At 71.7% G+C, this 55354-nt stretch carries 54 protein-coding genes and 1 tRNA gene (1 of these 55 cut by a window edge); 20 read left to right on the top strand and 35 right to left on the bottom strand.

Annotated elements, in window-relative coordinates:
* From AC07FT_RS34210 to AC07FT_RS34165, 10 genes are all read right to left on the bottom strand, one after another.
* On the bottom strand, window positions 1-319 hold the 5' portion of the coding sequence (locus AC07FT_RS34210) for a hypothetical protein (RefSeq protein ID WP_479179996.1). Its footprint begins 8 nt before the window's first position; 319 of the gene's 327 nt are visible here — the first part of the coding sequence; it begins with the start codon at window positions 317-319; its stop codon lies beyond the left edge, outside the window.
* A 12-nt stretch (window positions 320-331) separates the two neighbouring features.
* On the bottom strand, window positions 332-1123 hold the full coding sequence (locus tag AC07FT_RS34205) for an SDR family oxidoreductase (RefSeq protein WP_479179995.1): 792 nt from the start codon (window positions 1121-1123) through the stop codon (window positions 332-334).
* Window positions 1120-2106: a beta-ketoacyl synthase N-terminal-like domain-containing protein gene (locus tag AC07FT_RS34200; protein ID WP_479179994.1), complete on the bottom strand. Its 987-nt coding sequence runs from the start codon at window positions 2104-2106 to the stop codon at window positions 1120-1122. The genes AC07FT_RS34205 and AC07FT_RS34200 overlap by 4 nt, the downstream gene beginning before the upstream one ends.
* A complete protein-coding gene (locus tag AC07FT_RS34195; protein ID WP_479179992.1) occupies window positions 2103-3311 on the bottom strand; it encodes a beta-ketoacyl-[acyl-carrier-protein] synthase family protein in 1209 nt (402 codons plus the stop codon). Before AC07FT_RS34195 ends, AC07FT_RS34200 begins: the two co-directional genes overlap by 4 nt.
* Window positions 3311-4300, bottom strand: a complete 990-nt coding sequence (locus tag AC07FT_RS34190; protein ID WP_479179991.1) for an acyl-CoA thioesterase family protein — start codon at window positions 4298-4300, stop codon at window positions 3311-3313. Before AC07FT_RS34190 ends, AC07FT_RS34195 begins: the two co-directional genes overlap by 1 nt.
* Window positions 4300-5355, bottom strand: a complete 1056-nt coding sequence (locus tag AC07FT_RS34185) for a beta-ketoacyl synthase N-terminal-like domain-containing protein (RefSeq protein ID WP_479179989.1) — start codon at window positions 5353-5355, stop codon at window positions 4300-4302. The genes AC07FT_RS34190 and AC07FT_RS34185 overlap by 1 nt, the downstream gene beginning before the upstream one ends.
* A complete protein-coding gene (locus tag AC07FT_RS34180) occupies window positions 5352-6494 on the bottom strand; it encodes a beta-ketoacyl synthase N-terminal-like domain-containing protein (protein WP_479179988.1) in 1143 nt (380 codons plus the stop codon). The genes AC07FT_RS34185 and AC07FT_RS34180 overlap by 4 nt, the downstream gene beginning before the upstream one ends.
* A complete protein-coding gene (locus tag AC07FT_RS34175) occupies window positions 6491-7726 on the bottom strand; it encodes a beta-ketoacyl-[acyl-carrier-protein] synthase family protein (protein ID WP_479179987.1) in 1236 nt (411 codons plus the stop codon). Before AC07FT_RS34175 ends, AC07FT_RS34180 begins: the two co-directional genes overlap by 4 nt.
* Window positions 7727-7762: 36 nt before the next feature.
* A complete protein-coding gene (locus AC07FT_RS34170) occupies window positions 7763-8014 on the bottom strand; it encodes an acyl carrier protein (RefSeq protein ID WP_254751194.1) in 252 nt (83 codons plus the stop codon).
* A 266-nt stretch (window positions 8015-8280) separates the two neighbouring features.
* The gene (locus AC07FT_RS34165) at window positions 8281-8946 is read right to left on the bottom strand and encodes a helix-turn-helix transcriptional regulator (RefSeq protein ID WP_471202986.1); all 666 of its coding nucleotides are present in this window, start codon (window positions 8944-8946) and stop codon (window positions 8281-8283) included.
* 447 nt (window positions 8947-9393) lie between these two features.
* Between AC07FT_RS34165 and AC07FT_RS34160 the strand changes: the two genes are divergently transcribed.
* The 4 genes from AC07FT_RS34160 to AC07FT_RS34145 all read left to right on the top strand — a co-directional run bounded on the left by AC07FT_RS34160 (window position 9394) and on the right by AC07FT_RS34145 (window position 14202).
* On the top strand, window positions 9394-10959 hold the full coding sequence (locus AC07FT_RS34160) for an MFS transporter (protein WP_479179986.1): 1566 nt from the start codon (window positions 9394-9396) through the stop codon (window positions 10957-10959).
* A 72-nt stretch (window positions 10960-11031) separates the two neighbouring features.
* Window positions 11032-12048 carry a zinc-dependent alcohol dehydrogenase gene (locus AC07FT_RS34155; protein ID WP_254751200.1) on the top strand — a complete coding sequence of 339 codons (1017 nt, stop codon included), beginning with the start codon at window positions 11032-11034 and terminating at the stop codon, window positions 12046-12048.
* Window positions 12049-12130: 82 nt separating this feature from the next.
* The gene (locus tag AC07FT_RS34150; RefSeq protein WP_479179984.1) at window positions 12131-12913 is read left to right on the top strand and encodes an LLM class F420-dependent oxidoreductase; all 783 of its coding nucleotides are present in this window, start codon (window positions 12131-12133) and stop codon (window positions 12911-12913) included.
* Window positions 12910-14202 (top strand): MFS transporter, encoded by a 1293-nt coding sequence (locus tag AC07FT_RS34145; RefSeq protein WP_479179983.1) that lies wholly within the window; start codon window positions 12910-12912, stop codon window positions 14200-14202. Before AC07FT_RS34150 ends, AC07FT_RS34145 begins: the two co-directional genes overlap by 4 nt.
* 58 nt (window positions 14203-14260) lie before the next feature.
* Here AC07FT_RS34145 and AC07FT_RS34140 read toward each other — a convergent pair whose 3' ends face one another.
* From AC07FT_RS34140 to AC07FT_RS34110, 7 genes are all read right to left on the bottom strand, one after another.
* Window positions 14261-15301 (bottom strand): ABC transporter substrate-binding protein, encoded by a 1041-nt coding sequence (locus AC07FT_RS34140; RefSeq protein ID WP_479179982.1) that lies wholly within the window; start codon window positions 15299-15301, stop codon window positions 14261-14263.
* 34 nt (window positions 15302-15335) lie between these two features.
* Complete coding sequence (locus AC07FT_RS34135) at window positions 15336-15899, bottom strand: ABC transporter permease (RefSeq protein WP_254751326.1); 564 nt, start codon at window positions 15897-15899, stop codon at window positions 15336-15338.
* Between the two features lie 483 nt (window positions 15900-16382).
* On the bottom strand, window positions 16383-17948 hold the full coding sequence (locus AC07FT_RS34130; RefSeq protein WP_479179981.1) for an acyl-CoA carboxylase subunit beta: 1566 nt from the start codon (window positions 17946-17948) through the stop codon (window positions 16383-16385).
* A 153-nt stretch (window positions 17949-18101) separates the two neighbouring features.
* Window positions 18102-19064 (bottom strand): helix-turn-helix transcriptional regulator, encoded by a 963-nt coding sequence (locus AC07FT_RS34125; RefSeq protein ID WP_479179980.1) that lies wholly within the window; start codon window positions 19062-19064, stop codon window positions 18102-18104.
* A gap of 61 nt (window positions 19065-19125) precedes the next feature.
* On the bottom strand, window positions 19126-19890 hold the full coding sequence (locus AC07FT_RS34120; RefSeq protein WP_479179979.1) for a helix-turn-helix transcriptional regulator: 765 nt from the start codon (window positions 19888-19890) through the stop codon (window positions 19126-19128).
* 463 nt (window positions 19891-20353) lie between these two features.
* Window positions 20354-20755: a hypothetical protein gene (locus AC07FT_RS34115; RefSeq protein ID WP_479179978.1), complete on the bottom strand. Its 402-nt coding sequence runs from the start codon at window positions 20753-20755 to the stop codon at window positions 20354-20356.
* Between the two features lie 50 nt (window positions 20756-20805).
* On the bottom strand, window positions 20806-21207 hold the full coding sequence (locus tag AC07FT_RS34110) for an ATP-binding protein (RefSeq protein ID WP_479179976.1): 402 nt from the start codon (window positions 21205-21207) through the stop codon (window positions 20806-20808).
* Window positions 21208-21360: 153 nt separating this feature from the next.
* Between AC07FT_RS34110 and AC07FT_RS34105 the strand changes: the two genes are divergently transcribed.
* Window positions 21361-22344 carry a DUF5753 domain-containing protein gene (locus AC07FT_RS34105; RefSeq protein ID WP_479179975.1) on the top strand — a complete coding sequence of 328 codons (984 nt, stop codon included), beginning with the start codon at window positions 21361-21363 and terminating at the stop codon, window positions 22342-22344.
* Here AC07FT_RS34105 and AC07FT_RS34100 read toward each other — a convergent pair.
* A complete protein-coding gene (locus tag AC07FT_RS34100; protein ID WP_479179974.1) occupies window positions 22317-22910 on the bottom strand; it encodes a lytic polysaccharide monooxygenase auxiliary activity family 9 protein in 594 nt (197 codons plus the stop codon). The two genes, AC07FT_RS34105 and AC07FT_RS34100, sit on opposite strands and share 28 nt — an antisense overlap.
* Before the next feature lie 174 nt (window positions 22911-23084).
* Between AC07FT_RS34100 and AC07FT_RS34095 the strand changes: the two genes are divergently transcribed.
* The 4 genes from AC07FT_RS34095 (at window position 23085) to AC07FT_RS34080 (ending at window position 26648) form a co-directional block, all read left to right on the top strand.
* Window positions 23085-23158 (top strand) — tRNA-Lys (locus AC07FT_RS34095).
* Between the two features lie 173 nt (window positions 23159-23331).
* The gene (locus AC07FT_RS34090; RefSeq protein WP_479179973.1) at window positions 23332-23601 is read left to right on the top strand and encodes a hypothetical protein; all 270 of its coding nucleotides are present in this window, start codon (window positions 23332-23334) and stop codon (window positions 23599-23601) included.
* On the top strand, window positions 23594-24223 hold the full coding sequence (locus AC07FT_RS34085; RefSeq protein ID WP_479179971.1) for a DUF6879 family protein: 630 nt from the start codon (window positions 23594-23596) through the stop codon (window positions 24221-24223). Before AC07FT_RS34090 ends, AC07FT_RS34085 begins: the two co-directional genes overlap by 8 nt.
* 223 nt (window positions 24224-24446) lie before the next feature.
* Complete coding sequence (locus AC07FT_RS34080) at window positions 24447-26648, top strand: ATP-binding protein (RefSeq protein ID WP_479179970.1); 2202 nt, start codon at window positions 24447-24449, stop codon at window positions 26646-26648.
* Window positions 26649-26703: 55 nt separating this feature from the next.
* Here AC07FT_RS34080 and AC07FT_RS34075 read toward each other — a convergent pair whose 3' ends face one another.
* Together AC07FT_RS34075 and AC07FT_RS34070 are read right to left on the bottom strand one after the other, a co-directional pair.
* The gene (locus AC07FT_RS34075) at window positions 26704-27288 is read right to left on the bottom strand and encodes a choice-of-anchor C family protein (protein ID WP_479179968.1); all 585 of its coding nucleotides are present in this window, start codon (window positions 27286-27288) and stop codon (window positions 26704-26706) included.
* 175 nt (window positions 27289-27463) lie between these two features.
* Window positions 27464-27889 (bottom strand): ATP-binding protein, encoded by a 426-nt coding sequence (locus tag AC07FT_RS34070; RefSeq protein ID WP_479179967.1) that lies wholly within the window; start codon window positions 27887-27889, stop codon window positions 27464-27466.
* A 114-nt stretch (window positions 27890-28003) separates the two neighbouring features.
* On the opposite strand from AC07FT_RS34070, the gene AC07FT_RS34065 reads away from it, so the two are divergent.
* From AC07FT_RS34065 to glxA, 6 genes are all read left to right on the top strand, one after another.
* Window positions 28004-28849: a helix-turn-helix domain-containing protein gene (locus AC07FT_RS34065; RefSeq protein WP_479179966.1), complete on the top strand. Its 846-nt coding sequence runs from the start codon at window positions 28004-28006 to the stop codon at window positions 28847-28849.
* Entirely contained in the window at window positions 28846-29034 is a 189-nt protein-coding gene (locus tag AC07FT_RS34060; protein WP_479179964.1) for a DUF397 domain-containing protein, read from the top strand. Before AC07FT_RS34065 ends, AC07FT_RS34060 begins: the two co-directional genes overlap by 4 nt.
* Window positions 29031-29204: a DUF397 domain-containing protein gene (locus AC07FT_RS34055; RefSeq protein WP_479179963.1), complete on the top strand. Its 174-nt coding sequence runs from the start codon at window positions 29031-29033 to the stop codon at window positions 29202-29204. Before AC07FT_RS34060 ends, AC07FT_RS34055 begins: the two co-directional genes overlap by 4 nt.
* A 73-nt stretch (window positions 29205-29277) precedes the next feature.
* Window positions 29278-29976 carry a FadR/GntR family transcriptional regulator gene (locus tag AC07FT_RS34050; protein ID WP_479180009.1) on the top strand — a complete coding sequence of 233 codons (699 nt, stop codon included), beginning with the start codon at window positions 29278-29280 and terminating at the stop codon, window positions 29974-29976.
* Window positions 29977-30326: 350 nt separating this feature from the next.
* Complete coding sequence (locus AC07FT_RS34045; RefSeq protein WP_479179962.1) at window positions 30327-32189, top strand: glycosyltransferase family 2 protein; 1863 nt, start codon at window positions 30327-30329, stop codon at window positions 32187-32189.
* Between the two features lie 3 nt (window positions 32190-32192).
* Complete coding sequence (gene glxA / locus AC07FT_RS34040; RefSeq protein WP_479179960.1) at window positions 32193-34181, top strand: radical copper oxidase GlxA; 1989 nt, start codon at window positions 32193-32195, stop codon at window positions 34179-34181.
* Window positions 34182-34226: 45 nt separating this feature from the next.
* Here glxA and AC07FT_RS34035 read toward each other — a convergent pair whose 3' ends face one another.
* From AC07FT_RS34035 to AC07FT_RS34020, 4 genes are all read right to left on the bottom strand, one after another.
* Window positions 34227-35294, bottom strand: a complete 1068-nt coding sequence (locus AC07FT_RS34035; RefSeq protein WP_479179959.1) for a glycoside hydrolase family 6 protein — start codon at window positions 35292-35294, stop codon at window positions 34227-34229.
* A gap of 327 nt (window positions 35295-35621) precedes the next feature.
* Complete coding sequence (locus tag AC07FT_RS34030; RefSeq protein WP_479179957.1) at window positions 35622-36389, bottom strand: class F sortase; 768 nt, start codon at window positions 36387-36389, stop codon at window positions 35622-35624.
* The gene (locus tag AC07FT_RS34025) at window positions 36389-36949 is read right to left on the bottom strand and encodes a hypothetical protein (RefSeq protein ID WP_471203017.1); all 561 of its coding nucleotides are present in this window, start codon (window positions 36947-36949) and stop codon (window positions 36389-36391) included. Before AC07FT_RS34025 ends, AC07FT_RS34030 begins: the two co-directional genes overlap by 1 nt.
* Window positions 36950-37070: 121 nt before the next feature.
* Window positions 37071-37853, bottom strand: a complete 783-nt coding sequence (locus tag AC07FT_RS34020; RefSeq protein ID WP_471203018.1) for an HAD-IIA family hydrolase — start codon at window positions 37851-37853, stop codon at window positions 37071-37073.
* A gap of 239 nt (window positions 37854-38092) precedes the next feature.
* On the opposite strand from AC07FT_RS34020, the gene AC07FT_RS34015 reads away from it, so the two are divergent.
* Entirely contained in the window at window positions 38093-38284 is a 192-nt protein-coding gene (locus AC07FT_RS34015) for an antitoxin (RefSeq protein WP_479179955.1), read from the top strand.
* A gap of 24 nt (window positions 38285-38308) precedes the next feature.
* On the opposite strand, the gene AC07FT_RS34010 is transcribed toward AC07FT_RS34015, so the two are convergent.
* Both AC07FT_RS34010 and AC07FT_RS34005 read right to left on the bottom strand, forming a co-directional pair.
* A complete protein-coding gene (locus AC07FT_RS34010; protein WP_479179954.1) occupies window positions 38309-40135 on the bottom strand; it encodes a hypothetical protein in 1827 nt (608 codons plus the stop codon).
* Between the two features lie 155 nt (window positions 40136-40290).
* Window positions 40291-41394: an ROK family transcriptional regulator gene (locus AC07FT_RS34005; RefSeq protein WP_479179952.1), complete on the bottom strand. Its 1104-nt coding sequence runs from the start codon at window positions 41392-41394 to the stop codon at window positions 40291-40293.
* A gap of 56 nt (window positions 41395-41450) precedes the next feature.
* On the opposite strand from AC07FT_RS34005, the gene AC07FT_RS34000 reads away from it, so the two are divergent.
* Together AC07FT_RS34000 and AC07FT_RS33995 are read left to right on the top strand one after the other, a co-directional pair.
* Window positions 41451-42551, top strand: a complete 1101-nt coding sequence (locus AC07FT_RS34000; RefSeq protein ID WP_479179951.1) for a Gfo/Idh/MocA family protein — start codon at window positions 41451-41453, stop codon at window positions 42549-42551.
* Window positions 42548-43054 carry a heme-degrading domain-containing protein gene (locus AC07FT_RS33995; protein WP_479179950.1) on the top strand — a complete coding sequence of 169 codons (507 nt, stop codon included), beginning with the start codon at window positions 42548-42550 and terminating at the stop codon, window positions 43052-43054. The genes AC07FT_RS34000 and AC07FT_RS33995 overlap by 4 nt, the downstream gene beginning before the upstream one ends.
* Before the next feature lie 34 nt (window positions 43055-43088).
* Here the strand turns inward: AC07FT_RS33995 and AC07FT_RS33990 are convergent, their stop codons facing one another.
* The 5 genes from AC07FT_RS33990 to AC07FT_RS33970 form a co-directional block, all read right to left on the bottom strand.
* Entirely contained in the window at window positions 43089-43958 is an 870-nt protein-coding gene (locus AC07FT_RS33990; protein WP_479179949.1) for a fumarylacetoacetate hydrolase family protein, read from the bottom strand.
* A 111-nt stretch (window positions 43959-44069) separates the two neighbouring features.
* On the bottom strand, window positions 44070-44738 hold the full coding sequence (locus tag AC07FT_RS33985) for a YidC/Oxa1 family membrane protein insertase (RefSeq protein ID WP_479179948.1): 669 nt from the start codon (window positions 44736-44738) through the stop codon (window positions 44070-44072).
* Between the two features lie 121 nt (window positions 44739-44859).
* Entirely contained in the window at window positions 44860-45186 is a 327-nt protein-coding gene (locus AC07FT_RS33980) for a DUF6412 domain-containing protein (RefSeq protein ID WP_431776679.1), read from the bottom strand.
* Between the two features lie 66 nt (window positions 45187-45252).
* Window positions 45253-46083 (bottom strand): class E sortase, encoded by an 831-nt coding sequence (locus AC07FT_RS33975; RefSeq protein ID WP_479179947.1) that lies wholly within the window; start codon window positions 46081-46083, stop codon window positions 45253-45255.
* Window positions 46084-46150: 67 nt separating this feature from the next.
* Entirely contained in the window at window positions 46151-47473 is a 1323-nt protein-coding gene (locus AC07FT_RS33970) for a DUF445 domain-containing protein (RefSeq protein WP_479179946.1), read from the bottom strand.
* A 261-nt stretch (window positions 47474-47734) separates the two neighbouring features.
* Here AC07FT_RS33970 and AC07FT_RS33965 point away from each other — a divergent pair, with 261 nt between their 5' ends.
* Window positions 47735-49057: an SGNH/GDSL hydrolase family protein gene (locus AC07FT_RS33965; protein ID WP_479179945.1), complete on the top strand. Its 1323-nt coding sequence runs from the start codon at window positions 47735-47737 to the stop codon at window positions 49055-49057.
* A 57-nt stretch (window positions 49058-49114) separates the two neighbouring features.
* On the opposite strand, the gene AC07FT_RS33960 is transcribed toward AC07FT_RS33965, so the two are convergent.
* The 4 genes from AC07FT_RS33960 to AC07FT_RS33945 form a co-directional block, all read right to left on the bottom strand.
* On the bottom strand, window positions 49115-49933 hold the full coding sequence (locus AC07FT_RS33960) for a DUF1707 SHOCT-like domain-containing protein (protein ID WP_479179943.1): 819 nt from the start codon (window positions 49931-49933) through the stop codon (window positions 49115-49117).
* 38 nt (window positions 49934-49971) lie between these two features.
* The gene (locus AC07FT_RS33955) at window positions 49972-51039 is read right to left on the bottom strand and encodes an ABC transporter ATP-binding protein (protein WP_479179941.1); all 1068 of its coding nucleotides are present in this window, start codon (window positions 51037-51039) and stop codon (window positions 49972-49974) included.
* Between the two features lie 3 nt (window positions 51040-51042).
* Window positions 51043-51807, bottom strand: a complete 765-nt coding sequence (locus AC07FT_RS33950) for an ABC transporter permease (RefSeq protein WP_479180007.1) — start codon at window positions 51805-51807, stop codon at window positions 51043-51045.
* Between the two features lie 70 nt (window positions 51808-51877).
* Window positions 51878-52678 (bottom strand): ABC transporter permease, encoded by an 801-nt coding sequence (locus AC07FT_RS33945; RefSeq protein ID WP_479179940.1) that lies wholly within the window; start codon window positions 52676-52678, stop codon window positions 51878-51880.
* A gap of 261 nt (window positions 52679-52939) precedes the next feature.
* Here AC07FT_RS33945 and AC07FT_RS33940 point away from each other — a divergent pair, with 261 nt between their 5' ends.
* The gene (locus AC07FT_RS33940) at window positions 52940-55255 is read left to right on the top strand and encodes a transglycosylase domain-containing protein (RefSeq protein WP_479179939.1); all 2316 of its coding nucleotides are present in this window, start codon (window positions 52940-52942) and stop codon (window positions 55253-55255) included.
* Window positions 55256-55354: the final 99 nt, after the last annotated feature.

The raw sequence follows: 55354 nt of genomic DNA, 5'->3' as shown, positions 1-55354 counted from the left end.
ACACCGCCCGTACCCGGGGCTCCAGCAGTTCGGCGGCCACCTCGTCCATCTCCACCATCCGGCAGGCGGCCAGCAGATCGGCGGCGGGCAGGGCGCGCTGGGCGGCCGAGAAGGTGTCCACCCAGAGCTCGCCGCCGTCCCGCAGCAAGGTCTCCACGGCCGGTGAGGCGCCGGGCAGGGCGGCGGTCACCCCGTTCTCCACGAGGAACAGCACCACCCGGTGGCCGTCCCCGGCCAGCCGCACCGCGTCGCCGACGAACCGCTCGCAGGCGGGACCGGTCTGCGGTCCGCCGGTCTCGATGAGCAGATGGTCAGTCATGTGCGTGTCCCGTCAGGTCAGGAGCTCCCCGCCGTCGACCCCGATCACATTGCCGGTGATCCAGGAGGAGTCGGTGCGGGAGAGCAGGGAGACGGCCTCGGCCACGTCCTCGGGCCGGGTCAGCCGCCGGTGCGGATTGAGCCCGGTGGCGTACGCGGCGATCCGCTCGCTGTCGGGGATCCGCTCCATGGACGGGGTCAGGGTCACCCCGGCGCGCAGGGCGTTGACGGCGATCCCCGACGGCGCGAGCTCCAGGGCGAGCTGGCGCACATGGGACTCCAGCGCGGCCTTGGCGGCGGACACCGCGCCGTAGTGCGGCATCACCCGGGTCCCCCCGGCGCTGGTCATCGCGTAGACCTTGGCGCCCGCGCCGAGCAGTCCCGCGGTGAACAGATCCTGGGTCCAGTAGACGAGGGAGTGGGCCATCACATCGAGCGTCATGTTCATCTGACGTGAGGTCAGTCCCTCGTCGCCGTCCTGCGCGATGTACGGCAGCAGGGTGCCGAAGGCCAGCGAGTGGACGACGATACGGATCCCGGTGTCCCCGGTCAGCTCGGCGAACCGCGGCAGCAGCTCCTCACGGGTCCGCGCGGAGGCGGCGTTGGCGTTGAAGAAGTGCGCCTGGACGCCCTGGGCGCGCATCTCCTCGCGGGCCACCGCGGCCTTCTCCTGGCCGTCGGCGGTGTCGAAGTGCACGCCCAGGATGTTGACGCCCGCGCGGGCCAGCTCATGGCCGATGGCCAGGCCCATCCCGCTGGAGGCGCCGAGCACCAGGCACCAGGATCCTTCGAGTGAGGTGATCATCGGTCGTCCGCCCTCCGCGGTGTGCTCATCGGCTCTCGGTCCGCGCTCACCCCGGCGCCGCCCGGGGTGACCAGGCAGACGGCGAGATGTCCCTCGGCGGCCGCGGTGACGACCGCGTGGGCCCGGCCCGGGGCGCCGTCCAGCGCCGCGGCGGCCCGCGCCACCGGGGCCAGCGCGCCCGCGCCCGCCGGGACCCGTTCGTACTTCTCGTCCGCCGTGAGCTCCGCCAGCGCCGCCGCGACCGCCTCCCCCACCGGGGAGCCGTCCAGCACGGCGGTGGCGCCGAGCGGAGCGTCCGGCCGGTGGCCGAGGGCGTCGAGCGCGTCCCGGACCAGCGCCGCCGCCCGCCCGCCGCCGTCAGCGGCGGCCATCGGCGGCGGCAGGAACGAGGTGCGGACGCCCAGCCGCCCCAGCGCCCGGCCGCCGCGGGCCGCGACCGAGGCCGCGGGCTCCAGCAGCAGGGCCACCGCCCCGGCCTCCGCGGTGTCCGCGCCCGGTTCCCCCTCGGGCAGCGCCTCCTCGGTGGCCCCGGCGATCAGCAGCCGGGCCCGGCCCGCGGCCAGCGCCCGCTGACCGGTGCGGAGCGCCTCGAACCCGGCCACCCGGGGGGTGGTGAGGGTGAGGTTGAACCCCTTGAGGTCGTGTTCGGTGGCCAGCCGGCTGCCGAAGAGGTTGATGGAGAAGTAGGGCGCGGTGACCGGGCTCAGCCCCTCGGCCCCGGTCTCGGTGACCGTACGGTCCATGGTCCGGTGCAGCGCCAGGGCCGCGCTGTTGGTGCCCACCGCGGCGCCCCGCCGCTCGGGCTCGGTGGCCTCCAGCACGTCCGGACCGGCCCCGGCCAGGGCGCGCTTGGCCGCGGCCAGGAAGTACTGGCTGGCCGGGGGCAGGTACTTGTAGCCGCGGCGGCCGAGCGCGGCGCGGAAGTCGAAGCCGTCGGCGCTCACCGTGCCGACGCCCGCGACCACCAGATCGGTGCCGCTCATGACCCGGCCTCCCCGAAGACGAGCGAGATGTTGTTGCCGCCGAACGCATAGGCGTTGACCAGTCCGTAGGGCGCGGTGACCGGGGTCGGTCCGTCCGGCAGCCGCACCGGGCACTCGGGGTCGAGCGCGCCGACGGGCACATTGGACGGCACGGTCCCGTGGTGCAGCATCAGGACGGCGGCCAGCGCGGCGAACGCGCCCGCCGCACCGCCGGTGTGTCCGATCAGCGCCTTCAGGCTGTACAGCGGCGCCCGGGCGCCGGGGCCACCGGCGAGCGTGTCCAGGATCCGGCTCTCGACCACGTCGTTCAGATCGGTGCCGGTGCCGTGCGGCACCACGAAGCCCAGGCCGCGCTGGCCCGGCGCGGCGCTCACCCCGGCCTGCGCCAGCGCTTCCCGCATCGCCCGCTCGATCTGGGCGCCGCCGGGCTCGGGCGCGGTCGGGTGGTGCGCGTCGCAGCTCCATCCGGCGCCCGCCAGACGGCCGTAGACGGTACGGACACCGCGGGCGCGGGCGTGGGCCGCGGACTCCAGCACCAGGACGGCCGAGCCCTCGCCGAACAGGGTGCCGCCTCGGTCGGCGGCGAACGGACGGCAGCGCTCGGGGTCGATCGCGCCCAGCCGGTTGAAACAGGCCAGCGCCACCCGGGAGTACGCCTCGGCGCCGCCCGCGATGACCACGTCCGCCTCACCGGAGCGGATCAGGTCGGCGCCCTCGGACAGTGCGTAGCCGCTGGCCGAACAGGCGTTGCTGACACAGGTGGCGGACCCCTGCGCACCGATCCACGAGGCGACCGCCGAGGCCATCGGATAAACCGGCGCCCAGCGGGCGGAGTCCGGATCGGTCCCGGTCCACCAGCGCTCGTGGAGGTCGGTGTCGCCCATCCCGCTGCCGAGGATCACGGCCATCCGGCGGGGATCGGGCACCCCGCCCGCGCGGTCCAGCCCGGCGTCCCGGACGGCCTCCCGCGCGGCCTCCAGGGCGAACTGCGAACCCCGGCCGAGCGCGAGGCCGTCCAGCTCGTCCGGTCCGTCCGGCAGATCGGCCTCGGGCACCAGGTACATCAGCGGGTGGTCCATCCGGGCCAGTGGATCGGGCACCTTCACCGGAGCGGTGTCCGCGGTCCCCATCCCGCGCCAGAAGGCGTCGACGCCCGAGCCCAGCGGGGACAGCGCCCCGAGCCCGGTGATCAGCACATCGTCCATCAGGGGGCGCTCGCCTTCCCGCCGATGGCCTCCAGCACCCGCTGGTCGAAGGGGACCAGCCGCCAGTCACGGCGGTTCTCGATCAGCGCGTAGCCGTGCACGATCCGGCCGGTGGCGGTGAGCGAGAGGGCGCCGTCACGGAGGACGTAGCAGTCCATCCGGGCGGTGTAGGTGAGGTCCTTGAAGACCTCCTCCACGGTGTAGACCGTGTAGAGGTCCTCCTCCATCAGCGCCTCACCGGTGATCCGGAGGTCGGACCGCGGGACCACGGGTATCCACCTGCGGTCGTCCAGCAGGGTCTTGATGGAGATACCGCGGGCGCCGACGAAACGGTCCTTGGCCTCCTCCATCAGCCGCAGGTAGCCGGACATCTGGAGCCGCTCGGTGAAGTGGCAGTACGGGTAGCGGATCGTCCACTTCCAGGCGTGCGCGTTACGGCCCTCGGTCAGCGCGGTGAGCACGGCCCGCTCGTCGGCGTCCGCGGGCAGCCCGGGCACCGGCACCCCGGCGGGCGGCGCGTCCGCGCCCAGCCGCGCGGTGGTGAAACGGGCCAGCTCACCGGGGGGCGGGCCGGGCGCGTCCAGGTAGGTGTCGGTGCGCAGCGCGACGCGCACGGTGGCGGTGACGGCCTTGAGGGACGAGCCGTCCCGGGTCACCCGCAGGACGACCCGGAAGCCGAGGGTGGTGTCGCCGTCGGAGGTGTCCGGGACCACCTCGGCCTCGGCCTCGTCGTCCATGTGGAAGGCGTGCAGGATCCGGGAGTTCAGGGTGACGATGTCCAGCCCGAGGCCGTGCTCCTCGTAGAGCAGCCGGGCGGGCGCCCCGCACCGGGCGAAGTGGATCAGCACGGCTTCCTCGATGAGGTAGTTGACGTGCTTGAACCCGATCCAGGTGCAGATGTTGGAGCCCTCGTAGCGCGGGCGCAGCCGCACGCTGGTGGTGTCGGCCAGCAGGGCTTTGGTCCGCATCGGCGGGGCGGCGGCTGTCATCAGGGGCTCTCCATCGCTGAACTCGCTGAAATCGCAGATGTCACTGAACTCACCGCGGGGGGAGCGCCCGGGCCGGGGCCCTGGCCGGTGACCGGGCGCAGCAGCAGCCCGGCCACGGCGTCGGCGGTGTCGTCGCCGCAGGTGAGGAGGGCGTCCCCGGAGCCGCCCGCGGCCAGCCAGCCGACCGCGGCGGCGCACTGGAGGACGCCGAGGGCGCCGGAGGCGCGGCCGAAGGCGCGGGTGAGGTCGTGCCGGGGCACGGTGGCGGGCACCGGCGCTCCGGCGTCCGCGGGCTCGTGGTGGCGCTCGGGGGTGAACCAGATACCGGGGGGCGGTCCCTGGGGCAGCAGCGCCGCCACGCACGGACCGAGCCCCGACCGCCGCTCGTACGGTCCGAGCACGGCGGCGGCCCGCGCCCCGCGCTCGCGCGCCCAGCGGGCGTCCTCCACGACGACGGCGGCGGCGCCGTCCAGCAGTTCCGCGGCCGGGGTTCCGGCCAGGTCCTCCACGACCGGGTTGTGGGTCTCGACGCCGACCACCACGGCCCGGCGGACCCGTCCGGCGGAGACGAGTGTGGCGCCCCAGTGAAGGGCGTCAAGACCGGAGGTGGGCCCGTTGCACAGCATCAGGTTGGGGCCGCGCAGCCCGTGCCGGATCGCCACCCAGGAGGCGATCACATTGCTGGAGGCGTTGGGCAGGCTCATGGGGCTCAGACCGCAGGCCGACTCCGCCGCGATGGTGGCGGCGGTGAGGCACGCGGTGTCCAGGTTGCCCAGGTTGGAGCTGCCGACCACGCCCACGGTGACGCCCGGGACGGCCAGCGCCGCGTCCTCGCCGGTGACCAGGGCGGCGTCGCGCAGCGCGTCGAGGGCGGCGCACAGCGCCAGCCGGGTGGCGCGGTCCTTGTAGCGGTGGCCCCGGTGGCCGATCCGGGGGGCGGTGTCGAAGGGCCCGGCGGCGGGGCCGGCGGCGCGCAGCAGTGCGTCCGGGGTGTCCGCGCCGGGCAGGGCGAGGCCGGCTCCGGTGACGACGACCGTGCCGGGGACGGCGGTCACCGGCTGGTCCTCTCCACCACGGCCACCGCGTTGACCCCGCCGAAGCCGAACGCGTCGATCTGGGCGAGCTCCAGCCCCGCGCCGCTGAGCGGCTCCCGGACGAAGCGGAACTCCGCGGCCTCCGGCAGCGGTTCGCTGAGGTGCAGGGTGGGCGGCACCTGTCCGGTGGTCAGGGAGCGCAGCGCCACGATCAGGCTGAGCAGGCCGGAACCGCCGGAGGTGTGCCCGGTCATGGACTTGATGGCGGTCATCAGCGGTCCGCCGACGTCCGTGCCGTAGACGTCCGCCAGGGCGGTGGCCTCGGCGGTGTCATTGAGCTGGGTGCCGGTGCCGTGCAGCAGCACCAGATCGATGTCGCGCGGTTTGACGCCCGCGCGCCACTGCGCCTCGTGCACCGCCTCGGCGATGCCCTGGGCGTCGGGGGCGGTGACATGACGCGCGTCGCAGTTCATGCTGACGGCCAGCAGCCGTCCGAGCGCGGCGGCCGCGGCGCCGGGTTCCTCGCGGCGCAGCACCACCGCGGCGGCGCCGTCGCCCATCAGGACGCCGCGGCGGGAGCGGTCGAAGGGCCGTACCCGGTCCGGGGGTTCGCTGTTCACCCGGTCCAGCAGCCCGTACATGCTCTCGGTCAGGGTGTCGACCCCGGCGACGACGACGGCGTCCGCGGCACCGCTCGCCAGCAGGTCGCTGCCGAGCGCGAGGGCGTAGAGCGAGGCCGAACAGGCCCCGGCGAAGGTGTGGGTGCGCACCGCGCCGAAACGCTTGTGCAGCGCGGGGCCGAAGTGCAGCCGCCCGATGTCGAACCCGGTGCGGTCGCGCCAGGCCAGCTCGGCCGAGCGCAGCTCCCGCAGCCCGGTGCCGACCAGCACCGGGACCTCGCTCAGGTCCTCGCCGAGACCGGCCTGGGCCACGGCCTCCTGGATCGCGCGCAGCAGCCAGGCGGTGGCGCGGCCGGGGACATCCGTCCCCGGAGTGGGGCGGTCGTCGATCTCGTAGGCGTGGCGGCCCCGGTACCGGTCCTGGTCGAAGCCGCGCAGTTCATGGAGTCCGCTGGTGCCGGCGCACAGGGCCCGGAAGATCTCGTCGACGCCCTCGCCCACGCTCGCCACGGCGCCCGCGCCGGTCACCAGCTGGCTCATGATCCGACCGAACCGTGCTTGCCGAAGATCACCACGGCGTTGTTGCCGCCGAAGGCCAGGCCGTTGTTCTGGACGACCCGCAGATCGGCCTCGACGGCCTGGTTGGGCACACAGTCCAGGGCGCACTCGGGGTCGGTCTCGACGTGGTTGATGGTCGGCGGGATGAACCCCTCGGTGAGGGCGAGCGCGCAGGCGATGGAGGCCAGCGCCCCGGCCGCGCCCATGGAGTGGCCGATCATCGACTTGACGGAGACGGTGCGCGGTGCGGTGCGCTCGCCGAAGACCTGGTGGATGGCGCGGGCCTCGGTGATGTCATTGGCCCGGGTGCCGGTGCCGTGCGCGGAGATGAAGTCGACCTCGTCCGGCTTGACCTGCGCGTTGTCCAGGGCCAGTTGCATACAGCGGGCCACGCTGTCCTGGTTGGGTGCCACCGGGTGGTCGGCGTCGCAGTTGAGGCCGTAGCCGAGGACCTCGGCGTAGATCCGGGCGCCCCGGGCGAGCGCCGACTCCAGGCTCTCCAGCACCAGGATGCCCGCGCCCTCACCGGTGAGGATGCCCTTGCGGTCCTTGTCGAAGGGCTGGCAGCGCTCGGGGGCGATGGTGCCCAGCCGGTAGAAGCCGGTGAAGGTCTTGCGGCACAGGGCGTCGGCGCCGCCGCACAGGGCGATGTCCACGTCTCCGCCGCGGATGGCGTCGAAGCCGTAGCCGATCGCGTAGTTGCCCGCGGCGCAGGCGGTGGGCAGGGTGACGGCCTCGGCGCGGGTGAGGCCGAACTCATGGGCGATGGTGGCCGACAGCCGTCCGGCCGGGACCCGCCGGGCGGTGACCGGGTCCATCTGCTCCGGGCCCAGGTCCACCTCCACCTCGACCAGGTGGTCCAGATCCCTGGACTCACCGTCGGTGGTGCCCACCGATATCAGACAGGGCCGGTCCCGCAGTTCGTCCTCCGGGAGCCCGGCGTCCGCCACCGCCATCCGGGCGGCGGAGACGGCGAACTGGCTCGCCCGGCCCAGGGTGCGGGGCCGCACATTGCGGATCCACCGCTCGGGGTCGAAATCCGTGACCTCACATGCCACGGCGTGTTCGAAGCCCTCGGTGTCGAAGGCGGTGATGGGCTTGGCCGCGCTCTTCCCCGCGCGCAGCCCGGCGAGGAATTCGGCGGCGCCGATGCCTATGCCCGACACCGCTCCGAGGCCCGTGACGACCACCCTGCGACCCGGCTCACCACGCATATCGCTCTGCCTTCCGACGAATCCGCCGAGAGTCCGTCACCAGCCCGCCGCGTCGGAAACCACCTCGTAGACGCCGCGCAGATTGACCATCCGGCTGAGTTCGGACTGATTGATGACCACGTTGAAGTTCTTCTCCAACGCCGCGAGAATTTCAATGGCGCGCAGTGAATCCGCGTCGTGCTCTTCCTTGAAGAGGCTGGCCTCGGTGACCTCGTCGGGATCTATCTCAAGGATATCCGTGACGATTTCCTTGATGGTTTCCCGGCGCTCTTCGACGATGGCGGACATTACCGCGCACCTCCATTTTTGGGCATGGGCAAAGCGGCGAAGCTGTCAGTGACGCTATGCGCCGGTACCGAAGCCGACAACCCCCGAGTCCACTACCTGTCATGTGCCCGGGGAACCTTGGCGGTTGTCTGACACGGTTGTCATGAAACTGCCGAGGGCGGCCGGTTACCGAAGCGTATGATCGCGGATCGCGCAAGAAACTGTCAGGAAGCTGACGCGCAGACCGTACATATCACCCGGAATCCGACCGCCCTCGTCGGCGGACCTCAGTCGCCGTCGGGCTCCATGAGCCCGGCGCGCGCGGCGCGCACTCCGGCCTGGAACCGTGACTCGACCTTCAAGTCACGCATGATGTCGGCCACATAGCGCCGGTAGGTACGCACCGACAGGCCCAGCTTGCGGGCCGCCGCGTCGTCCTTGTAGCCCTCGGCCATCAGCGTCAGCACCTCGCGCAGCACCCGGCCGCGCGCACCGCCCTCGAAGGACAGCGGCCGCATCGGACGCTGGGCCGTGTCCCACATCCCGCACAGCAGTTGGTGCAGCATGTCCGCCACGGTCGAGTTCTGGATCATCGAGGCCCGGGATCCGCCCGGTTCCCCCGGGGAGGCGTCGGGCGCGATCACCGCTCCCCCGTCCACCACCACCAGCTCCTGCCGCACCCCGTCGCAGACGCGGACATCCAGCCGCTCCACCGCGCCGACCGAACGCTGCCAGGCGGCCCCGCGGATCACCCGCGCCGGGCACAGCATCCGCGTTCTGACACCCTTGCCCGCGAGCTGGGTGAGTGTCTGCGCGATCAGCCGGGCGTGCTCCTCGCACGTCACCTCCGGCAGACTCCAGATCACATCGCGCTCGGCCCGCAGCACCAGCCGCGCCACCCATCCGGCCACCGCTTCCCCGGCCACCGGCAGTTCGGCGGTGGCGGACGCCATGGCACTGCGCCGATGATGGTGAACAGCCGACTCCAGCAGGCGTAACGCTTCGCCCAGCGCCCGCTCCAGGTTGTCCGCCCTCGCGTCCGGCTCCCGGCGAACCGGTCCGCCCGTGCCGCCCCCGTCAATAGCGTCGATACCGTCAATGCCCGTACGGTCGTTTAGTTGAATTCCGAAATGGCTCAAAGGACACCCCCGCTCCCTATTGCCGCACAGTAACGAGCCACCCCCCGCACGGCAAGGAAGATCGTTACTTATAGGACAGTTCTCGCCGGGAAATACCCTCGCGTTCCGGGCGCTGAACAGGCCGGTGTCACCAAGGGGCTGCGCCTCAGCTCGGCCGATTGGTAACTTCCTCAATGAGCCAGCGCATGAGACAGCAAGCCGTCCCTTGACGTACGACGCGGACCCCCCTCCACCACCGTGGTCCCGAAAGGCGCCGCCCCCATGGCTGCACAGAACACCGCGACGACCGACGCCGCACCGGCCGAGCCACCGTCCTCACCGACCGGCCGCCAATGGCTCGCACTCTCGGTGCTCGTCCTGTCCCAGCTGGCGGTCTGGCTCGACAACACCGTGCTGAACGTGGCGCTCAAGACCCTGGCCGACCCCGACGAGGGGCTCGGGGCCAGCCCCAACCAGCTCCAGTGGAGCATCAGTTCCTACACGCTGGTCTTCGCGGTGCTGCTGTTCACCGGCGGGGTGCTCGCGGACCGCTACGGACACCGCAGGCTGCTGCTCACCGGCATGCTCGTCTTCGGCGCCGCCTCCGCCTGGGCCGGATACGCGGGCTCGGCGACCGAACTCATCATCGCCCGGGGCGTGATGGGCGTCGGCAGCGCGCTGATCATGCCCGCCACCCTCGCACTGATCGCCCAGGTCTTCGACGAGCGGCACCGCGCCACCGCCATCGCCATCTGGTCCGGCTCCAGCGGGATCGCCATCGCCACCGGGCCGATGCTCAGCGGGGCGCTGCTGGACCACTTCTGGTGGGGTTCGGTCTTCCTGGTCAACGTGCCGATCGTGGTGCTGTGCGTGGCCGGGTCGCTGGTCTTCCTGCCCGGGGTGGCGCAGCGGGTCCGGCAGAGGTTCGACCCGCTGGGCGTGGTGCTCTCCACCGCCGGGCTGTTCGCCATCGTCTGGGGTGTCATCGAGGGCGGCCACCGCAACGACTGGACCGATCCGGCCATCCTCGCCGCGCTCATCGGGGGCGCGCTGCTGGTGGTGGTGTTCGTCCTGGTCGAACTGCGGGTGACCAACCCCAGCTTCGACGTACGGCTGTTCCGGGACATCCGGTTCACCGGCGCCAGCGTGGCGGTGATGCTCACCTTCTTCGGCCTGAACGGCTCGATGTACTACACCAGCTTCTACCTCCAGGGGGTGCACGGGCAGACCCCGCTGGAGTGCGGACTGTCCATCGCCCCGGTGGCCCTGGGCGTCTTACTCGGTGCCCCGCTCTCCGCCAAGCTGGTCCGGGCGTACGGGGTCCGGGCGGTGGTCACCACCGCCATGCTCATCGCCACCACCGGCTTCTTCGCCTATGTCTTCCTCGACGAGCACAGCGGACTGCCGCTGTTCTGGGTCTTCCTCGTACTCCAGGGCCTGGGGATGGGCGCGGCCGTGGCCCCCACCACCGAGGCCATCATGTCGGTGCTGCCCGCCGACCGCACCGGCGCCGGATCGGCCGTCAACAACGCGATGCGCCAGATCGGCGGCGTCCTCGGGGTCGCCGTCCTCGGCTCCGTCCTGGTCACCGTCTACCGTGACCGGATCACCCCCGGTCTGGACCGGCTCCCCCGGGGTACCGCCGACTCCGCGAAGGAGTCCCCAGAGGCCACCCGGATGATCGGCGACCGGCTGCGGATGCCGCAGCTGTCCGACCTCGCCGACCAGGGGTTCGTCCACGCCATGCACGTCGCCTCCGTCGTCGGCGCGATCGCCGCGGCGGCCGGGGCCGGCATCATCTGGTGGACCTTCCGGCGCACCTCCTCGGCGTCAGGTTCCGGCCACTGATCTTTTCTTGCCACGGGTGACGCCGCGGCATAGCCTCCGGGCACAACGTCCTTGATCCGGAAGGCAGTTCCCATGCGCACCGCAGTCATCACCGCGCCAGGCCAGGTGGACATCAGAGAGATTCCTGTGCCCGACGTGGGCGACTCCGAGGTGCTCGTACGCATCGCCGCGTGCGGCATCTGCACCATGGAGGCCAATCTGTACGCCGGGCGCATGAACGTTTACCCGGCCGCCGCCGGCCATGAGATATCCGGCTGGGTGGAGAAGGTCGGGCCCAAGGCCGCCGATCTGGAGGACATGCCCGCCGTCGGCTCCCTGGTCACCCTCGACGGGCTCCCCCGCTGCGGCACCTGCCGAGCCTGCCGCCGCGGTCAGTCCGCCATCTGTGTCGCCCTCCAGGGCCAGGTCCGCGAGGACGGCGCCATCGCCATGGGCGCGGGCCTGGGCGAGTACATCGTGCTGCCCGCCTCCCGGGTGTGGTCCGTGGGCGACACCGACCCCGCCGTGGCCGCCATGGGCGAACCGCTGGCCTGTGTGGTCCACTCACTGCGCCGCGGCGGATTCCGCGCCGGTGACCGGGTCACCGTGATCGGCGCGGGCTACATGGGCCAGTTGCACCTGGCCGTCGCCCGGCACCTCCAGGCCCGCGGCGTCTGTGTGGTCGAACGTGACGAGCGGCGGCTCGCCGCCATCGCCGGGGCCGGGGCCGACGCGGCCGTCACCCCCGGGGACGTCGACAGCCTCCCGCCCGCCGACGTGGTGTTCGTGACCATCGCGTCCAGGGAGTCCATCGCCTCCGCCCTGGCCGCCGTCGCCGACGGCGGCACCATCGTGCTCTTCGGCGGCGGCCCCGACGGCCCGCCCGCCGAACTGCCCGGCTACGAGGTGCACCGCCGCCAGCTCACCGTGACCGGCTCCTTCAGCCACGAGCCCGACGACTGGCGGGCCGCGGCCGAACTGCTGCGCGGCGGCGGCCTCTCCGAACGGCTCGAGTCGCTGGTCACCGCCCGCTACGCGCTCGACGAGGTGGAGAAGGCGCTCCGGCAGACCGCCGAGACCCCCGTCTACCGGGTCGTCGTCACCCCGTGACGGGCCGGGGACCCGCACCCGCGACGGGGCGGGGTCCCGCACCGCGGCCGAACCACCCGAGCACCTCCGAGAAAGGACCGTCGTGTCCCTGCGCGTAGGCGTACAACTCCACCCCCAGCACACCGGCATCGCGGAACTGCGCACCGCCTGGCGCGAGGCCGACGCCCTCGGCGTCGACTCCCTGTGGACCTGGGACCACTTCCTCCCGCACACCGGCGATCCGGCCGGACGCCACTACGAGTGCTGGTCGCTGCTGTCCGCGATGGCGGTCGAGACCCGGCGGGCCGCCATCGGACCGCTGGTGAGCTGCACCGCCTTCCGCAATCCGCATGTGCTCGCCGATATGGCCCGCACCGTGGACCAGCTCAGCGGCGGACGGCTGGTGCTGGGGCTGGGCGCGGGCTGGTTCGAGGCCGAGCACACCGAGTACGGCATCCCCTTCCCCGGTCCGGCCGCGCGTATGGACGCCTTCGCCACCGCCGTACGGACCGTCAAGGAGCGGCTGGCCCAGCTCAACCCCGGGCCCGCCGGGAAGCTGCCGGTGCTGATCGGCGGCGGCGGACGGCGGCGCACCCTGGAGCTGGTCGCCCGCGAGGCCGACTGGTGGAACTGGTACGGCTGGGCCTCCGAGGACCCGGTCGCCGAGTTCCGCGAGCTGAGCGGGGTGCTGGACCAGTGGTGCGAGCGGGTCGGCCGCGACCCCGGTGAGGTCGCCCGTACGGTCATGGTCAACCCGGACCAGCTGCCGCTGGTCGAGGGGTTCGCCGAGGCCGGGGCGGTGCACGTGGTGCTGTCCCTGCCCGCGCCCTACGACCTGCGCACGGTCGAGGAGCTGCTCACAGTGCGCGCCGCGCTCGGCACGTGACCGGCACCGATTCCGGGGTGTCCGGGGCCCGGTCCGCCGCCCGTACCCCCCTCGGGCGGCGGTTCATCCTGCTCATGGGCGTACTGCTGCTCTCCAGCGTGGGCAACGGCCTGTGCTTCCCGTTCACCTCGATCTACATCAGCCGGATGCTGGGGCTGGGCTCCCGGGCCGCGGGCGGCTACTTCATCGCGATGGCCGCGGCCAGCTTCGCCGCGGCCCTCCTCGGCGGTCCGCTGGCCGACCGCCGGGGCCCGCACCGGGTGGGGGCGATCGGCGGCGCGGCGCTGGCGGTGGGGTACGGACTGCTGGCCCCGGCCGGCGGTGTGGCCCTGGTCCTGCTCTCCGGCGCCTGTGTCGGGGTCGGCTTCGGGCTGTTCTACGCCTCGGTCGTGGGCGTGGTGGACCTGGCCGTCCCGGAGAGCGGCCGCCGGACGGCGTTCACCGTCCGGCACATCGTCAACAACGCCGGGATCGGGTTCGGTTCGGTGGTCGCGGGCCTGGCGCTGCACGGCGCGGGGACCCCGGCCGGAACGCTGCGCTGGCTGTACCTGGCCAACGCGCTGGCGGCGGTGCCCCTCGTGGTGGTGATCCGGGCGCTGCGGCCGAAGGGGGCGGTCCGGGACCGGTCCGCGGAGCCGGGGACCGGCGGCGCGGCCGGGCCGACCTACCGCGCCCTGCTGCGCATCCGGCCGATGGCGCTGCTGGTCGTCGCCCAGGCGCTGTTCGCGATCGTCGGCTTCACCCAGATCGAGGCGACCGTGCCGCTGCTGATGCATGACCACATGGGCGTCACCCTGGGCTGGGTGAGCGCCGTTGTGGCGGCCAACTCCTTCGCCCTGGTGGCCCTCCAGCCACTGCTGAGCCGCTGGCTGGAGCGGCTGCCGGAGACCGTGAGCCTGGCGGCCGGACCGGTGCTGTGGGCCGGGGCGTTCGGCTGTGGTCTGGCGGCGGCGCTGGCCGGCCCCTCGTCCCCGGCCGCGCTGCGCCACGGACTGCTGCTGGCCTTCGCGGTGGTGTTCGCGGCGGGTGAGCTGATGTACTCCTCGGCCTTCTACCCGCTGCTGCTGCGCTGGTCGGGCGAGGAGGCGACGGGCCGGGCGAGCGCGCTGGCCTCACTGGCCTGGAACCTGGGCACCGCCTCGGGCCCGGCCATCGGGCTGTTCGTGATCTCCCAGTCCTCGGCGACGGGCAGCTGGGTGGCGCTGGCGGCCGGGGCCGGGGCGGCCTTCGCGGTGTCGGCGGCGCTGCACCGGCGGGCGGCACACGGCGAACGGGCGGCGGGCGCCTGAGCGCCCGCCGCCCGCGGCGGTCCCCTCGGCCCGGGGCCCTACCGGCCCCGGCTCCGGCTCATGACTTCGGCAGATACCCGTTGTCGTAGGCGTCCTCGGGGGTCACGGCCTCCCCCAGCAGCCCCTGGTCGTACATGAAGTCCGCCATCCGGGTCCAGGTCTGCGGGTCGTTGACCCCCACCTCGCCCTGGTCGTTCTTCATCATCGGGATCGTGGCATTCAGCACCGCCCGCGCGTTCTTCTGCTGCTTGTCACCGCGCAGGGTCGGTACGTACTTCTGGCTCAGCTCGATGGCCTCGTCCGGGTGGTCCGCCATGTACTGCAGACCGCGCAAGGAGGCGTCGACGAACTTCCGCATATCGTCACCGCGCTTGTCCAGCGTGCTCTTCTTGGCGCCCAGACCCACGCCGACCAGCGGTTCTCCCTCGTCGCCCGAGTCGAGCGTAATCGCCCGTACCGAGGTCCCGGCCTCCTTGAACGCGATGGCGTCGTTATTCAGGTAACCCATCACGCCCTCGACCTTCTTTCCGGTCAGGGCGGCCTGCTGGGTGAAGCCGATGTTCTGGACCTTCGCGTCCTTGGCGGAAAGGCCGCCCTCCTTCAGGAGGGCCAGCAATCCGAAATAGGTCTCGCCAAAGGGGCCGGGGGTGCCGATCTTGCGGCCCTTGAGGTCCTCCGGTTTCCGGATGTCGGAGTCCTTGGGGACGATCAGACCCACCGGGTATTTCTGGTAAAAGGTGGCGATGTCCACGACCGGCACATTCTTGGAGCGGGCCTGGAGCATCTCGTCGCCGCCCGCGTAGACCACGTCCTCCTTGCCCGACTTCAGCGCCCCGAAGAGGTCTTCCGCCGCACCGTGATGACGTAGCGTCACATGGAGTCCGGCGTCCTTGTAGAAGCCCTTTTCAGCGGCCACGTAAAACGGTGCGAACTGGATGTTGGGCGTGTACGTCAGCCCTACGGTGATGCCCTCGCCGCCCTTGCCCCCCGCGCTCTCCGGCTCCTCGGCGCATGAGGTCAGCATGGCCAAGGCCACGACCGACGCAAGAGCCGCCCCCGTGACCCGGTGTCTGCGGGCACGGCTCGTGGAGGTCTTCACAGAACGCACTACGTCTCCTCTTGAGTGAACGATGTCAGTCGCGCTGGACGAACTTCTCGGCCAGCCGGACGACCGTGTACTGGACGGCCGCGAGCAGGCAGAGCATGAGGAGCGTGGAGAACAGCCCCTCGGTGTCGGCCTCCTGGCGCTGGACCGTCATCAGCTGGCCCAGCCCCTCCCCGCCCATCACGAACTCACCGACGACGGCGCCGGTGATGGAGAGTGTGAGGCCGTTGCGCACCCCCGCGAGGATGCTGGGCAAGGCGAGCGGCAGCTCGATGTACCAGAGCATTCCCCACCACCCCACGCCGTCCACGCGCGCGGCCCCCATCACGTCCTGGTCCAGTGAGCGCAGCCCCAGCGCGGTGTTGACCAGGATGGGGAAGAACACCAGCAGGGCGCAGAGCACCGCGATGGGCAGCAGTCCGTAGCCCAGCCAGATGGCGAACACCGGGGCCAGCGCCACCGCGGGCACGGCCTGCGAGGCGGCCACGTACGGCTCGAGCGCCGCGGCCGCCAGTTCGCTGCGGGCGATGAGGTAGCCCAGCGGCAGCGCCACCGCGATCCCCAGGCCGCCGCCCGCGAGCGCCTCCCACACCGTCTCCTCGGTGTAGTCCAGCAGCAGACCGTTCTGCACCTCATCGAGGAAACGGTCCGCCAACGCGCCCGGGGCGGGCAGATAGAACTCCGCGATCATTCCGGTACGGGTGACGATGTCCCATACGAGAAGCAGCAGCAGCCCGAATACCAGTGGCGGAAGCACCCGCTGGAAGACGGACCGGCGGCGCTTCACGGGAACACGACGGCCATGCGCGCCCCTGTTGTTTTGCCGTCCCCTGCCTCCGCGATGTGTCTTTCCGGCGGTGTTGCCGGACTTTCGCGTGCGTCCCGGTCGGGGTGAATGCGGCGCCGTGGTCCTCGGCCCGCCGCCCGCGGCCGCCGTGGCGGTCGCACCCCTTCCGTCCCCTTCGGTCATCCCCAAATCCCCTTGCATTACCGGCTGTTGCCTAGTCGGCACGCCCGCGTGCAACCTATCGCCCGTACGCCGCGGATTACAATGTCGTCGGGGAAAACGAAATAGTCACGTCGGCGGATTTCCATGTTTTCGTGCAGGCAGCGGGGCATGTTTGGCGCGCAGCATCTCCAGCGCCGCGATGAGGGTCTGCCGGGTGAGCGCCGGATCGATGACATCGTCCACGAGTCCGCGCTCGGCCGCGTAGTAGGGGTGCATCAGCTCCGCCGTGTACTCCTTGACCAGCTGGCCGCGTACGGTGCCGGGGTCCTCGGCGGCGGCGATCCGGCGGCGGAAGACCACATTGGCCGCGGCCTCGGCGCCCATCACCGCGATCTCGTTGGTCGGCCAGGCGAAGGACAGGTCGCAGCCGATGGAGCGGGAGTCCATCACGATGTACGCCCCGCCGTACGCCTTGCGCAGGATCAGCTGGATACGCGGCACGGTCGCGTTGCAGTACGCGTAGAGCAGCTTGGCGCCGTGCCGGATGATGCCGCCGTGCTCCTGGTCCACACCGGGCAGGAAGCCGGGTACGTCCACCAGCGTGACCAGCGGGATGTTGAACGCGTCGCAGAACTGGACGAACCGCGCCGCCTTCTCGGAGGACTCGATGTCCAGCACCCCGGCCAGGGCCAGCGGCTGGTTGGCGACCACCCCCACCAGCCGGCCGTCCAGCCGGGCCAGGGTGCACAGCACACTGGTGGCCCAGCGCTCGTGGACCTCCATGTGCTCACCGTCGTCGACGATCTCCTCGATGACCGCGCGCATGTCGTACGGCTGGTTGCCGTGCAGCGGCACCAGGTCCAGCAGCGCGTCACAGCGGCGGTCGCGCGGATCGTCGCACGGGACCTGCGGCGGGGTCTCCCGGTTGCTGGCGGGCAGCAGCGAGAGCAGATAGCGCACGTCCTCCAGACAGCTCGCCTCGTCGTCATGGGCGAAGTGGGCCACCCCGGAGGTCTCGGCGTGCACATCGGCGCCGCCGAGCCCGTTCTGCGACACCTTCTCCCCCGTCACCGCCTGGACCACATCGGGTCCGGTGATGAACATCTGCGAGGTCTCCCGGACCATGAACACGAAGTCGGTGAGCGCCGGGGAGTACGCGGCGCCGCCCGCGCACGGCCCGAGCATCACGCTGATCTGCGGGATCACCCCCGAGGCCCGGGTGTTGCGCTCGAAGATCCCGCCGTAGCCCGCGAGCGCGGAGACGCCCTCCTGGATGCGCGCGCCCGCGCCGTCGTTGAGGGACACCAGCGGCGCCCCGGCGGCCAGCGCACGGTCCATCAGCTTGTGGATCTTCTGGGCGTGGGCCTCGCCGAGCGCCCCGCCGAAGATCCGGAAGTCATGGGCGAAGGCGAAGACCGTACGGCCGTGCACCGTGCCCCAGCCGGTGATCACGCCATCGGTGTACGGCCGCTTGTCCTCCAGGCCGAACCCGCTGGCACGGTGGATGCGTAACGGCTCCAGCTCGGTGAACGACCCCTCGTCGAACAGCAGCGAGAGCCGTTCACGGACGGTCAGCTTGCCCTTGCCGTGCTGGGCCGCGGTGGCCCGGGGATCCCCCGCGCGCACCTCGTCCTTGAGCCGGTGCAGCGCGGCCACCCGGGTCCGGGCGCCGGCCGTGTCGCTCTCCGCCATGAGACATCCCCCCGTGGATCTCCGGGCGCGCACGGTGTGCGGCCCGTCGTCAGGGTAGGAACGGGCTGTAAGCCGCTGGTAGAGAATCGCTCGAGGATGACCGCAAGAGGCCACCGGACCCCTTGCGCACCGGAAGGTGATGGCCACCGGATGTCAGCGGGCCGCGCTGTCGGGCGGCGGCTTGGGCGGTTCGCCGAGTATGCCGAGTTCACCGGCGCGTACCCCCGCCTGGAAACGGGAACTGGCCTCCAGCAGCTCCAGGATCCCGGTGACGTAGCGGCGGTAGGTGCGCACCGAGATCGCCAGATCGCGGGCCGCGGCCTCGTCGGTGACACCGTCCCGCAGCCGGGCCAGCACCCGGCGCACCATCTCGGTACGGGCCCGGTTGCCGAAGTCGAGGGGGCGGGCGGCGGGTACGGCGCCGGCCCAGATGGTCCCGAACATGCCGTACAGGGAGCCGACCACCAGCGGGTCCTGGACCACCGAGGTCCGCCGCCCCTCGTCGGTCTCGGTGCACACCAGCGCGGTCCGGCCGTCGGCGATGACCGCGGTGGGCAGGGCGACGGCCGCGGTACGCACCTGCGGAGGGCACGGATGGGGGCTCCGGCCCCCGGCACCCCCGCTCCCGCCCGCGCTTCCGCTCCCGCCCGCGCCGGACGTTCCGGTACGCGCCGCCCCGGGACCGGCCGCCCCGGCCGTCTCCGCCGCGCCGTCCGCCGTCCGTTCGGCCCCCGGCAGCGGTACGGACACCGGGGCGGGCCCCGGCGGCGGACCGCCGCCGGGGCCGGATCTGCCGCGCAGCACCCGCACCCGCACCCCGCCGTCGAGATCGGTCAGCAGCGCGCCCAGCGCCCCGTGGACCGGTGCCATCCGCGCCGATGCGTCCGGGAACACCGCGTCCACCCCCTGCCGGGCCTGCGTGATCACTTGCTCAGCGGCGGCCAGAAAGGCGGAATCCTCTATTCCCACCTCGGTGAACTGCGCATGCCGGGAGCGCCGGGCGCGGTGTTCCACCACGGTGGACTCGATGAGCGCCCGCACCTCCCGCAGCGTCCGGTCCAGCACATCCCCCGCATGCGTGGCCTCCGGCCCCGGATCGCGTCCGCGGTCGTCCATCTCCCCCACACTTCTTGCCCGAGTTCCTGCTCGATGACGTGGTCAAGGTCGCGAGCTCCTGTCAGGGACGGCTGGGCAGCAGCCCCATTTCCACCGCCCGTACCCCGGCCTGGAAGCGGGAGTTGGCCCCCAGCTCCCGCATGATCTCCGCGACGTAGCGCCGATAGGTGCGCAGGGAAACCTGCATCTCCCGCGCCGCCACCTCATCGGTGTGGCCGGTGCGCAGACATTCCAGTATCCGGCGGGCCGAATCCCGGCACAGCCGTCCGCCGAGCCGCGGATATTCCGCGAGCGCCACCGCGTTCCCCCAGGCCCCGGTGAACATCAGCTCCAGGGCCCGCACCGTGGCGGGGTCCTCCACCAGGGTCGCCTGCCGTCCGCCGCCCCGCGTCGGCTCCCCCCGGCCGCCGACCATGCCGCGTACGTAGACCAGCTGACCGTCGATCAGCAGGGCCTCGGCCGGCCCGCCGTCGCCGACCCGGACCTCGCACCGCGGATCGGTGCGCGCCAGCGCGCGTATCGCGTTGGCGGAGGCGGCCCGCTCCCTGCAGAGCAACCGCACCGCCACATTCCGGCGGGCTCCCCTGGCGGGCCGGGCGAGCGCCGCGCAGACGGCGTCCGTCTGTTCCTCGCCGCCCGACATGACCACCTGTACGGTCAACTCGGCGCCGTCGACGAGTGTGTCGACGACCTCCGCGAGCGGCACCTTCTCCAGGGCCGTCCCCGCCCAGGAGTCCTGGGCCAGCTCCCGGCGGTGCCGTACGACCGTCGACTCGATCAGGTCGCGCGCGGCGAGCAGGGCGCGCTCCACATAGTCGGGGGCCATGGCCGGAGCGGCTTCCGCACTCCCGGAAGAACGCTCGGATACGCGGACAAGACCTACCATGACTTCCCCAGAGGGCTTCAGAGACTTACTTTTTCAAATACCGGCCTGGTTCTCGTATTTCCATTGCCTCAATAGCGAGGCAGCATTGCGCGAAATCAACATCGACAGTAATTCGCGCACAGCGACGGCGTCAACGCGGGGCGTAAGGTAAAGAGTTGGTCAAACGGTGCGTGGCCGTCCGGCGCACTTGACTCCGTACGCACCCGGATGATTCCAACTGTCAACAAGTTACGGGAACCGCGGGGGCGTACGCGGGGCGGACGCACACAGCGCAGCGGGCCCGCGACACCCCGCGACCGGCCGTGACCGGTCCTGTCCGGTTGCTGCCAGGGCCGTAACCAATGGGCGATCACCCCCGTCCGGGGGTGATCGCGGAGGCCCATGGCCCCCGTGGGGCGCGGGGTCAGCGGCCGCCGAAGCTGATCGGCCCGTTGAAGTCCCGGCCCTGGATGACGGGACCGGTGATGTTGGCATCGCCGGAGACCGTGTTGTACACCGTGCTCGTCTCGTCCTCGCCGTCCGCCGCGCCGTACCGGCGCATCCACGCCGCGAGGTCCCGCCCGAAGTCCGGGTCCTGACCGGCCCGTTCGGCCAGCAGCTCGGCCAGCCGGCGCAGCCGCTCGGCGTCGTCGCGCGGAACGACCACCGGTCCGGGGTCGTCGGCCGTGCCGTCCTCACCGCGCCGCAGCGCCCTGCGGGCCAGTGCGCCCAGGGAGTCCAGAGCTCGCCGTCCGGCCTCGCCCCCGGCCCCCGACACGGCCGCGTTGACCGCCGTGACCAGCGCGCCCGCCGTCACCGGATCCATGGTCCACCCCCTGCTCCAGGTCGCGGACACCACGCTACCGGCGCCGTGGGTCAGGGATCCACCGCTTCGGCGCGGAGGGTGAACCAGACCGTCTTGCCGGTGGGGGTGAGATCGGTGCCCCAGGTGTGGGCCGTCTTGCTCAGCAGGAACATCCCGCGCCCGCTCTCGGACAGGAAGTCGGGCTCCTTGACCACCGGCAGCCCCGACTCGGTGTCGCTGACCGCGGCGTAGATCCCGTGCGGCCGCTCCTCCAGGGCGAGTACGCATTCGGGCGAGGCGGCGTGCTTGTGCACATTGGACAGCAGCTCGGTGACGCACATCGCGGCGGCGGTGATCAGCTCGCCACGGCCCCACAGGCGCAGCCGCGCGCCCACCGCGCGGCGCACATCGGCGAGGGTCTGCGGATGGACGCGGAGGCGCAGTTCGTAGCGCTGCCAGGTGTTCTCAGCCATATGGTCCGGGGCCCCTCCAACGCACGGCGCGTGCCGCCTCACCTGAGCGATCCTGTCCCATGCGCGTGCGACTCGCAATGTTTCGACCCGGCGGCGCAAGACTGGCATATGCCGTCAGCGCACCCCTTGTTGGCGATACGTCAGACTGGCGACATGTCCTACCAGCCAGTGCCCACGGTCCGGCGCAGGCGCCTGGGGTCCGCACTGCGCAGGCTGCGCACGGAGGCGGGGATGACGCTGGACGCGGCCGCCGACGCCCTGAACGCCGAGCAGAACGGCTCGGCGCACGCCCGCCGATGGACCGCGCCGAAGCTCTCCCGGATCGAGAACGCCAACGCCACGATCCGCACCTCCGAGGTCGGCACCCTGCTGCGGGCGTACGCGATCGACGACGCCGACGTCCGCGCCGCGCTCGAACTCCTGGCCACCCAGGCTGCCAAGGACGCGGCGCAGCGCGGCTGGTGGCGGACCTACCGCGGGGTCGTCGCACCCGCTTACGCCGACTACATCTCCCTGGAGTCGGACGCGGAGTCCGTCCGCGACTACGCCCCGCTGGTCCTGCCGGGTCTGCTGCAGACACCCGACTACGCGCGTGCGACGATCGCCGCCCAGGCGGTGCCCCGCAGCGCCGCCGAGGTCGACGCGCTCGCCGAGGTGCGGCTCGCCCGCCAGGCCGTGCTCACCCGCCCCACCTCCCCGCTCAGGCTCTGGGCCGTCATCCACGAGGCCACCCTGCGCCGCCGGTTCACCGGCCGCCCGGCCCTCATGGCCACCCAGCTCGGACGGCTGCTGGAGATGGCCCACTGGCCGACGGTCACACTCCAGGTGATGCCTCTGGACGCCGCCCCCAACCCCGGTGACGCGGGCGCGTTCACCCTGGTCGGCTTCCGGGGCCCGCTGCCGGACGTGGTCACCCAGGAGAACGTCTGCGGTCCGACCTATGTCGAGGGCGCCGACGACGTCCACCTCTTCTCCGACGCCTTCGGCCGGATCGTGGACAGCGCGCTGTCGGCGGAGGCCACCGTGGCGCTGATCGCCGGTCTTGCCGGTGACGGTGCGGTGCCGTCCGGACGGCACCGCACCCCTGGCTCCCGCCTCGCTCGGCACGGTCAGAACTGGACGTCCGAGCAGGCGTAGAAGGCGTTGCCGGTGTCCGCGATCGTCCACACGGCGAGGATCAGGTGCTTACCGCTCTTCCCGCCCGGCAGCGTGCCCGTGTGGGAGAGCGAGGACGGCGGCCGCTGACCGTGGTACGGCACGGTCAGGAACGGCTGCGGCTCCAGGCTGGAGCGGGACAGCCGCTGACCGGGATCCCATCCGTTCCTGGTGATGTAGTAGCGGAAGTCGGTGGTCGCGTGCGAGGCGGTGAAGCGCCAGTTGAACGTGTAGCTCTGCCCGGCACCGACCCGTGTCGCGGGCCAGTTGCCGCCCCGCGGATCGTCGAGCTGCGCGAACCGGCTGTTCCCGCCCGCGCAGATCAGCCCGTCCGCGGGCCCGCCCGCCGGGAACCCCTTCGGGCCCTCGACGCTCTGCGGTTCGTACTGGATGGCCCCGCACCCGGTGACGGTGCCGTTGGCACACAGCTTCTGGCGGCTGATGGGCGAGTCGGTGTACCCGTGGCTGGAAGCGCTGCCGCCGGTCGCGAGGACGGAGACCGCCGCGAGACCGATGCCGATGACAGCAGCGCGGATCTTCTTGCGCATGCTTCGCTCCTGAAGACGTGGGGAGTCCATGAGCCGTGCACTGCGGTCTAGACCAAGTCCGAGATTAGCGAGCAGTTTTGGACATGTCCATACCAATGAGCCGACCTCGCCCCCGACCCGACACCACTGGTCAGGAGCACCCTCCGGGGTCCGGTAGGATTCACACGTCAGCAGGCGCCGCTAGCTCAGTTGGTTAGAGCAGCTGACTCTTAATCAGCGGGTCCGGGGTTCGAGTCCCTGGCGGCGCACTTTGGCTTACGCCACTGACCTGGGGTTTCTCGGTTCACCGAGAAACCCCAGTCGCATTTCCGGCCCCGGCCCCGGCGCACCTCCCCCCACCCCCCACACCACCTTGCCGTGCGCCGCCACCCGTATACACTCCGTAATGACCTGTGTACAGCCAGATCGAGTGGGGGATGAGATGGCACGGACCTGGGAGGCGGACCCTTCCGCGTTATTCGACCGGCGGCTCGGCAAATCGGCACGGGAACTGGGGAACTCCGACGGCCGCGACGAATGCCCGGAGATCTGGCGGCTCACCAACGGCGACATCGCGGTGATCGGGACCGACCTCACCGACGTCTACCGGTCCCGGCTGCCGGAGAGCGTGGCGCTGAGCCCCGGGGAACGGCTGGTCGTCATCCCGGGGAACATGCTCACCGCCGCGAAGGCGGACATCCCCGATGTCTGATGCCCGACCCCCCGCGCTCGCCCCCGAGCGGGGCGAACGGCTCACCCGGGACGTCTACAAACGTGAGTTCCGGGAACGCGAGGCGGGTATCCGCGACACCGCTTCATGGAAGCTGGAGCGCCGTCAGCACTTCGAGGAAGAGGGCAGCCCCAGCCGGGAGGCCCTGCGACGGGGCGAGTGGGAGGAGGCACTCGCGCTCCTCGAAGACCGCCGCGACGCCTTGCGCACGGTCGCCGAGGAGGACGCGCGGCGCGGCCACGCCTTCCACCGGGTGCGTGTGGTCGACCAGCCGCTGACGCCCTATGTGCGGTGGGAGCTCCACTCCCACCGTCAGCATGCCGAGTACGGGGAGCGCATCCGCGTCGTCACCACCGAACAGGTGGCATCCGCCGAAGCCGACCGTCCGCTGCCGGAGATCGTGGTGCTCGGCGGCAGCACGCTCTTCCAGGTGCTCTACGACGACACCGGCGCCACCACCGGCGCGATCCGCTGGACCGACCCCGACGCCATCACGCCATGGGCCCGGTACATCGAGCAGCTCTACCTGGTGGGCGAGGACATCACGTCGTACTTCGACCGCGAGGTGGCGCCCCTGCCGCCGCCCCGGACCGGGAAGGACTAGACGGATCACGAAATCCAATGGGGGCGGCGGCGGACACCACGACAGCAGCCGCTCCGAGATCTCCGGGTCCTCCCGCGATGTCGTACAGGCCAGAAACATCAGCGGAGGAATCCACTTCCACGGTCAGGACCGGCCGGAGAGCGACGGCGCCGCAGGTCCGACCCCTCGGCAGCTACCGGCCGATGTGCACGGATTCGTCAATCGCTCCGATGAGTTGGGCCAGTTGAACGCGGTCCTGGTCAACGAGTCGGGCGAACCGCTCGTCGTCTCGGTGTGCGTCATAGCCGGAACCGCCGGCGCGGGAAAGACCTCGCTCGCGCTGCGCTGGGCCCACCAGGTGCGGGACCGCTTCCCCGGCGGACAGCTCTACGTCAATCTGCGCGGCTACGACCCCGGGGAGCCGGTCACGGCCCAGGAAGCGATGCACCGTTTTCTGACCGCGCTCGGTGTCGGCGCCGCCGCCGTCCCCCAGGACCTCGACGCCGCCGGGGCTCTCTACCGCTCGCTGCTGGCCGACCGCCGGGTACTGATCGTGCTGGACAACGCCGCCACCGTGAGCCAGGTCCGCCCCCTGCTGCCCGGCAGTGCCAGCAGCCTGGTCGTGGTCACCAGCCGCAGCCGCCTGTCCGGACTCGCCGTGCGGGACGGCGCACGGCGGCTCACCCTCGGTGTGCTTCCCGAGCCCGAGGCGGTCGCCCTGCTGCGGGCCGTCACCGCTGGATACCGGCCGGACGACGACCCCGCGAAGCTCACCGAGCTGGCCCGGCTGTGTGCCAGGTTGCCGCTGGCCCTGCGCATCGCGGCCGAACGCGCCGTGAGCCACCCTCATATGCGGCTCGATGACCTGATCGCCGATCTACGGGACGAGTCCGCGCTGTGGGACGCCCTGAGCACGGGCGACGACGAGGAGGCAGAAGCCGTCCGCACGGTGTTCGCGTGGTCCTACCGGGCCCTGCCCGAACAGGCCGCCCGGCTCTTCCGCCTCCTCGGCCTGCATCCCGGACCGGAGTTCGGACTGCATGCCGCCGCCGCTCTCGCCGGGCTTCCGCTGAACCGGACCCGGCAGCTGCTGGACTCGCTCGTCAGCGCCCATCTGCTGGAGCAGACCGCTCCGGACCGCTACGAGTTCCACGATCTGCTGCGCGCCTATTCCCTCGCCCAGGCTCAGCACGAGGCGCCGCCGGCGGAACGGGACGCCGCCCTGCGCCGTGTACTGGAGTGGTACCTGCACACCGCCGACGCGGCACAGAGCTGGATCAGCCCGGCTGAGGACCATGTCGAGCTGCCGCCTGTGCCCGACGGGACCCAGCCCCTCAGCTTCCCCGACTACGACGCCGCCGTGGGCTGGTCCGAGCGCGAGCACGCCAATCTCCTCCAGACCGTCCGCACCGCGGCCGACGCCGGGCACGACCAGCTCGCCTGGCAGCTGTGTGCCGTGCTGTGGTGGGCGAAGTTCCCGTCCGCGCCCGGTGCCGACTGGCTGGGGGTGGGCCATCTCGGTCGGGACGCGGCAGCCCGCTGCGGGGACCGCGCGGCCGGTGGTCTACTGTCCACCTCCCTCGGCATGGCCTGCGCACAGGTCAACCGCACCGCCGAGAGCATGAACCACCACCGGGAGGCGCTGACGGTCTGGCGTGAGCTCGGTGACCGTGTCAACGAGGCCCAGGCACTCAACCTGATCGGGCTGAGCGAACTCCGTCAGCGCCAGCTCGACCCCGCTGTGCGGCATTTCGAACAGGCCGTCGCTCTCTTCCGCGAGGAGGAATCGGCCCACTGGGCGGCCACCGCCCTGTCCAACCTGGTGACCGCCCACCACCGCGCGGGCCGCCTGCGGGAAGCCGAGTCCCTGGGCGATGAGGCGCTGGCGGTCCACCGCGCACTGGACAACCGCCGCGGTGAGGGCAACGTCCTGCGGATGCTCAGTGAGCTGCGGCGGGAGCGGGGCGACACCGGGGAAGCCCTGGCCACGGCCCACGCCGCGCTCGACATCGCGGCCGATCTCCGCAACCTCCGGCTGGAGGCGTACTGGCTGCTCACCCTGGCCGACGCCCAGCGAGCCGACGGCCGGTGCACCGACGCCCTCACCTCGTACCACCGCTCCGCCCCCCTCCATCAGCGCCTCGGCGACCGCGAACGGGAAGCCCTCGCCTGGCACGGCGCGGGCGAGACGTACCGACAGCTCGGCCGCCGGGCCGAAGCGGCGGACTTCCACCGCCGGGCCGCCGCCGTCCACCACGAGTTGGGCGACCCCTGGCACGAGGCACTCGCCCTCGACGGGCTCGCCTCGGCCCTGGCCGATGACACCCCGGACACGGCGCGTCGGCACTGGTCCGACGCGCTGCGCCTCCTCGCCGGATACGACGACCCACGGGCGACCGCCGTCCGGGACGCAGTGGCGGGGCGGCTGAACGAGGCGGGCGGGTGACGCGGTGGAGCCCCGGCGCGCGGGCGCCGGGGCTCCAGGGTGTCCTGGTTCTGGATCAGCAGGAGGGGCAGGGGTCGCATTCACGGACCCGGACATCGTCGAGGACCGGTCCGGCGGCCGTGTTGGTGGTGCTGGCGAACGACAGCGTCGTGGTGGTGCCGGTGGCCACGAAGGACACCTCACGGGTCACATAGCCCATGTTCGTCGTGGACTTGCCGGTGGTGTCGAAGGTGAAGTCCTGGAAGTTCTGCCCGTCGACCAGGACCTTGCCGGTCTTCACCGTCGGGCCGGAGCCCGGGTTGCCCGCGAGGGAGTACGTCACCGTGTACCGCTTGCCCGGGACCGTCGTGAACGTCTGCGACACGGTTCCCGCACTGACGCCGCTGAGGTCGACCGACTGGTCGCCCTCGGCCGCCTGCCAGTATCCGGCGCCGATCAGATCGACGCTCCCGGCCGTGACCGTCCACGGACCGATGGAACCACCCGAGCTCACCGTCTGGAACGAGCTGGCGGGCGCCCTGGGAGTCTCGAAGCTGCCGTCGTCGAAGCGGCTGGCGGCCACGGCCGAGGCGCCGGTTCCGGTACCGGCGAACACCCCGGCGGCGATCACAGCGACGACCAAGCCACGAATGCGCGACATATCCCCTCCTGGAGGAAAGATGCGTGAGGATCACGATTGACCCGCCGATGAATTTCCCGCATCCGGGGACCGGCGGCCAAGACCGGACCCCCGGCGCACCGGGGTGTGCGCCATGGTCGGCCGCGCTGGTCACGCGGGGCGTGTACCGCTACGGCTCTCGCCCTTCGAGCATGTCTCAAGCGGCCGTTGTGACATGGGCCCACACCGTCTTCCCCGGGCCCCGGCGGTCGCGGACGCCCCAGCGGTCGGCGAGGGCCTCGACCAGGAGCAGACCGCGGCCCCGTTCATCGTCCGGCGCGGGCAGTTTGGGGGTGGGCTCCGCGTCATGGGTGTCGGAGACCTCGATCTCCAGACGACCCGCCTCGTCGTCGTACCGCAGTAACAGGGTGAAGTCCCGCCCCGGTACGCGCCCGTGCAGCGCCGCGTTCGCGGACAGCTCGGCGACGACGAGCACGGCGGCGTCACGGCCGCCCACGATGGCCCAGTCGGTGAGCTGTTGTACGGCCAGCAGCCGGGCGAGCCGGGCCCCGCGCCGGGTGGCGGAGAAACGCTGCGCGAACATACGTACGGTGACGGGCACTTGGCCCTGTGGTGCGGTCATGGCGGAAGCGTTCCGGTGACGACCGACCCCCGGCCAGGTCCGACACTCACCCAGTTCGCTTTGTATCTGTTCACGCACTGGACGGGGTCGGTCACCGCCCGTGACGATGGACGGATGGCAGCAGACAACGGCGGCAGCCCGAACAGCGAACCCGAGATGTCGGACACGCTCAAGACCTTTGGCGCGGTTCTGAAGGCGCTGCGAGACGAAGCGGGCCTGACCCAGGAGCAGTTCGCCCCGCGGGTGCAGTACTCGGTGCCGTACATCGCCAAGATCGAGCAGGGCAAACGGTTCCCGCCGAGGGAGCTGATCGAACGGGCGGAGGAGGTGTTGGGCGCTCCAGCGGCGCGTGTGCTGGGCGCCGCCCACCGCAGTCTGACACGAAGGGTGGGACTCGCGTCATGGGTGCGCCACTGGGCAGGGATCGAAGAGCAGGCGGTGTCTCTCCTCGCCTATGAGTGCACGGTTGTACCAGGCTTGCTTCAGTCCGAGTCATACATTCGCGCGATCTTCGACCGCTACATCCCGCACACCCCTCAGGAACAGTGCGAACAGCAGGCCACCGCTCGGCTGGCGAGGCAGCGGCTCTTCACGGACTTGCCGAACACCTCGTTCTGCTTCGTCATCGAACAAGCCCTGCTGGATCGGGGATTCGGTGGGGTCGACGTCACCCGCACGCTTCTGGATCACCTCCTCGCGCAGCAGCATCGCCGGAATGTGGAAATCCAGATCATGCCGCGCCAACAGGAAGAACACTCCGGCGCCGAGGGTTCCATGCGTCTCGCCGAAACCATGGACCACCAGTGGGTTGGGTACGTTGAAGCGCATGACACGAGCGTCCTGATCACTGATGCAAAAGCCGTCAGTGCGATGCTCCAGCGCTATGGCAAACTGCGCTCACAAGCCCTGAGCCCTCAGGCCAGTACGAGCCTGCTGGAGCAGATGCGAGGAGCACTATGAGCAGCACCGAAGGCGACTGGTTCAAGAGCAGCTACAGCGGCGGCGGAGGCGGCGAGTGCATTGAGGTCGCCATAGACCCGGCCGCCGTCCGCATCCGCGACTCCAAGGACGTCGCCAGCGGCTCACTGGTCGTCACCCACGAAGCCTGGACCGCCTTCACCGCCTTCGCCAAGGAGCCCCAGTGACCACCACCGAGCTCGACTGGTTCAAGAGCAGCTACAGCGGCGGCGGCGACAACTGCGTCGAGGTCGCGATACACCCCGACGCCGTCCACATCCGGGACTCCAAGGACACCACCACCGGCACCCTCGCCGTCACCCACGACGCCTGGACCACCTTCCTCGCGCGGCTCTGATCACCCCGAACCGCCCCCGGTAAACTGCCCGGATCGAAAGGTGGCGGTGGCGGTGGCGGCGCATACGCGGGGGATGGCCAAGGACCTCCAGGAACGCATCAAGCGGCTGATCGTCGACCGGCGGCTGACGTCGGGGGCTCCGCTGCCCACCGAGACCGAGCTGATGGAGCTGCTCGGGGTCAGCCGCAACTCCGTGCGCGAGGCGCTCAAGGCGCTCCAGGCGATGGGGATCGTGGAGATCCGGCACGGCTTCGGAACCTATGTCGGACCCATGTCGATGGCGCCGATGATCGAGGGGCTGATCTTCCGCACCGTCGCCGGGCACTACCGGGGCGAGGAGAGCCTGCTCCAGCTGCTGGAGTTGCGCGAGGCCGTGGAGACCGGGCTGATAGCGCGGCTGGCCGGGCGGATACCGGAGGGGGACCTCGCCGAGCTGGACGCGATCGTCCGGCGCATGGAGGCGGAGGCCGAGGGCGGGGCCGTGCGGGCGGAGACGGACCGGGCGTTCCACGCCGCGCTGTACCGGAGCCTGGACAACACCCTGCTGAGCGAGGTGCTGGAGGCGTTCTGGGACGCCTTCCACCGGGTGCGCACCGATCTGGTCGATCTCCCGGCCGACCCCAGGGTGACCTGTGCGCAGCACCGGCGGATCCTGGAGTCGGTGCGCTCGGGTGACGCGATGTGCGCGGAAGACGCCGTCCGCGAGCACTTCGGAAACATCCGCGCACGGCTCCGCTCACCGTTCCCCGACGCCGGACAGCCCCGCGCATAGCCCCTGCGTAGTCGATTTTCAGCCACCACATGACCGCCTCCCCCTCGGGGATTTGCCGCGCCCGTCCCGGTTCGCCGCTGTGACCGGGTGAATCCGATCACCCCTGGAACGAGCCGTTCCGTCACCCAACAACGGCTCGCAACAGCAAAGTTGGTGGTCGAGGCGCTACCCGGACATGCGGGATCGGTTTGTCAAGGATTTACTCAGCAAACAACCAGAAGATATTCGTTCCGCATCCGTACAGGTGTGTGGCTCCACTACTGTGCCGCCTACGGCCGAGGGGGGCGGTTCCGGCCGAACAGCACCGACGACACGCGCGCAAGACCACGCGCGTGCGGGGGGAATGACTCATGACGTCGACGCCTACCGGCGCACGGCAGCCCGTGCGCGAACCTGCGCAGAGGCAGGAGACCACTCAGCGGCAGCAGCCGTACGACTCGTCCGCCACCACCCGCCTGCGCCTGCCGCGCGCGCTCCGGAACGGACCCGTCCGGCACCGGCGACGGCCCCTGCAGAAGTACGACTACGAGCACTACAGCAGGCTGGCCGGACCGCTCACCCGGCCCGAGCCGGACCGGCCGTACCGGGTGCGCTACCGCAGTCTGCTCGCGGACGAACCGCACCGCGTGCGGGCCGCGCTGCTGCTGGGCGCCGCCCCGCTGCTGTCCCTGGGGCTGCTGATCTGGCTGATGCAGCCCTCGCACTGGACCAGCCGCGAGGGCATGAGCTCGACGATGGCCGCGCTGGACACCGTCATGCTGGTCTCGATCGGGCTGATCGAGCTGTTCCGCACGATGAACGTGCTGTCCAACGCTCATGCGACGCTCGTCGCCCGCGACCCCGTGCCCGTCATCCCCGAGACCGGGACCAAGGTCGCCTTCATCACCACCTTCGTACCCGGCAAGGAGCCGCTGGAGATGGTGACCAAGACGCTGGAGGCGGCGATCCGGCTGCGCCACCGCGGCGTACTGCACATCTGGCTGCTGGACGAGGGCGACGACCCGGAGGTCAAGGAGGTCTGCCGGAGGCTGGGCGTCCACCACTTCTCCCGCAAGGGCGTGGCCCGGTGGAACCAGTCGACGGGCCCGCACCGGGCCAAGACCAAGCACGGCAACTACAACGCCTGGCTGGAGGCCCACGGCGACGCCTATGACATCTTCGCCTCGGTCGACACCGACCACGTCCCGCTGCCGAACTACCTGGAGCGGATGCTCGGCTACTTCCGCGACCCGGACGTGGCCTTCGTCGTCGGCCCGCAGGTCTACGGCAACTACGACACGGCCGTCACCAAGGCGGCCGAGAGCCAGCAGTTCCTGTTCCACGCCCTGATCCAGCGGGCGGGCAACGCCTACCGCGGTCCGATGTTCGTGGGCACCAACAACGCGGTGCGGATCAGCGCCATCAAGGCCATCGGCGGACTGTACGACTCGATCACCGAGGACATGGCCACCGGTTTCGAGCTGCACCGGCACCGCAACCGGGCCACCGGCCGCCACTGGACCTCGGTCTACACCCCGGACGTCCTGGCGGTGGGCGAGGGCCCGACCGCCTGGACCGACTTCTTCACCCAGCAGCTGCGCTGGTCACGCGGTACCTACGAGACGATCCTCAAGCAGTTCTGGAAGGCGCCGTTCAGCCTGCCGCCGGGCAAGCTCTTCAACTACACCCTGATGGTGATCTTCTATCCGATGTCGGCGCTGAACTGGATCCTGGCCGCGCTGAGCTGTGCGCTGTTCCTGGGGTTCGGGGCGTCCGGCATCGAGATCGACCCCGCCATCTGGATGATGCTCTACGGCAACGCCTCCGCCCTCCAGATCGGCCTCTACATCTGGAACCGCAGGCACAACGTCTCCCCGCACGAACCGGAAGGCTCCGGCGGTGTCGCCGGAATGGTGATGTCCGCGCTGGCCGCCCCGGTCTACGCCCGTTCGCTCTTCGACGCCGTACTGCGCCGCAAGAGCCGCTTCGTGGTGACCCCCAAGGGCGACTCCTCGAGTCCCGACACCCTCTTCGGTACTTTCCGGATCCATCTTTTCTTCCTGGTCGTCTTCGGCGGGTCGCTCGCCTCTTCCTTCTACTTCGGCCACAGTCATCCAGCGATGACCGTTTGGGCATCACTCGCCCTGGCTGTCTCAGCCGCGCCGATCATCGCCTGGTGGTGGACCGTCCGCCAGGAGAAACGGAAAACGCAGCCCGCCCTTGGGGGACGATAGAAAGTGAAGTACCGACCGAGTCGCCGCACCCGCCGCTTCGGGATCGGTGCGGCGGCGATCATCGTGGTGGCCGGGATGAACGGCCCGGCCCTCTATCGCTTCAGCTCCGAGAAGTACCACGCCTACAAGATCAACCAGCCGGAGTACAAAGCCGAGAACGGCCACTGGGACGTGGTGAACGTCCCCGAGGAGTACCGCATCAACACCATCCACGCGGCATTGCTCCACACGGGGAAGGTGCTGCTGGTCGCGGGCTCCGGCAACAACGCCAAGAACTTCGCCGCCAAATCCTTCCGCAGTGTGCTGTGGGACCCGGAGAAGAACACCTACAAGAACATCCCGACCCCCAAGGACCTCTTCTGCGCCGGGCACACCCAGCTCCCGGACGGAAAATTGCTGGTGGCGGGCGGCACCCAGCGCTATGAGAAGCTCCGGGGCGATGTCGAGAAGGCGGGCGGACTGATGTTCGTCCACAACGAGAACCCGGACAAGCCCAAGACCTTCCCGGCCGGAACCCGCTTCACCGGCAAGGAGAGCGGCAGGACCTTCGAGTCCAAGGACCCGGTCCTGGTCCCGCGCGCCAAGAAGACCAAGAGCGCCAGGACCGGAAAGGTCAAGGTCTCCCCCAGTACCGCGCGGGTGTACGTCGAGGCGCTGCGGAAGGGCAAGAGGTACCAGACCGGCACCGAGGACAATTTCCGGATCGCCGGGCTCAAGGGCAAGGACAAGCGCAACTTCTACGGCATCGCGCAGAAGCTCTCGTTCGACAAGAAGGACTTCCAGGGAATCAAGGAAGCCTATGAGTTCGATCCGGTGGCCGAGCGCTACATCACGGTCGACCCCATGCACGAGGCCCGCTGGTACCCGACGCTGACCACCCTTCAGGACGGCCGGGTGCTCTCGGTCTCCGGACTGGATGAGATCGGTCAGGTCGTGCCGGGCAAGAACGAGATCTACAACCCGAAGACCAAGAAGTGGAAGTACCTCAAGAAGAAGCGGTTCTTCCCGACCTATCCGGCGCTCTTCCTCACCGACAAGGGCCGCATCTTCTACACCGGGTCCAACGCCGGGTACGGCCCCGACGACAAGGGCCGGGTCCCCGGGGTCTGGGACCTGAAGAGCAACAAGTTCGACGTGGTGCCGGGCATCAGTGACCCCGGACTGCTGGAGACCTCGATGTCGGTACTGCTGCCCCCGGCACAGGACCAGCGGTACATGGTCCTCGGCGGCGGCGGGGTCGGCGAGGACTCCCGGGCCACCGCCAAGACCCGGATCGTCGATCTGCACGCCGGCGATCCGCGCTTCAAGGACGGTCCGGACCTGTACGCCGAGGCCCGCTACCCCAGCAGTGTGGTCCTCCCCGATGACACCGTGCTGACCACCAACGGCTCGGGCGACTACCGCGGCCGCGGCGACAGCAACGTGCTCAAGGCCGAGATCTACGACCCGCGGACCAACACCTCGCGCTCGGTGGCCGACCCGCTGGTGGGCCGCAACTACCACTCCGGCGCGCTGCTGCTGCCGGACGGCCGGGTGATGACCTTCGGCTCGGACTCGCTCTTCAGCGACAAGGCCAACACCAAGCCCGGGACGTTCCAGCAGCAGATCGACATCTACACCCCGCCGTACCTCTACCGGGACTCCCGGCCGAAGCTCACCGACACCGGGCCCCGGACGGTCCGGCGCGGCGGTACGACGACGTACGCCACGTCCCGCCCATCGGCGATCAAGAAGGTGCGGCTGATCCGGCCCAGCTCCTTCACCCACGTCACCAATGTGGAGCAACGGTCGATCGCGGTGGACTTCGAGCGGAAGAAGGACGGCGTCACGGTCCGGCTGCCCAGGGAGTCCTCGCTGGTGCCGCCCGGCTGGTACATGCTCAACGCCGTCGACAAGGAGGGCACTCCGTCGCAGGCGGTCTGGGTGAAGGTGCCCGGTGGCAAGGCCGCCAAGGCCAAGGCGAAGAAGGGCGCCGGGGCCGGACGGGACTGAGCGGACCCGGTGGCGCCGTTCCGGCCGGAACGGCGCGACCGGCGCCTATACGGCGTTACGGACGAGGTCGAGCGCGTACCGCGGCCACCACTGTCCGGCCTTGGGGCCGCCCTTGCAGGTGCCGTCCGACTCGCCCGGACGCTTGATCCACAGATAGGCGTCGACCCGGTCGTCGCCGGTATCGGTGGTCGGGGACTCACCCAGCGCGCGGCCCGTGGGATTGCACCACGCCTGGTGGTCCTTCCCCGGAGCCGGTCCGTTCCCGTTCCGGCTGGTGTCGATCACGAACGGCTTGCCGCCGACCATCGCCGACAGCTTCTTGCCGTAGGCGATGTTCTCCTTCGTGGTCTGGTAGTTCGAGATGTTGAGCGCGAAGCCGTCGGCCTTGGCGATGCCCGCCCGCTTCAGCGGCTGCGCCATCCGGCGCGGATCGGTGATCCAGCGCGGGTTCCCGGCGTCCAGGTAGACCTTGGTGCGCGGCAGCCCCTTGAGCTTGTCGATCGCGCCCGTCAGCAGGTCGTACCGCTCCTCGTGGAACTTCTTGGGCGTACAGCCGTCCACCACGTGCGGCAGCGCGTCGGGCTCCAGGATGACGGTCGCGGAGCGGTTGCCGATCCCGCGGACCGCCTTGTCCAGCCAGGCGCGATAGGCGTTGCCGTCCGCGGCGCCGCCCTTGCTGTACTGCCCGCAGTCACGGTGCGGGATCTCGTAGAAGACCAGCAGCGCGCTGCGGTCGGCCGCGGCGGCGGCGTGGGTGAAACCGCTCGCCTGCCCCTCGGGGTCGTCCAGTCCGAGCCACTCCGCGACCGGCTGGTCGGCGATCTTCTCTATCAGCCGCGCCTGGCTCCGTTCGCCCTTCTTGCGGTACGCCGCGACCTGCTTGGCGGCGCTCCCGTCCGGGTTCACCCAGTACGGCACGGTGGCCTTGGGCCGCTGCCGGGACCGCTCGGCCGAGGCGGAACGGTCGCCGTCACCGCCGCCCGAGGAGCCGAAGCAGCCGGAGAGCGTCACCAGCGACAGCAGGGCTCCGGCCGTCGAGACGGCGCGGGTACGGCCACGACGGGCGCGAAGACGGGCAACGTGATGCCGACGGCGCGCGTAACTGCCGTACATCCACTCCCCCTTGGGTGCACGCTGCGAGGAACACGCCGTGGTCCCCCGGCGGGACAAGACCGGTCGAATCAATCCTTACACAACGCGCCGGAGGCTCGGGGGCGCATCGGCGACCCCGGCCCGCGTTTTCGCCCCGCCGCACTAAACGCCCCGCGGGAGGAACCGTGATGTGCCGTCATGCGTCCGCGGCAGCGTCACGGCTGGTCGAGCCCGCGCGGCGGAGCCGCATCCCGACCCGGCCCCCCGCCCCCGCGGGGTGCGACGGCCGGCCCTCGTCAGCGGGCCTGTGCGTGGCAGTTCTCACACCGGGCGGCGGGGAAGACCCCGTCAGCGTGAGCCGCCGCCCGCGGCGCCCACCGGATGCGCCGGCCGCCCGTCCGTACCCGTCAGATACGCGGAGACCACCACATTGGCGCTGTAGGACCGGGTCTCCGGGTCGAACCGGCCCCCGCAGGTGATCAGCCGCAGTTCTGCCCGGTCCCGGGTGTGCGCCCCGTACGCCCGCCGGGCGTCGAAGCGTTCATTGGGCATCAGCTCGACGCTCTCCACGGTGAACTCCGCCGTGGTGCCGTCGGTCCGCGCGATCCGCACGGCGGCCCCGCGCCGGAGGTCGCCCAGCCCGTGGAAGACCGCGGGCCTGGACCGGGTGTCGAGATGACCCACCAACAGGGCCGCGCCCGCGGAACCGGGTTCGGGGCCCGCGCGGTACCAGCCGACCGAACCGGCCCGGTCGTACGGCGGCGGCTTGAGCGCACCCTCGCGGTCCAGACCGCCGGCGACCACCGGCGCCCGGATCCCCGCCGCCTCGACCTCGACGCTCTTCGGGCGCGCGGACGGCATCGGGGCGTGTGCCGGGGGCAGCGGATGGGCGGGCGGGCGTCCGACGGCGGCCACATCGCCGGTCATCGGCACCGATCCCCCCGTCCCCTCCGTGGTGTCCCGGCCCCACATCCACAGGCCGAGCAGCAGCACCGCCCAGGCGACCCCCATGGCCAGCCGGCCGGCGCCGCGGAACCTCCGGGTCCCGCTCCCGCCGTCCTCGTCCCCGAGGCCGCCGCCCCGGCCGCTTCCCGTTCCGTATCCGTAGCCGTCCATCACGCTCGGCCCACCCTCGGACCGGAGGGACGGCGGCGGCGCCGGTGCACCGCGAGTCCGCCCACGACGAGCGCCGTACCGCCGGAGAGCGCCAGGCCGTACGCCTCCGCGCCGCCGAAGTCCTCGCGCATCCGCTCTCCGGCGGGCGCGCTGCCCCCGCCGCCCGCGTGTGCCGGGGCGATGGGCGAGGGCGGGCGCTCGACGGCGACGGACACCTTCTCCCGCGCGTCCGCGGCGCTCGCCGGGTCACCGCAGTCCACGGTGACCCGGTGGGCGCCGCTCGTCGCGGTGGAGCGGATCGTCGCCTCGCTGAACAGCCCGTCCCCCTCCGGCGTCAGCTCGGCGTCGTCGACGAACACCGCGGACGAGGCGGTGGCCGCCTTGCCGGGACAGCCGAAGGCGCGCACCTCCACCTCGGCACCGGGGGGAACGGCGAGCGGACCGACCCGGATCGTGGCGGAGCCGTCGTGCCGCTGACCGGCGAGGGCCGGAGCGGCGACGGAACAGAGAGTGACGGAGCCCAGAACGACGGAACAGAGAGTGAGGGCGGCTGAGCGCATGGTGAACCTCCTCCACTCACGAGGCTCACGCGCCCGGCCGGGACCCGCATCCGCTGCGGACCCCGACTGCGCCGAACGGGTCGCCCGGCGTTTTACGGAGATTCAGGCCGGTTCAGGGCATTCAGCGGATGCGATCGACCAGGTCGGCGATGGAGTCGACCACGCTGGACGGCCGGTAGGGGAACCGGTCGACCTCCTCGCCCTTGGTGACACCTGTGAGGACGAGGAAGGTCTCCATACCCGCCTCGAGACCGGCCCGCACATCGGTGTCCATCCGGTCGCCGATCATCGCGCTGGACTCGGAGTGCGCGCCGATCACGTTCAGCCCGGCCCGCATCATCAGCGGATTGGGCTTGCCGACGAAGTACGGCTCCTGGCCGGTCGCCCGGGTGATCAGCGCGGCCACCGACCCGGTGGCGGGCAGCGCGCCCTCGGCCGAGGGGCCGATCTCGTCGGGGTTGGTGGCGATGAACCGCGCACCGTCGTTGATCAGGCGGATGGCCTTGGTCAGCGACTCGAAGCTGTAGGTACGGGTCTCCCCGAGCACCACGTAGTCCGGCTCCACGTCGGTGAGGACGTAGCCGATGTCGTGCAGCGCGGTCGTCAGCCCCGCCTCACCGATGACATACGCGGTGCCGTCGGGCCGCTGCTCGTCCAGGAACTGGGCGGTGGCCAGCGCCGACGTCCAGATGTTGGCCACCGGCACCTCGAGCCCGATCCGGGCCAGCCGGGCCTGGAGGTCGCGCGGGGTGTAGATGGAGTTGTTGGTCAGCACGAGGAAGGGCGTACCGGTCTCCCGCAGCCGCTTGACGAAGGCGTCCGCACCCGGGACCGGTATCCCCTCGTGCATCAGCACGCCATCCATGTCGGTGAGCCATGACTCGATCGGCTTGCGCTCTGCCACTGGTTGCTCTCCGCTCGGTTTGACCACTGAGGGTCGGCACGGCCGCGGGGACCGGGCCGACCGGCTGGCGACGCCCTCAGCCTAACCGGGCAGGACAGCGGGGTAACCAGCCGCGTCACGGTGGGACCCGGCCGTCCAGCGCGACAGACCAGCACAGGTGTCTGATCCTGAGGAGGGGTGGCTTCCGCCCCGAGGGGTGGCTTTCGCCCCTGGACGAGCCGGACCGTAAGGAGACCGTCATGGGCATGATGGACAAGCTGAAGGGCGCGCTCGGCAAGCACCCGGACAAGACCCGGCAGGCCGCGCGCAAGGGGGCCGACACGGCGGACAAGAAGACCGGCGGCAAGTACTCGGACCAGATCCAGACCGGCTCGGACAAGCTCGACGACGAGCTGGGCCGCCGGGGCGAGGGGCCCCGGGGCCAGCAGTAACCGCCGTACCGCCGACGCCCGCTCTCACCTCTCCGTGCGGCGGGACTTCACCAGGAGGACGGTGCCACCGGTCAGGAGCGCGACGCTGAGCGCGCCGAGTCCCGCGAGCACGGCGCCGCGGCCCGTCTCGGCGAGCTCGGGCGGCCGGTGGTGGGACTGGTGGTCACCGTCCTCCTGTCCGCCCTTGTCATAACCCCCGTCATCGGCTCCGGTGTCGCCGGTTCCGGTGTCACCGGTGTCACCGGGGTCGGTGGTGCCGGGGTCTTCCAGACCGGGGTCCTCGGTGCCGGTTCCGGTGTCGCCGGTGTCACCGGGGTTGGGGTCGGTGGCGTCAGGGTCCTCGGTGGCCGGGTCTTCGAGGCCGGGGTCCTCGGTGCCGGTTCCGGTGTCGCCGGTGTCACCGGGCTCGGTGGCATCGGGATCCTCCAGGCCCGGGTCCGTCGTACCGGGGTCCTCGACTCCGGTGTCGGTCTCGGGATCGACGCTGACCCCGGTGTCCTCGTCGTCACCGGTGCCGTCCGTGCCCGCGTCCGTGCCGGAGTCCTCCGGCGTGGTCTCGGACGTGGTCCCGGTGTCGTCCCCGTTCTCCGTCCCGGTGTCCGTGCTGGGCGGCACCGGGGCGGGGCTCTCCTCCGCGGTCCCGCTGCCGCTGCCGCTGCCGGACGACGCGGACGGACTCGGGCTCGGGGCCGACGGCTTCACGCGGGGCGGGGTCAGCCCCCGGGTCGACGGCGCGCTCGGGGCGGCCGTGGCTTTGGTGTCGTCAGGGCTCGCGGTGGCGTCGGGATCCGCCGTGCCGCCGATGTCAGGCGTATCGCCGGTACCACCGGGATCCACCGTGCCGCCAGGGTCCGCCGTGCCACCGGTAACGCCGGGATCCGCCGTACCACCGGTGCCGCCGGTGCCGCCTGCGTCTCCCGTACCGCCGGTACCACCGGGGTCCACCTTGCCACCGGGGTCCACCTTGCCGCGGGGGTCTGCCGTGCCACCGGTGCCGCCAGGATCCGCCGTACCACCGGTACCGCCGGTGTCTCCCGTACCACCGGTACCGCCGGTGTCTCCCGTACCACCGGGATCCGCCGTACCTCCCGTACCACCGGGGTCCGTCTTGCCGTCGGTACCGCCCGGATCCTTGGGCAGTGTCGTGGCATCGGAGCCGGTGCCGTCCGTCCCGTCCGTCCCGTCCGTCCCGCCGGAGGCATCCGTGTCGCCGACGCTGAACTCGTAGTCGTTGGACTGCCCGACCCAGTCACCGTCGTCCTCGCGGCGCTGGACGGCGATGACGTTGGCTGTCACCTTCCCGCTCGACGCGGCAGCGCCGAAGCGGGTCCGCACCGGTACGTCCACGGTCTTGCCCGCGGGCACCGTGAAGCCGGCGAACTGGTCGTCGAAGACCCCGAGGTTCTCGTCCTGGTCCGTCGTCTCGAAGGAGACCGGCCGCCAGGTGCCGCCGTCGGCCGTCCGGTCCAGGAACTCGAAGCCGATGTCTTCGGGCCGCAGCGCGCGGGCCCGGTCGACGAGCACGGCGATGGGGTGGACGGCCCGGCAGCCGGTGTCCGTGGTGTTGCGCAGCTCCAGGTGCCAGGTGCGCCAGCCGCCGCCCCGCGCGTAGCGGTCCGGCCCGTCGTGGAGGCGGGCGGCGATCGGGAACTCCGCGCTGTCCTGGCTGCCGCAGACCGGCGCGGCCACCTCCGCGGCCCCGGGTCTGGTGTCCGCGCCGGTGCCGGATCTGGGCTCGGCCTCGGTGTCGGCAGCGTCCGCGTGGGGCGCGAGCCCGTACAGAGCCGGGACGAGCGCGATCGCGGCCGCCGGGAGGACGGCGCGCAGGGACAGTGCGGTGGAACGGCGCATGAGTGAACCTCTGGAGTCCTACGGCGTTTCCCCGAGCAGTCCGTTCCCTTCCACCTCCGCACGGCGACACACCGCGAAGGGCGCCGATTGCCCTCGTCTGGCGGTCACAACCCACACGATCGGCCCAGTCGGACCCGCCCCGGCTCGCCCCCGGATCAGCCGCGGGCGAAGAGCGGCGCGAGCACGAGTTCGGCCGCGCCCTCCACCACCGCGCGGTTGCCGCGCTCCACCACCTCCACCGGGACGATGGGACGGCTGGCCCGTACCGAGTCCTCGGCCAGCGTCGTGGAGACCCCACGGACGTACGGGGCGGGGTCGGCCAGCACCACCCGGCCGCCGAGCAGCACCCGGTCGATGTCGAGCAGCCGCACCAGATTGGCCGCGCCGACGCCGAGCAGCCGGGCCGCCACGGCCGTCTCGCCGCGCGCGACGGCGGCGAGGCACAGCGCCTCCAGACAGCCGTGGTTGCCGCAGCCGCAGCGCGGTCCGTCGAGCTGGATCACCTGGTGGCCGAACTCCCCCGCGTCCGTCCGCGCACCCCGGTAGACGCCTCCGCCGAGCACGAGCCCGGCGCCCAGACCGGTGCCCAGGTGGAGATAGGCGGAGGACTCGGCGGTCCCCAGGCCGAGCGCGGCGGCATTGGTGTCCTTGTCGAGTACGACGGGGATGCCGAGCCGCCGCTCCAGCGCGTCGCGCAGCCGGAAGCCCTCCCACTGGGGGAAGCCGGTGACCCGGTGCAGCACCCCGGAATCGTGGTCGAGCGGACCGGGCGCGGCGACGCCCACGCCGAGCAGCCCGCCGTCCGTGGCCAGCAGGTCACCGGCGTCCTCGATCAGCGCCCGGACCTGCGTCGAGGCGGCGGTCAGCGCGCGCTCGGCCCCCGCGCCGAAGTCGAAGTCGGCGGTCCGTACGGCCACCGGGGTGCCCGCGAGGTCGACGAGGACGGCCGTCAGCTCATCGCGGTCGAGGTGCAGCCCGATGGCGTGGCGGGCGCCGGGGACCAGCCGGAGCACGGTGCGCGGCTTGCCGCCCGTGGAAGGGCGGTGTCCGGCCTCGGCGGCCAGGCCCTCCGCCCTCAGCCGGGCGGTGATCTTGCTGACCGCCTGCGGAGTGAGGCCGGTGTGGGCGGCCAGCTCCAGTCGGCTGGCGCCGTCCTCGCCCGCGGCCCGCAGCAGACCGAGGACCAGCGCGGCATTGTGGCTGCGCAGGGCGGACAGATTGGCGCCGGGTCCGGCCGGCCCGGAGATGGAACCGTTCACCTTTCCATTGTGGCGCGCGCTTGCACTTTCGCAACAGCGTTGTCAAAGTGGCTGTCATGGACGACCACCACAACAGCGCCTTCCGCGTAGCACTGATCGGCTACGGCCTGGCGGGCTCCGTCTTCCACGCGCCCCTGATCGCCGCGACCGACGGTCTCGTCCTGGACACCGTCGTCACCTCCAGCGCCGAGCGGCAGCGGCAGGCGCGCGCCGAGTTCCCCGATGTCCGCCTGGTGGACTCCGCCGACGAGCTGTGGGGCCGCGCGGACGAGCTGGACCTGATCGTCATCGCCTCCCCGAACCGCACCCATGTGCCGCTCGCCCGCACGGCGCTCGAGGCGGGGCTGCCGGTCGTGGTGGACAAACCGCTCGCCGCGACCGCCGCCGAGGCGGAGGAGCTGGCCGCGCTCGCGGACGCGCGCGGGCTGCTGCTGAGCGTCTTCCAGAACCGCCGCTGGGACAACGACTTCCGTACCCTGCGGAAGCTGATCGCCGACGGCACGCTCGGCAGCGTCCAGCGCTTCGAGTCCCGCTTCGAGCGGTGGCGGCCGCAGCTCAAGGGCGGCTGGCGGGAGTCGGGCGACCCGGCCGAGGTCGGCGGACTCCTCTACGACCTGGGCAGCCATCTGGTCGACCAGGCGCTGACCCTCTTCGGCCCGGTGCTCTCCGTCTACGCCGAGGTGGATGTACGCCGTCCCGGGGCGCGGGCCGACGACGACACCTTCATCGCACTCACCCACGCCGACGGCGTCCGCTCCCACCTCTGGATGAGCGCCACCACGGCCCAACTCGGTCCGCGCTTCCGGGTGCTGGGCAGTGCGGCGGGCTATGTGAAGTACGGCCTCGACCCCCAGGAGGCCGCCCTCCGCGAGGGGCTGCGCCCCGGCGGTCCGGACGCCGGTCCCTGGGGCGCCGAACCGGAGAGCGCCTGGGGGCGGCTGGGCGCGGGAGAGTCACCGCTGACCGGGGGCGGCACCCCCGTCGCGACCCTGCCCGGCGCCTACCCGGCCTACTACGCGGGCGTGGCCGCCGCCCTGCGCGACGGCGGCCGTCCGCCGGTCACCGCCGCCGAGGCCGCGGCGGCCCTGCGCGTCCTGGAGGCGGCCCGGCTGTCGGACGCCGAGCACCGTACGGTCCATCTGGAGGGCACGGCATGAGCACACCGCAGACCCCCGGCCGACGGGCCGACGCCGACCGTGACCTGATCGCCCGGCTGGAGGAGCAGGAACGGCGGCTGCGGCTGCCCCGGCTGGACAACGACGACGCCTGGCGGCTCGGCTGTCTGATCGCCGACCTCGCCCGGGAGCGCGGCGCCGCCGTCACCATCACGGTGCGCCGCGCCGGACAGCGCCTCTTCCACCGCGCGCTGCCCGGCACCAGCGTGGACAACGACGCCTGGCTGGACCGCAAGTGCCGGGTGGTGGAGCGCTACGGCAACGCCTCGTACCTCGTCGGCGCCCGCTTCCGGGCCAAGGGCACCACCTTCGAGGAGTCGTCCCGGCTGGACCCGGACCGCTACGCGGCCCACGGCGGCGCCTTCCCGCTGCATGTGACCGGCACCGGGGTCATCGGCGCGGTCGCGGTCTCGGGCCTTCCGCAGGCGGAGGACCACGCACTGGTGGTGGAGGCGCTGGAGCGTCACCTGGCGGCCACGGCCTGACCGCCGGCTCCCCCACACCGCACCCGGCGGGGCGCTAGGCGTCCTTCAACTCCTGGCGCTGGCGCCCCAGTCCGTCGATCTCCAGCTCGACCACATCACCCGCACGCAGATACGGCTTGGGCTCGGGGTGGCCCAGGGCCACCCCCGCCGGGGTGCCGGTGTTGATGACGTCACCCGGGTAGAGGGTCATGAACTGACTCAGGTAGCGGACCACATGGGCCACCCCGAAGATCTGGTCGGCGGTGCTGCCGTTCTGCTTGAGCTCGCCGTTGACCCACAGCCGCAGCCCCAGGGCCTGCGGATCGGGAATCTCGTCGGCGGTCACCAGCCAGGGGCCCAGGGGGTTGAACGTCTCGCAGTTCTTGCCCTTGTCCCACTGGCCGCCGCGCTCGATCTGGAAGGCGCGCTCGGAGACGTCGTGGGCGATGGTGTAGCCCGCGACGGCAGCGAGGGCCGCCTCGTCGGAGTCGAGGTACCGCGCGGTACGGCCGATGACGACGGCGAGTTCGACCTCCCAGTCGGTCTTCACACTGCCACGCGGAACGAGCACGGTGTCCCGCGGGCCGACCACCGTGTCCGGGGCCTTCATGAAGACGATCGGCTCCCGGGGAAGGGCGGCGCCGGTCTCGGTCGCGTGGTCGTGGTAGTTCAGCCCGATGCAGACGACCTTGCCGATCCGGCCGAGCGGCGGGCCGGTCCGCACCCCGCCGTCGTCGATCGCGGGCAGCGCCGCGGCGCCCTCCGCCGACGCCGCCGCACGGATCCGGGCGAGGGCGGCGTCATCGGCGAGCAGGGCGCCGTCGATGTCCGGTACCAGGCCGGACAGATCGCGCAGAGTGCCCGAGGTGTCGTCCAGCAGTGCCGGGCGTTCCGCACCGGCCGGTCCCACACGCAGCAACTTCATCTCACGACTCCCGTCGTCGAAGGGACGAGTCCGGGGGACGGCCGGGTCGGATGATCCTCCAAGAGCGCTCTCCGGTCCGCAAGACCGTGTTCACAGACCGGACCGGGGGCGTCAGCTCGTGCCGCGGTGCAGCAGCGCCCGCTCCACCGCTGTCCAGGTCGTACTGGTCGCGAGGTACAGCCCCGCCGCCAGCGGGACCAGCGCCGCGGTGAGCACGGTTCCGAAGGACAGCAGCGGCAGCACCCGGGCCAGACCCGGCGCGCCGGGCACGGCGGTCCTGCGGGCGCGCCACCAGGTCCAGGTCGCCACCGCCGCGATCAGCGCGTAGAGGGACAGGTGGACCAGGCCCTGCGAACCGTCCGGCGCACCGTCCCACCGGTCGCCCAGCGGGGCGCCCGCCAGTGTGTGGTCCAGCAGGTCGCCGGCGCCGCTGCCGGTGGAGAAGACGTGGTACATGAGGAAGAAGACGGGGAGTTGGACGAGGGCCGGGAGGCAGCCCGCCATCGGCGAGGCGCCCTCCTCCGCCCGCAACTCGCCCAGGGCGCGCCGCAGCCGCTCGGGGTCGTCGCGGTGGCGGCGGCTCAGTTCGGCGAACCTCGGGGCGAGTCGGGCGCGCGCCTTCTCCCCGCGCACCGCGGCGCGGGTCAGCGGGTGGAGCGCGGCGCGGACGCAGAGGGTGAAGACCACGATCGCGGCGGCCGTGGCGGATGTCCCGAACAGCGGGTCGAGTCGGTCGGCGAGGGTGGACAGCAGACTGCCGAGGCAGGAGAAGAGGGACAAGGGAGAACTCCGCGGATCTCGTCGTGCCGGACGGCCGGATGGCCGGATGGGATGGATCGGCGTGACGAACCGCGCGGCTTGGCGGTACGGATGAGGGGGCGCCGGTGACGCCTTCGGACTCCTACGCCTGCGCGGCCGTCTGCGGACGACGGCCCGGCGCTCGCGGCCTCGGACGCCCCGAGGCGTCCGGGTCCCGCTGCGGAAGGAAGGCGGTACGCCGCTCACGGTCCCTGATCGCGGTGCGGATCCGGCCCGGCGGTGTGGGCACCCGGCCGTGGGAGGCCAGCAACACGCAGGTCAGCAGCGCGGCGGCGAGGGCGGCGGTGGCGGCCGTGGTGGCGGCGAACGCGACGGCGCTCACCAGACCGGTCTGGGTCAGCAGGGCCCCGGTCAGCAGGAACAGACACACCCCCAGGTGCATCCGCAGCCGCTCGAACCGGTGGGTCATCCCGCCGCTCCCCCTGTCCGTTCCCCGTTCGCCTTCCGTGCGGTCCAGTGTAGGCACCCGCGCGCACTACCCGGCCGCGCGCGGTACGGCCGTCTTCAGCCGCCCCCACACCACCAGCCGGTAGCGGGAGGTGAATTCGGGGGTGCAGGTGGTGAGGGTGAGGTAGTAGCCCGGTTCGGTGAAGCGCTGCCCCGGACGGGCCGAGCTGTACGGCACCTTCGCGGTCACCGTGCCGTCGCGGGGCGAGGTCCGCGGCAGGGTGCGCTCCACCACATAGGTGTAGCGGGCCGCCGCGGTGTCGATGCGCACCGTGTCCCCCCGGCGTACCTCGTCGAGCTGCCGGAACGGTTCGCCGTGGGTGTTGCGGTGCCCGGCGAGCGCGACGTTGCCCGCCTGTCCCGGCTGGGCGGTGCCCGGATAGTGGCCCACGTAGCCCCGGTTGAGCACGGCGGACCGGCTCACACCCTCGGCGACCGGGACCGTCAGCCCGATCCGCGGGATGCGCAGCACGGCGTAGGACTGGTCCCGCCCCGGGCCGCGGGCGGCCCCACCGGAGTCCTGCCCGGTGCGGGCGGCACCGGCGCGGTCGCGCTCCGGGCCCCGCCCGGACGGTCCCGGGCCCGCGGGGTCCGCGTCCGGCGCGGAGCCGTCCGGCCCCCGCGTACGCCACTCCCGCTCCAGGGCCGCCACCTCGCGCTGGGCGCCCTGCCGCGCCTGGCGGTTGGTCCACCACACCTGGTGGACGACGAAGAGCAGCATGACGACCCCCAGGGTGACCGCGAGCTCACCCCCAGTCCACAGCACCCGGGCGGCCGTCGTACGCCGCCCCCGGCCCCGCCCCGCGGTGCCCCGCCGTAACCGCCGCTGCCGCGGCCCCTGGCCTCGTTGACGTCGCACACCGGTCTCCCTCCGGGGAGGGGCACCATAGGGCCTGCCGGCCGCACCCGCCAGAGACGCGCGCCGGTCAACCGCCCAGTGCGCGCGAGACGGTGTAGATGACCAGTCCGGCGAGCGCGCCGACCACCGTGCCGTTGATCCGGATGAACTGGAGGTCGCGCCCGATATGGGCCTCGATCTTCCGTGAGGTGTGCTCGGCGTCCCACCCCGCCACCGTGTCGGTGATCAGCGAGGTGATCTCGTCCCGATAGGTCGTCACCACATAGACGGCGGCGTCTTCCAGCCAGCCGTCCACCTTGCCGCGCAGCCGGGTGTCCGTCACCATCCGGGTGCCCAGCGACAGAATGGCCTCCCGCGCCCGGCGCCGCAGTTCGCTGTGTTCGTCCTCGGCGGCCGCGACGATCATCGAACGTACCGACGCCCAGGCCGACGCGATCAGGTCCTGCACCTCGGGGCGGCCCAGCACCTCCCCCTTCAGCCGCTCGACCCGGGCCCGGGTGTCGGTGTGCGACCGGAGGTCCTGGGCGAAGTCGGTGAGGAAGCGGTCCACGGCGCCGCGCGCCGGATGGGCGGGCATGTCACGCATCTCACTCACGAAGCGCAGCAGTTCCCGGTAGACCCGCTCGCCCACCTTGCGGTCCACGAAGCGCGGCGTCCAGCCGGGGGCGCCGCCGGTCACCGCGTCCATCACCGACGTGTTGTGCTCGACCAGCCAGTCGTGGGCCCGCATGCAGACCAGGTCGACGGCGCGGTGGTGGCCGCCGTCCGCGACGATGTGCGAGAGCAGTTTGCCCAGGCCGGGCGCGATCTCCTGGGTGTCGGCCCGCCGGGTGATGGCCTCGCCCACCACCGCCTGTACATCGGAGTCCCGCAGCACCGTGAGCGCGCCGCGCAGCGCGGTGGCCAGTTCGTCCGTCACCCGGTCGGCGTGTGCGGGTTCGGCCAGCCAGGTGCCGAGCCGCCCGGCGATGCCGACGGAGCGCAGCCGTGTCCGCACCACGTCACCGGAGAGGAAGTTCTCCCCGACGAACTCGCCCAGGCTGGTTCCGAGCTGGTCCTTCTTGGTGGGGATGATGGCGGTGTGCGGGATGGGCAGCCCCATCGGCCGCCGGAACAGCGCGGTGACCGCGAACCAGTCGGCCAGCGCGCCGACCATGCCCGCCTCGGCGGCGGCCGCGACGTAGCCGGCCCAGCCTCCGGCCCCGGAGGACGCTGCCCATTTGGCGAGGGTGTACACCAGCGCGACGGCGACCAGCAGACCGGTGGCGAGCACCTTCATCCGCCGTACCCCGCGCCGTCGCTCCTCGTCGAGCGGGGTGTCGGCGGTCAGACCGCCCGGACCGCCGCGCGGCGGTCTGTGCGTCTTCTCACCCGCTGTTGTCCGGTCCATTGGCTCCACCCGGTCGCGCCGTCCCCTCATGCATTGTCTCTTTCCTGTTTCGGTCGCCCACTTGTGGAACGAACGGCGGGTTCCCGTCGTCTGTCAGGGGGAACATCCCTGCACACTTGGGGGCAGGCCGACGGGCGGAGCCACAGCCCGCCATGGGATCATGGGGGGACCACCCGGACCCATGCGGCGCTGCTGACACACTCGCAGTTCCCGTCCACGTATCGGAGCCTCGGGCTCCGTCGCCCGAGGAGACACCCGCCCATGAGCGTGCCACCTATGCCCCGACGCACGGGCTACACCGTGCTCGCTGCGCTGGCGGCCGTGGTGATCCTCGTCTCCACCGCGATATTCGTCGGGGTCGGCGGTGACGAGGACGACATGGACACCGGTGCGCGTACCCGCGGCTCAGCCGATCCGGCCTCGTCCGGCTCCTGGGTGGGCACCTGGTCCACCTCGGCGGCGGCGGCCGAGCCGAGGACCACTTTCCGTGGAATGTCCGGCATGTCGATACGGAACGTGATCCGTGCCAGCGTCGGCGGCAGCAGCGCCCGGATCCAGCTGTCGAACTTCTACAGCGCCCGGCCGCTGCGGATCACGCATGCCTCGGTGGCGCTGGCGGCAGCCCCCAGCAACCCGACCGCGGCGGCGGGCACGATGCGCCGCCTCACCTTCGGCAACCGCTCCTGGGTGACCATCCCGCCCGGCAAGGCGGCCACCAGCGACCCGGTCCGGCTCAACGTGCCGGACGCCGCGGACCTGCTGGTCACCACCTACGCCCCGGAGGCGTCCGGCTCGGTCACCTACCACCCGCACGCCCGCCAGACCTCGTACATGGCGCGCGGCGACCGCACGGAGGACACGGCGGGCGCGGCGTACACCGAGCAGAGCCCGTACTGGCGCTATCTGACCGGCGTGGACGTGTGGTCCAAGGAGGCACAGGGGTCGGTCGCCGTCATCGGTGACTCCATCACCGACGGCATCACCTCCACCGCCGGGGCCAACCGCCGCTGGACCGACTTCCTCGCCGAGCGGCTGCGCACCGAGCCCGGGGCGCCCCGGCTGGGCGTGCTCAATCAGGGCATCAGCGGCAACCGGGTGCTGAGCGACGGCACCCAGTACCCGCCCAACAACCCCAGCGGGCTCTCCCGGTTCCACCGCGACGTCCTCTCCCGCACCGGCGTCAAGGCCGTGATCATCGAGCTGGGCATCAACGACATACTCCGTATCCCGCACCAGACCGACCCGAACAAGATCGTGGCCGGGCTGAAGCGGATGACCGAGCAGGCGCACGCCCGGGGGCTGCGGGTGGTGGGCGCCACGCTGACGCCCTTCTACGGCCACCGCGGCTACACCCCGCGGCTGGACGCCGTACGCGAGCAGATCAACGCCCAGATCCGCGCCGGGAAGGTCTTCGACGAGGTCGTGGACTTCGACAAGGCGCTGCGCGATCCGGTCAGCCCGCTGCGGATGCGGCCCACCTTCGACTCGGGCGACCATCTGCACCCGAGCGACGCGGGCTACCGGGCGATGGCGCGGGCGCTGAACCTGGACCACCTGAAGGGCACCGCGGCAGCGGAGCTGTGAGACCGCCGGGGCCGCCGGGGGGGCGTACGGCGCCGCCCCGGCCGGACCTCGGTGGCATCAGTCCTGGGGCCGGCCGCTCCCGGGCGGTTCCTTCTCCAGGGACACCGCGCCCGCCGGTCCGGTCCCGGGGTCCGTACGCCGCTCCTGGCGCTCCTCCCGGCGCTCCCGCCGCTCGGCCCGCAGCAGCTCCTTGTTCTCCGCCCTGAGCCTGCGCCGCTCGGCCTTCAGCCGCCGCGCGTCCGTCTTGCGCAGCTTGCGCTCGACGCCGACCCCGCCGAAGACCGCCAGCCCGGTGACCGTCACCCGGGGCGCGCCCGGATCGCCGTCGCCCTCCCCGCTCTGGTCGAAGCCGCCCATGATGCCGACGCCGCCGACATGCGTCTCGACCTCCGGCGGGACGATGACCTGCACCCCGCCCATGAACGCGAAGCAGCGGATCACCATCTCCCGGCCCTCGAACCGCGCCTCGCGCAGATCGATCTCCCCGCCGCCCATGAGGGTGAAGGCGGTGAACCTGCGCGGTGCGGTCCAGGTGCCCTTGCGCTGGAAGCCGCCCATGATCGCGACGGCCACGCGGGAGGTGGGCGTGCCCCCGACCCGCCCGTCCCACTCCTCGCGGCGCTCGGGTGCGGAGAGCGCGCCGGTGCCGCCCGCGGGCACCGGGAGGTCCCGGACCAGCGGCTCCAACTGGGCGTGGGTGCGCGCCCGGAAGGCCGCGTCCAGGCGCTCCTCGAACTCCTCCATGTCCAGGCGGCCTTCGGCGACGGCTTCCCTGAGCGCCTCGGCGACGCGCTCACGCTCGGCATCGGAGGCCCGCATCTGGGAGGGGTCCGGAACGTCGGGGCCCTCCCCCTGGGAAGATCCAGCGCTTGTCATACGGACAGCGTAATGGGGCCCGGCCGGCGCGGGCGGTGTCATGTTCCGGTGGCTCCGGCCGCGTCCCCGGCGGTGTCGGCGACGGCACCGGGCACCGCACCGGGGCGCTCGCGCCGGGCGGACTCCAGCATCCGCGCGATGACGTCCTCGATGTCCGGCTCCCGCAGCGAGAGGTCCACCAGCGGATAGCCGTCGGCCACCGCGGCCACCACCGGCGCCGCGCTGCTCGTCGCCGGGAACGCCAGCCACTGGCGCGGCCCTTCGACCCGCACCGTCCGGGCGCCGGGGATCTCGATGGGCGCCATCTCCCGCTCCAGGTCGACCACCAGGGTGCGTTCGCTGTCGCCCACCGCGTGCAGCGCGTCCAGCCCGCCGTCGTGGACCAGACGGCCGTGGTCGATCACCATCACCCGGCGGCACAGCTGTTCGATGTCGGTCAGGTCATGGGTGGTGAGCAGCACGGTGGTGCCGCGCTCGGCGTTCAGGTCCCGCAGGAACTCCCGCACCTTGGCCTTGCTCACCACATCGAGCCCGATCGTCGGCTCGTCCAGGTACAGCACCTCCGGATCGTGCAGCAGCGCCGCCGCGATGTCCCCGCGCATCCGCTGGCCGAGTGAGAGCTGACGCACCGGCACCTCCAGCAGCGCGCCGAGGTTCAGCCGTTCCACACAGCGGTCCAGGTTCTCCCGGTACCGGGCGTCCGGGATCCGGTACATCCGCCGCACCAGGGCGTAGGAGTCCCGCAGCGGCAGGTCCCACCACAGGGTGGTGCGCTGGCCGAAGACCACGCCGATACGGCGGGCGAGCCGGGTCCGCTCCCGCGAGGGGTCGATCCCGGCGACCCTCAGCCGCCCTCCGCTGGGCAGCAGAATGCCCGTCAGCATCTTGATGGTGGTGGACTTCCCGGCACCGTTGGGCCCGATGTAGCCGACCATCTCCCCGGCCCGCACCCGGAAGCTGATGCCGTCCACGGCGCGCACCTGGCGCCGCTCCCGGCGCAGCAGTCCGGCGCGTCGGCGCACCTCGAAAACCTTCTCGACACCGTCCAGCTCGATCAGGGCCTCGCCGGAGCCGTCCGTGCCGCCCGGCCCGTCCGTCCTGTCCATCCCTCAGCTCCCCGTGCTCTGGTAGGCCCGCAGCCCCGCCCGCCAGGCCAGGCCCGCCACCGCCGCGCACCCCGCCGCGACCAGCGGTGCGGCGAACCCGATCCACCCGGGCAGGCCCAGCGGATCGGGGCGGCCCAGGATGTGCAGCGCGGGCAGCCAGTTGACGAAGGCCAGCGGAATGACGAAGGTGACGCCGCGCAGCAGCTCCTTGGCAAAGATCGTGGGCGGGTACTGCAGCAGTGTGTTCCCGCCGTAGGTCACCGAGTTCTGCACCTCGCTGGCGTCCGTGGCCCAGAACTGGAAGGCGCCGCCGAGGACGAACACCGACCCGAAGATGGCGCCGCCGCTCAGCAGCATCACCGGCACCAGCAGCACCCGGTCCAGCGTCCAGTCGATGTCCAGCCGGACCAGCGCCCAGCACAGCAGCGCCGCCCCCTGGGTGATCCGGCCGAGTCTGCGCAGCGCGAACCGGTCGGCGGCCACCTGGGCGAGGATCGGCACCGGCCGCACCAGCAGGGTGTCCATCGTGCCGTCGCGCACCCGCCGGCCGATCCGCTCCATATTGCCGAGCAGCAGGTCGGCGAGGCCGAAGGCGGTGCTGGTGGTGCCGTAGAGCAGGGCCACCTCGGGCAGGGTGAACCCGCCGAGGGTCCGGACGTGCGAGAACATCAGCGCGATGGCCACGAAGTCCAGCGCGGTCGCGGCGAGGTTCCCCAGCGTCATGATGAGGAACGAGGTGCGGTACGCCATCGTCGAGCGCACCCACATCCCCACGATCAGCCCGTAGGCGCGCACGCCCTGGATCAGCCGGGAGCCGTCCCCCCGGTCGGCGGTACGGTCACCCACCCTGGACCACCACCTTCCGGGTGGCGGCCGACTGGAGCAGTCGTCCGGCCGCGAACAGCACCGCCGCCCACGCGGTCTGGAAACCGAAGGCCCACAGCAGTCCGGTCCCCCGGTGCCGCTCCAGGAAGACATCGGCGGGCACCTGGAGGATCGCCGACCAGGGCAGCGCACGGGCCACTTCGCCGAGCCGCCCCGGGAAGACGTGCAGCGGCAGGATCATCCCGGAGAAGAACAGGCACAGCAGTCCGCTGAGCATCGTCAGCCCGGTGCCGTCGAGCAGCCAGAAGGCAGCCAGCGCCACCAGATAGCGCACCGCGAACCCCACGCACACCCCGAGCGTCACCGACACCAGGAACCACAGCCAGGTCAACGGTGCGGCGGGCAGGGTGAGCCGGAAGGCCAGCGCACCGAGGAGCAGCGGCACCACACCGCGGGCGAGCAGCTGGAACAGCGCACGCCCCAGGTCCCCCGCCAGCCACCACAGCTGGAGGTCGACCGGACGGTAGAGGTCCACGGCGATGTCACCGGAGCGGATGCGCTCCTGGAGCTCCTCCTGGAAGCCGCCGCCCATCAGCGCGGTGGCCGCGAGCAGCGCCTGCCCCAGCCAGACGAAGGTCAGCGCCTGGGCGAGGTCATAGCCGCCCAGGTGCGGGCGCTCGTCCCACAGCGCGGTGTAGGTGTACGCGAGGATGAAGCCGAAGACGGTGTTGGTGAACACCCCGGCCACGGTCGCGATCCGGTAGGTCGCGTAGCGCTTGAAGGCGCTCAGCGCGACGGCCGCGTACAGCCGCATCCGCCCGTTCCCCCCTCCGTGGCACCAAAGTTCAGGAGCCTAGTCCTGGCGCGGGAGAAGGGGCCATGGGTTTTTCACCGGAAGGTGTGAGGGAAATCATCCTTTCAGGCGGTCACAGACCCATCACGGGTGCGTGCCCGGGCCGCGGGCCGGAACGGATGATGCGACAGTGCTTTATGGGGCGTACGACGTGAATCGCCCAACCATGTACGATTCCGCCGCGGCGCAACCCTCGACGGCGGCCGAGGAGTCTCAGGAGACATGAGCGACGAGCCCCAGCTGATCGTCGGCGGCGCAGCCGGCACGGGTGGCCCGAGTGGCAGAGGCAGTAACGGCGGAATGTCCGGAAAGTCCCGTAAGGGACGAAAGGGTCGTCCCCGCCGGACCGGCTGGCGCCGTCTGATCCCCACGTGGCGGATGGTGCTGGGCGGCTTCCTGCTGATCGTCGCCCTGGTCGCGGGCGGACTCGTCACCGGCTACCTGCTCGTCGACATCCCCCCGGCCAACAAGGCCGCCATCGCCCAGAGCAATGTCTTCCTCTACTCCGACGGCAGTCCGCTGGCCCGCGAGGGCAAGGTCAACCGGGAGAACGTCCAGCTCAGCCAGGTGCCCAAGACCACCCAGCACGCGGTGCTGGCCGCCGAGGACCGGGACTTCTACTCCGAGTCGGCGATCAACCCCGTGGCGATGGTCCGGGCCGGCTGGAACACCGCCACCGGCAAGGGCAAGCAGTCCGGCTCCACCATCACCCAGCAGTACGTGAAGAACTACTACCTGGACCAGGAACAGACCGTCACCCGGAAGGCCAAGGAATTCTTCATCGCGATCAAGCTCGATCGCGAGGTGAGCAAGGACAAGATCCTCGAGGGCTACCTCAACACCAGCTACTTCGGGCGCAACGCCTACGGCATCCAGGCCGCCGCCCAGGCGTACTACGGCAAGGACATCGACCGGCTGGACACCGCCCAGAGCGCGTATCTGGCCACCCTGCTCAACGCCCCCAGCGCCTATGACGTCATCGCCCACCCGCAGAACAAGCGGCAGGCCGTGGCCCGCTGGAACTACGTCCTGGACGGCATGGTCAAGAAGGGCTGGCTGAGCCGGGCCGAGCGGCAGGAGATGACCTTCCCCGCGCCCACCGCGGCCCGCGCCGCCTCCGGTCTCTCCGGCCAGCGCGGCTATCTGATCGAGGCCGTCCAGGACTACCTCACCAGCAACGGGATCATCGACGAACAGACCCTGGCGCGCGGCGGTTACCGCATCACCACCACGATCGACCCCGACCGGCAGGACGCCTTCGCCGGGGCCGTGCGCGACCGCCTGATGAGCAGGCTCAGCAAGGACCGGAAGGTCGACTCCTACGTCCGCGCGGGCGGTGCCTCGATCGACCCCAAGACCGGTGAGGTGGTCGCCCTCTACGGCGGCATCGACTACACCAAGCAGTTCGTCAACAACGCCACCCGGCGCGACTACCAGGTGGGCTCCACCTTCAAGCCGTTCGTGTTCACCTCGGCGGTGCACCACGGGGCCACCACCCAGGACGGCCAGACGATCACGCCGGACACCCTCTACAACGGCGACAACAAGCGCGAGGTGATCGGCCGGGACGGCCCGACCGGCTACTCCCCCGCCAACGAGGACGATGTCGACTACGGCGACATCGACGTCACCTCGGCCACCGACAACTCGGTGAACTCGGTCTACGCGCAGATGGCCGAGGACGTCGGCCCGCGCAAGGTCAAGCAGACCGCGCTCGACCTCGGCATCCCCGAGAAGACCCCCGATCTGCACGCCTCCCCCTCCATCGCGCTGGGCCCGGCCACCGCCAGCGTGCTGGACATGACCGAGGCGTACGCGACCCTCGCCAACCATGGCAGGCACGGGCACTACGCCCTGGTGAAGGAGATCACCAAGGACGGTGCGCAGGTCGCACTGCCGTCCCGGGACACCCGCCAGGCCATTCCGCGGGTCGCCGCCGACACCACCACCCAGGTGCTCCAGAGCGTCGTCGACGGCGGCACCGGCACCGCGGCACAGGCCGCCGAGCGCCCGGCGGCGGGCAAGACCGGTACCGCGGAGGAGGACAAGGCGGCCTGGTTCGCGGGCTACACCCCGGACCTGGCGACCGTCGTGGCCGTGATGGGCCAGGACTCCAACACCGGGGTGCAGAAGCCGCTGTACGGGGCGACCGGATTGGACCGGATCAACGGCGGCGGCTATCCCGCCGAGATCTGGGCCGAGTACACCGGGAGCGCGCTGGAGGGGGAGGCCGCGACCGAGTTCGACCTGCGGCTGGAGGACGGCAGCGGCGCCCCGGACGATGTCCCGGCCACCCCGGACACCCCGACCAGCCCGCCGCCGGTGGTGACCACACCCCCGGACACCACGCCGCCGGACACCTCGGTCCCGGAGCTGCCCACCGACCTGCCGGACCTGCCCACCGACATCCCGACCTTCGACCCGCCCACCGGGCTGCCGACCGGTGAGCCACCGGTCGAGGACCCCGGCGGCGGCGAGGGCGACGAGGGCGGCGGCGAGGAGGATCCCGGCGGCGGCCAGGACGACGGCGGCGGCTGACGGACGCGGGGGGGGGGGGGGGGGGGGGGGGGGGGGGGGGGGGGGGGGGGGGGGGGGGGGGGGGGGGGGGGGGGGGGGGGGGGGGGGGGGGGGGGGGGG

The sequence above is a fragment of the Streptomyces sp. NPDC045899 genome (genome assembly GCF_056431485.1).
The sequence above is the reverse complement of the archived record's forward strand: the minus strand, read 5'-3'. Positions and strand labels throughout refer to the sequence as shown.

Bases quoted from the DNA above. Each gene is read 5' to 3' on its own strand.
- AC07FT_RS34205 (WP_479179995.1), bottom strand. From the start codon at position 1,123: ATGATCACCTCACTCGAAGGATCCTGGTGCCTGGTGCTCGGCGCCTCC.
- AC07FT_RS34200 (WP_479179994.1), bottom strand. From the start codon at position 2,106: ATGAGCGGCACCGATCTGGTGGTCGCGGGCGTCGGCACGGTGAGCGCC.
- AC07FT_RS34195 (WP_479179992.1), bottom strand. From the start codon at position 3,311: ATGGACGATGTGCTGATCACCGGGCTCGGGGCGCTGTCCCCGCTGGGC.
- AC07FT_RS34190 (WP_479179991.1), bottom strand. From the start codon at position 4,300: ATGACAGCCGCCGCCCCGCCGATGCGGACCAAAGCCCTGCTGGCCGAC.
- AC07FT_RS34180 (WP_479179988.1), bottom strand. From the start codon at position 6,494: ATGAGCCAGCTGGTGACCGGCGCGGGCGCCGTGGCGAGCGTGGGCGAG.
- AC07FT_RS34175 (WP_479179987.1), bottom strand. From the start codon at position 7,726: ATGCGTGGTGAGCCGGGTCGCAGGGTGGTCGTCACGGGCCTCGGAGCG.
- AC07FT_RS34170 (WP_254751194.1), bottom strand. From the start codon at position 8,014: ATGTCCGCCATCGTCGAAGAGCGCCGGGAAACCATCAAGGAAATCGTC.
- AC07FT_RS34165 (WP_471202986.1), bottom strand. From the start codon at position 8,946: ATGGCGTCCGCCACCGCCGAACTGCCGGTGGCCGGGGAAGCGGTGGCC.
- AC07FT_RS34160 (WP_479179986.1), top strand. From the start codon at position 9,394: ATGGCTGCACAGAACACCGCGACGACCGACGCCGCACCGGCCGAGCCA.
- AC07FT_RS34155 (WP_254751200.1), top strand. From the start codon at position 11,032: ATGCGCACCGCAGTCATCACCGCGCCAGGCCAGGTGGACATCAGAGAG.
- AC07FT_RS34130 (WP_479179981.1), bottom strand. From the start codon at position 17,948: ATGGCGGAGAGCGACACGGCCGGCGCCCGGACCCGGGTGGCCGCGCTG.
- AC07FT_RS34125 (WP_479179980.1), bottom strand. From the start codon at position 19,064: ATGGACGACCGCGGACGCGATCCGGGGCCGGAGGCCACGCATGCGGGG.
- AC07FT_RS34120 (WP_479179979.1), bottom strand. From the start codon at position 19,890: ATGGCCCCCGACTATGTGGAGCGCGCCCTGCTCGCCGCGCGCGACCTG.
- AC07FT_RS34115 (WP_479179978.1), bottom strand. From the start codon at position 20,755: ATGGATCCGGTGACGGCGGGCGCGCTGGTCACGGCGGTCAACGCGGCC.
- AC07FT_RS34110 (WP_479179976.1), bottom strand. From the start codon at position 21,207: ATGGCTGAGAACACCTGGCAGCGCTACGAACTGCGCCTCCGCGTCCAT.
- AC07FT_RS34105 (WP_479179975.1), top strand. From the start codon at position 21,361: ATGTCCTACCAGCCAGTGCCCACGGTCCGGCGCAGGCGCCTGGGGTCC.
- AC07FT_RS34100 (WP_479179974.1), bottom strand. From the start codon at position 22,910: ATGCGCAAGAAGATCCGCGCTGCTGTCATCGGCATCGGTCTCGCGGCG.
- AC07FT_RS34090 (WP_479179973.1), top strand. From the start codon at position 23,332: ATGGCACGGACCTGGGAGGCGGACCCTTCCGCGTTATTCGACCGGCGG.
- AC07FT_RS34085 (WP_479179971.1), top strand. From the start codon at position 23,594: ATGTCTGATGCCCGACCCCCCGCGCTCGCCCCCGAGCGGGGCGAACGG.
- AC07FT_RS34075 (WP_479179968.1), bottom strand. From the start codon at position 27,288: ATGTCGCGCATTCGTGGCTTGGTCGTCGCTGTGATCGCCGCCGGGGTG.
- AC07FT_RS34070 (WP_479179967.1), bottom strand. From the start codon at position 27,889: ATGACCGCACCACAGGGCCAAGTGCCCGTCACCGTACGTATGTTCGCG.
- AC07FT_RS34065 (WP_479179966.1), top strand. From the start codon at position 28,004: ATGGCAGCAGACAACGGCGGCAGCCCGAACAGCGAACCCGAGATGTCG.
- AC07FT_RS34060 (WP_479179964.1), top strand. From the start codon at position 28,846: ATGAGCAGCACCGAAGGCGACTGGTTCAAGAGCAGCTACAGCGGCGGC.
- AC07FT_RS34050 (WP_479180009.1), top strand. From the start codon at position 29,278: ATGGCCAAGGACCTCCAGGAACGCATCAAGCGGCTGATCGTCGACCGG.
- AC07FT_RS34045 (WP_479179962.1), top strand. From the start codon at position 30,327: ATGACGTCGACGCCTACCGGCGCACGGCAGCCCGTGCGCGAACCTGCG.
- AC07FT_RS34035 (WP_479179959.1), bottom strand. From the start codon at position 35,294: ATGTACGGCAGTTACGCGCGCCGTCGGCATCACGTTGCCCGTCTTCGC.
- AC07FT_RS34030 (WP_479179957.1), bottom strand. From the start codon at position 36,389: ATGGACGGCTACGGATACGGAACGGGAAGCGGCCGGGGCGGCGGCCTC.
- AC07FT_RS34025 (WP_471203017.1), bottom strand. From the start codon at position 36,949: ATGCGCTCAGCCGCCCTCACTCTCTGTTCCGTCGTTCTGGGCTCCGTC.
- AC07FT_RS34015 (WP_479179955.1), top strand. From the start codon at position 38,093: ATGGGCATGATGGACAAGCTGAAGGGCGCGCTCGGCAAGCACCCGGAC.
- AC07FT_RS34010 (WP_479179954.1), bottom strand. From the start codon at position 40,135: ATGCGCCGTTCCACCGCACTGTCCCTGCGCGCCGTCCTCCCGGCGGCC.
- AC07FT_RS34000 (WP_479179951.1), top strand. From the start codon at position 41,451: ATGGACGACCACCACAACAGCGCCTTCCGCGTAGCACTGATCGGCTAC.
- AC07FT_RS33995 (WP_479179950.1), top strand. From the start codon at position 42,548: ATGAGCACACCGCAGACCCCCGGCCGACGGGCCGACGCCGACCGTGAC.
- AC07FT_RS33990 (WP_479179949.1), bottom strand. From the start codon at position 43,958: ATGAAGTTGCTGCGTGTGGGACCGGCCGGTGCGGAACGCCCGGCACTG.
- AC07FT_RS33980 (WP_431776679.1), bottom strand. From the start codon at position 45,186: ATGACCCACCGGTTCGAGCGGCTGCGGATGCACCTGGGGGTGTGTCTG.
- AC07FT_RS33970 (WP_479179946.1), bottom strand. From the start codon at position 47,473: ATGGACCGGACAACAGCGGGTGAGAAGACGCACAGACCGCCGCGCGGC.
- AC07FT_RS33965 (WP_479179945.1), top strand. From the start codon at position 47,735: ATGAGCGTGCCACCTATGCCCCGACGCACGGGCTACACCGTGCTCGCT.
- AC07FT_RS33960 (WP_479179943.1), bottom strand. From the start codon at position 49,933: ATGACAAGCGCTGGATCTTCCCAGGGGGAGGGCCCCGACGTTCCGGAC.
- AC07FT_RS33955 (WP_479179941.1), bottom strand. From the start codon at position 51,039: ATGGACAGGACGGACGGGCCGGGCGGCACGGACGGCTCCGGCGAGGCC.
- AC07FT_RS33950 (WP_479180007.1), bottom strand. From the start codon at position 51,807: ATGTGGGTGCGCTCGACGATGGCGTACCGCACCTCGTTCCTCATCATG.
- AC07FT_RS33945 (WP_479179940.1), bottom strand. From the start codon at position 52,678: ATGCGGCTGTACGCGGCCGTCGCGCTGAGCGCCTTCAAGCGCTACGCG.
- AC07FT_RS33940 (WP_479179939.1), top strand. From the start codon at position 52,940: ATGAGCGACGAGCCCCAGCTGATCGTCGGCGGCGCAGCCGGCACGGGT.